General features: G+C 41.9%; 56 protein-coding genes (2 of these 56 cut by a window edge). 30 read left to right on the plus strand and 26 right to left on the minus strand.

Annotated features, from left to right (window positions below; translation table 11 throughout):
• Nucleotides 1-1,110: the 5' portion of a nucleoside recognition domain-containing protein gene (locus H5164_RS13645; protein WP_182697155.1), read on the minus strand. The gene continues 117 nt to the left of window position 1, outside the view; 1,110 of the gene's 1,227 nt are visible here — the first part of the coding sequence; the start codon lies at nt 1,108-1,110; the stop codon falls past the left edge of the window.
• A gap of 124 nt (nt 1,111-1,234) precedes the next feature.
• Here H5164_RS13645 and rsmF point away from each other — a divergent pair, with 124 nt between their 5' ends.
• Nucleotides 1,235-2,689, plus strand: a complete 1,455-nt coding sequence (gene rsmF / locus H5164_RS13650) for a 16S rRNA (cytosine(1407)-C(5))-methyltransferase RsmF (RefSeq protein WP_182756665.1) — start codon at nt 1,235-1,237, stop codon at nt 2,687-2,689.
• 363 nt (nt 2,690-3,052) lie between these two features.
• Here the strand turns inward: rsmF and H5164_RS13655 are convergent, their stop codons facing one another.
• Genes H5164_RS13655 through apbC form a run of 9 tightly spaced genes read right to left on the minus strand, consistent with a single transcriptional unit; the run spans nt 3,053 to nt 10,135 of the window.
• Nucleotides 3,053-3,841 carry a TatD family hydrolase gene (locus H5164_RS13655; protein WP_124015886.1) on the minus strand — a complete coding sequence of 263 codons (789 nt, stop codon included), beginning with the start codon at nt 3,839-3,841 and terminating at the stop codon, nt 3,053-3,055.
• 54 nt (nt 3,842-3,895) lie between these two features.
• The gene (locus H5164_RS13660) at nt 3,896-4,222 is read right to left on the minus strand and encodes a PilZ domain-containing protein (protein WP_124015885.1); all 327 of its coding nucleotides are present in this window, start codon (nt 4,220-4,222) and stop codon (nt 3,896-3,898) included.
• Nucleotides 4,223-4,276: 54 nt separating this feature from the next.
• Nucleotides 4,277-5,251: a DNA polymerase III subunit delta' gene (gene holB / locus H5164_RS13665; RefSeq protein ID WP_182756667.1), complete on the minus strand. Its 975-nt coding sequence runs from the start codon at nt 5,249-5,251 to the stop codon at nt 4,277-4,279.
• A 28-nt stretch (nt 5,252-5,279) separates the two neighbouring features.
• Complete coding sequence (gene tmk, locus H5164_RS13670) at nt 5,280-5,927, minus strand: dTMP kinase (protein ID WP_124015883.1); 648 nt, start codon at nt 5,925-5,927, stop codon at nt 5,280-5,282.
• Nucleotides 5,924-6,934 (minus strand): endolytic transglycosylase MltG, encoded by a 1,011-nt coding sequence (gene mltG / locus H5164_RS13675; RefSeq protein WP_404948429.1) that lies wholly within the window; start codon nt 6,932-6,934, stop codon nt 5,924-5,926. The genes tmk and mltG overlap by 4 nt, the downstream gene beginning before the upstream one ends.
• Nucleotides 6,935-6,938: 4 nt before the next feature.
• Complete coding sequence (gene pabC / locus H5164_RS13680) at nt 6,939-7,766, minus strand: aminodeoxychorismate lyase (RefSeq protein ID WP_182756672.1); 828 nt, start codon at nt 7,764-7,766, stop codon at nt 6,939-6,941.
• Nucleotides 7,766-8,350 carry a dCTP deaminase gene (gene dcd, locus H5164_RS13685; protein WP_124015880.1) on the minus strand — a complete coding sequence of 195 codons (585 nt, stop codon included), beginning with the start codon at nt 8,348-8,350 and terminating at the stop codon, nt 7,766-7,768. The genes pabC and dcd overlap by 1 nt, the downstream gene beginning before the upstream one ends.
• Nucleotides 8,351-8,371: 21 nt before the next feature.
• On the minus strand, nt 8,372-9,010 hold the full coding sequence (gene udk / locus H5164_RS13690; RefSeq protein WP_124015879.1) for a uridine kinase: 639 nt from the start codon (nt 9,008-9,010) through the stop codon (nt 8,372-8,374).
• 9 nt (nt 9,011-9,019) lie between these two features.
• Nucleotides 9,020-10,135 carry an iron-sulfur cluster carrier protein ApbC gene (apbC, locus tag H5164_RS13695; RefSeq protein WP_182756675.1) on the minus strand — a complete coding sequence of 372 codons (1,116 nt, stop codon included), beginning with the start codon at nt 10,133-10,135 and terminating at the stop codon, nt 9,020-9,022.
• A 156-nt stretch (nt 10,136-10,291) separates the two neighbouring features.
• On the opposite strand from apbC, the gene metG reads away from it, so the two are divergent.
• Nucleotides 10,292-12,343: a methionine--tRNA ligase gene (gene metG / locus H5164_RS13700; RefSeq protein WP_182697149.1), complete on the plus strand. Its 2,052-nt coding sequence runs from the start codon at nt 10,292-10,294 to the stop codon at nt 12,341-12,343.
• 136 nt (nt 12,344-12,479) lie between these two features.
• On the opposite strand, the gene H5164_RS13705 is transcribed toward metG, so the two are convergent.
• Both H5164_RS13705 and H5164_RS13710 read right to left on the minus strand, forming a co-directional pair.
• Nucleotides 12,480-14,405: a monovalent cation:proton antiporter-2 (CPA2) family protein gene (locus tag H5164_RS13705; RefSeq protein ID WP_124015876.1), complete on the minus strand. Its 1,926-nt coding sequence runs from the start codon at nt 14,403-14,405 to the stop codon at nt 12,480-12,482.
• Nucleotides 14,406-14,598: 193 nt separating this feature from the next.
• A complete protein-coding gene (locus H5164_RS13710) occupies nt 14,599-15,378 on the minus strand; it encodes a Nif3-like dinuclear metal center hexameric protein (RefSeq protein ID WP_124015875.1) in 780 nt (259 codons plus the stop codon).
• Between the two features lie 436 nt (nt 15,379-15,814).
• On the opposite strand from H5164_RS13710, the gene H5164_RS13715 reads away from it, so the two are divergent.
• On the plus strand, nt 15,815-16,183 hold the full coding sequence (locus H5164_RS13715; protein WP_124015874.1) for a hypothetical protein: 369 nt from the start codon (nt 15,815-15,817) through the stop codon (nt 16,181-16,183).
• A 100-nt stretch (nt 16,184-16,283) separates the two neighbouring features.
• Here the strand turns inward: H5164_RS13715 and H5164_RS13720 are convergent, their stop codons facing one another.
• Nucleotides 16,284-16,718 (minus strand): glycine zipper 2TM domain-containing protein, encoded by a 435-nt coding sequence (locus H5164_RS13720; protein ID WP_182756738.1) that lies wholly within the window; start codon nt 16,716-16,718, stop codon nt 16,284-16,286.
• 105 nt (nt 16,719-16,823) lie between these two features.
• Between H5164_RS13720 and aat the strand changes: the two genes are divergently transcribed.
• From aat to infA, 3 genes are all read left to right on the plus strand, one after another.
• Nucleotides 16,824-17,531: a leucyl/phenylalanyl-tRNA--protein transferase gene (gene aat / locus H5164_RS13725; protein ID WP_182756740.1), complete on the plus strand. Its 708-nt coding sequence runs from the start codon at nt 16,824-16,826 to the stop codon at nt 17,529-17,531.
• Nucleotides 17,521-18,240: an arginyltransferase gene (locus H5164_RS13730; protein WP_124015873.1), complete on the plus strand. Its 720-nt coding sequence runs from the start codon at nt 17,521-17,523 to the stop codon at nt 18,238-18,240. Before aat ends, H5164_RS13730 begins: the two co-directional genes overlap by 11 nt.
• Nucleotides 18,241-18,319: 79 nt before the next feature.
• Nucleotides 18,320-18,538: a translation initiation factor IF-1 gene (gene infA / locus H5164_RS13735; protein WP_011496276.1), complete on the plus strand. Its 219-nt coding sequence runs from the start codon at nt 18,320-18,322 to the stop codon at nt 18,536-18,538.
• A gap of 395 nt (nt 18,539-18,933) precedes the next feature.
• Here the strand turns inward: infA and clpA are convergent, their stop codons facing one another.
• Complete coding sequence (gene clpA, locus H5164_RS13740) at nt 18,934-21,192, minus strand: ATP-dependent Clp protease ATP-binding subunit ClpA (protein WP_124015872.1); 2,259 nt, start codon at nt 21,190-21,192, stop codon at nt 18,934-18,936.
• 42 nt (nt 21,193-21,234) lie between these two features.
• Complete coding sequence (gene clpS, locus H5164_RS13745) at nt 21,235-21,543, minus strand: ATP-dependent Clp protease adapter ClpS (RefSeq protein WP_124015871.1); 309 nt, start codon at nt 21,541-21,543, stop codon at nt 21,235-21,237.
• Between the two features lie 196 nt (nt 21,544-21,739).
• Between clpS and cspD the strand changes: the two genes are divergently transcribed.
• On the plus strand, nt 21,740-21,946 hold the full coding sequence (gene cspD, locus H5164_RS13750) for a cold shock domain-containing protein CspD (RefSeq protein ID WP_011637711.1): 207 nt from the start codon (nt 21,740-21,742) through the stop codon (nt 21,944-21,946).
• Nucleotides 21,947-22,090: 144 nt separating this feature from the next.
• On the opposite strand, the gene H5164_RS13755 is transcribed toward cspD, so the two are convergent.
• Nucleotides 22,091-24,316 carry an NADP-dependent isocitrate dehydrogenase gene (locus H5164_RS13755; protein WP_182756677.1) on the minus strand — a complete coding sequence of 742 codons (2,226 nt, stop codon included), beginning with the start codon at nt 24,314-24,316 and terminating at the stop codon, nt 22,091-22,093.
• Nucleotides 24,317-24,753: 437 nt separating this feature from the next.
• On the opposite strand from H5164_RS13755, the gene H5164_RS13760 reads away from it, so the two are divergent.
• The 6 genes from H5164_RS13760 to H5164_RS13785 all read left to right on the plus strand — a co-directional run bounded on the left by H5164_RS13760 (nt 24,754) and on the right by H5164_RS13785 (nt 30,610).
• Nucleotides 24,754-25,365: a pseudouridine synthase gene (locus H5164_RS13760; protein ID WP_259396807.1), complete on the plus strand. Its 612-nt coding sequence runs from the start codon at nt 24,754-24,756 to the stop codon at nt 25,363-25,365.
• A gap of 32 nt (nt 25,366-25,397) precedes the next feature.
• The gene (locus H5164_RS13765) at nt 25,398-25,871 is read left to right on the plus strand and encodes an NUDIX hydrolase (protein ID WP_182697142.1); all 474 of its coding nucleotides are present in this window, start codon (nt 25,398-25,400) and stop codon (nt 25,869-25,871) included.
• A 235-nt stretch (nt 25,872-26,106) separates the two neighbouring features.
• Nucleotides 26,107-27,225 carry a tRNA 2-thiouridine(34) synthase MnmA gene (mnmA, locus tag H5164_RS13770; protein WP_124015867.1) on the plus strand — a complete coding sequence of 373 codons (1,119 nt, stop codon included), beginning with the start codon at nt 26,107-26,109 and terminating at the stop codon, nt 27,223-27,225.
• A gap of 3 nt (nt 27,226-27,228) precedes the next feature.
• A complete protein-coding gene (gene hflD / locus H5164_RS13775) occupies nt 27,229-27,861 on the plus strand; it encodes a high frequency lysogenization protein HflD (RefSeq protein WP_273057104.1) in 633 nt (210 codons plus the stop codon).
• Nucleotides 27,862-27,900: 39 nt separating this feature from the next.
• Entirely contained in the window at nt 27,901-29,271 is a 1,371-nt protein-coding gene (purB, locus tag H5164_RS13780) for an adenylosuccinate lyase (RefSeq protein ID WP_124015866.1), read from the plus strand.
• Nucleotides 29,272-29,467: 196 nt separating this feature from the next.
• Complete coding sequence (locus H5164_RS13785; protein ID WP_182756681.1) at nt 29,468-30,610, plus strand: cupin domain-containing protein; 1,143 nt, start codon at nt 29,468-29,470, stop codon at nt 30,608-30,610.
• Between the two features lie 121 nt (nt 30,611-30,731).
• Here the strand turns inward: H5164_RS13785 and H5164_RS13790 are convergent, their stop codons facing one another.
• Nucleotides 30,732-31,172 (minus strand): DUF4826 family protein, encoded by a 441-nt coding sequence (locus H5164_RS13790; RefSeq protein WP_124015864.1) that lies wholly within the window; start codon nt 31,170-31,172, stop codon nt 30,732-30,734.
• Between the two features lie 282 nt (nt 31,173-31,454).
• Here H5164_RS13790 and H5164_RS13795 point away from each other — a divergent pair, with 282 nt between their 5' ends.
• From H5164_RS13795 to H5164_RS13815, 5 genes are all read left to right on the plus strand, one after another.
• Nucleotides 31,455-32,486, plus strand: coding sequence for a Glu/Leu/Phe/Val dehydrogenase dimerization domain-containing protein (locus H5164_RS13795; protein ID WP_124015863.1), 1,032 nt, complete (start codon nt 31,455-31,457; stop codon nt 32,484-32,486).
• A gap of 196 nt (nt 32,487-32,682) precedes the next feature.
• Nucleotides 32,683-33,585, plus strand: coding sequence for a UDP-2,3-diacylglucosamine diphosphatase (locus tag H5164_RS13800; RefSeq protein WP_182756683.1), 903 nt, complete (start codon nt 32,683-32,685; stop codon nt 33,583-33,585).
• A 13-nt stretch (nt 33,586-33,598) separates the two neighbouring features.
• A complete protein-coding gene (locus tag H5164_RS13805) occupies nt 33,599-35,338 on the plus strand; it encodes a lysophospholipid acyltransferase family protein (RefSeq protein ID WP_182722765.1) in 1,740 nt (579 codons plus the stop codon).
• Nucleotides 35,339-35,442: 104 nt separating this feature from the next.
• Nucleotides 35,443-35,901: a CBS domain-containing protein gene (locus H5164_RS13810; protein ID WP_182697138.1), complete on the plus strand. Its 459-nt coding sequence runs from the start codon at nt 35,443-35,445 to the stop codon at nt 35,899-35,901.
• A gap of 372 nt (nt 35,902-36,273) precedes the next feature.
• Nucleotides 36,274-36,618 carry a hypothetical protein gene (locus H5164_RS13815; RefSeq protein ID WP_124015859.1) on the plus strand — a complete coding sequence of 115 codons (345 nt, stop codon included), beginning with the start codon at nt 36,274-36,276 and terminating at the stop codon, nt 36,616-36,618.
• Between the two features lie 46 nt (nt 36,619-36,664).
• Here the strand turns inward: H5164_RS13815 and H5164_RS13820 are convergent, their stop codons facing one another.
• The gene (locus tag H5164_RS13820) at nt 36,665-37,771 is read right to left on the minus strand and encodes an energy transducer TonB (RefSeq protein ID WP_182756685.1); all 1,107 of its coding nucleotides are present in this window, start codon (nt 37,769-37,771) and stop codon (nt 36,665-36,667) included.
• Nucleotides 37,772-38,023: 252 nt separating this feature from the next.
• Here H5164_RS13820 and H5164_RS13825 point away from each other — a divergent pair, with 252 nt between their 5' ends.
• Genes H5164_RS13825 through H5164_RS13840 form a run of 4 tightly spaced genes read left to right on the plus strand, consistent with a single transcriptional unit; the run spans nt 38,024 to nt 40,311 of the window.
• On the plus strand, nt 38,024-38,761 hold the full coding sequence (locus H5164_RS13825) for a DUF1538 domain-containing protein (protein ID WP_124015857.1): 738 nt from the start codon (nt 38,024-38,026) through the stop codon (nt 38,759-38,761).
• 45 nt (nt 38,762-38,806) lie between these two features.
• Nucleotides 38,807-39,559, plus strand: a complete 753-nt coding sequence (locus H5164_RS13830; protein ID WP_124016003.1) for a DUF1538 domain-containing protein — start codon at nt 38,807-38,809, stop codon at nt 39,557-39,559.
• 3 nt (nt 39,560-39,562) lie between these two features.
• A complete protein-coding gene (locus tag H5164_RS13835) occupies nt 39,563-39,913 on the plus strand; it encodes a P-II family nitrogen regulator (RefSeq protein ID WP_124015856.1) in 351 nt (116 codons plus the stop codon).
• On the plus strand, nt 39,910-40,311 hold the full coding sequence (locus H5164_RS13840; RefSeq protein ID WP_124015855.1) for a CBS domain-containing protein: 402 nt from the start codon (nt 39,910-39,912) through the stop codon (nt 40,309-40,311). Before H5164_RS13835 ends, H5164_RS13840 begins: the two co-directional genes overlap by 4 nt.
• A gap of 66 nt (nt 40,312-40,377) precedes the next feature.
• Here the strand turns inward: H5164_RS13840 and H5164_RS13845 are convergent, their stop codons facing one another.
• From H5164_RS13845 to ppsA, 5 genes are all read right to left on the minus strand, one after another.
• A complete protein-coding gene (locus H5164_RS13845) occupies nt 40,378-40,782 on the minus strand; it encodes an NUDIX hydrolase (protein ID WP_124015854.1) in 405 nt (134 codons plus the stop codon).
• Between the two features lie 217 nt (nt 40,783-40,999).
• Nucleotides 41,000-41,419: a MarR family winged helix-turn-helix transcriptional regulator gene (locus H5164_RS13850; RefSeq protein ID WP_124015853.1), complete on the minus strand. Its 420-nt coding sequence runs from the start codon at nt 41,417-41,419 to the stop codon at nt 41,000-41,002.
• A gap of 120 nt (nt 41,420-41,539) precedes the next feature.
• Nucleotides 41,540-41,998 (minus strand): DUF1285 domain-containing protein, encoded by a 459-nt coding sequence (locus H5164_RS13855; protein WP_182756687.1) that lies wholly within the window; start codon nt 41,996-41,998, stop codon nt 41,540-41,542.
• A 13-nt stretch (nt 41,999-42,011) separates the two neighbouring features.
• Entirely contained in the window at nt 42,012-45,059 is a 3,048-nt protein-coding gene (locus tag H5164_RS13860; RefSeq protein ID WP_182756742.1) for an FAD-binding and (Fe-S)-binding domain-containing protein, read from the minus strand.
• Nucleotides 45,060-45,189: 130 nt separating this feature from the next.
• Complete coding sequence (ppsA, locus tag H5164_RS13865) at nt 45,190-47,559, minus strand: phosphoenolpyruvate synthase (RefSeq protein ID WP_124016001.1); 2,370 nt, start codon at nt 47,557-47,559, stop codon at nt 45,190-45,192.
• A 126-nt stretch (nt 47,560-47,685) separates the two neighbouring features.
• Here ppsA and H5164_RS13870 point away from each other — a divergent pair, with 126 nt between their 5' ends.
• Together H5164_RS13870 and H5164_RS13875 are read left to right on the plus strand one after the other, a co-directional pair.
• Nucleotides 47,686-48,498 (plus strand): pyruvate, water dikinase regulatory protein, encoded by an 813-nt coding sequence (locus tag H5164_RS13870; protein WP_124015851.1) that lies wholly within the window; start codon nt 47,686-47,688, stop codon nt 48,496-48,498.
• A gap of 194 nt (nt 48,499-48,692) precedes the next feature.
• Nucleotides 48,693-49,757: a 3-deoxy-7-phosphoheptulonate synthase gene (locus H5164_RS13875; protein WP_124015850.1), complete on the plus strand. Its 1,065-nt coding sequence runs from the start codon at nt 48,693-48,695 to the stop codon at nt 49,755-49,757.
• A 101-nt stretch (nt 49,758-49,858) separates the two neighbouring features.
• Here the strand turns inward: H5164_RS13875 and H5164_RS13880 are convergent, their stop codons facing one another.
• Nucleotides 49,859-51,082, minus strand: coding sequence for an HD-GYP domain-containing protein (locus H5164_RS13880; protein ID WP_182722758.1), 1,224 nt, complete (start codon nt 51,080-51,082; stop codon nt 49,859-49,861).
• 361 nt (nt 51,083-51,443) lie between these two features.
• Between H5164_RS13880 and H5164_RS13885 the strand changes: the two genes are divergently transcribed.
• The 6 genes from H5164_RS13885 to H5164_RS13910 all read left to right on the plus strand — a co-directional run bounded on the left by H5164_RS13885 (nt 51,444) and on the right by H5164_RS13910 (nt 55,767).
• Nucleotides 51,444-52,160 (plus strand): SIMPL domain-containing protein, encoded by a 717-nt coding sequence (locus H5164_RS13885; protein ID WP_182756689.1) that lies wholly within the window; start codon nt 51,444-51,446, stop codon nt 52,158-52,160.
• Between the two features lie 4 nt (nt 52,161-52,164).
• Complete coding sequence (locus H5164_RS13890; RefSeq protein ID WP_182756692.1) at nt 52,165-52,704, plus strand: histidine phosphatase family protein; 540 nt, start codon at nt 52,165-52,167, stop codon at nt 52,702-52,704.
• A gap of 235 nt (nt 52,705-52,939) precedes the next feature.
• Nucleotides 52,940-53,377: an acyl-CoA thioesterase gene (locus H5164_RS13895; RefSeq protein WP_124015846.1), complete on the plus strand. Its 438-nt coding sequence runs from the start codon at nt 52,940-52,942 to the stop codon at nt 53,375-53,377.
• 182 nt (nt 53,378-53,559) lie between these two features.
• Nucleotides 53,560-54,222, plus strand: coding sequence for a response regulator transcription factor (locus tag H5164_RS13900; RefSeq protein ID WP_182697130.1), 663 nt, complete (start codon nt 53,560-53,562; stop codon nt 54,220-54,222).
• On the plus strand, nt 54,222-54,836 hold the full coding sequence (locus H5164_RS13905; RefSeq protein WP_182756693.1) for a DUF938 domain-containing protein: 615 nt from the start codon (nt 54,222-54,224) through the stop codon (nt 54,834-54,836). The genes H5164_RS13900 and H5164_RS13905 overlap by 1 nt, the downstream gene beginning before the upstream one ends.
• An 85-nt stretch (nt 54,837-54,921) precedes the next feature.
• Nucleotides 54,922-55,767 carry a D-hexose-6-phosphate mutarotase gene (locus H5164_RS13910; RefSeq protein ID WP_182756695.1) on the plus strand — a complete coding sequence of 282 codons (846 nt, stop codon included), beginning with the start codon at nt 54,922-54,924 and terminating at the stop codon, nt 55,765-55,767.
• 213 nt (nt 55,768-55,980) lie between these two features.
• On the opposite strand, the gene H5164_RS13915 is transcribed toward H5164_RS13910, so the two are convergent.
• Entirely contained in the window at nt 55,981-56,154 is a 174-nt protein-coding gene (locus H5164_RS13915; protein WP_165870071.1) for a hypothetical protein, read from the minus strand.
• 196 nt (nt 56,155-56,350) lie between these two features.
• Nucleotides 56,351-57,671: the 3' portion of a bifunctional UDP-sugar hydrolase/5'-nucleotidase UshA gene (gene ushA / locus H5164_RS13920; protein ID WP_182756697.1), read on the minus strand. 398 nt of this gene lie beyond the right edge of the window; only the last 1,321 of its 1,719 coding nucleotides appear in the window; its start codon lies beyond the right edge, outside the window — the gene reads right to left on this strand; the stop codon is at nt 56,351-56,353.

Consider the following 57,671-nt stretch of genomic DNA (forward strand, 5'->3'; position numbering starts at 1 on the left):
AGCAAGGACATAAAACGTTGTTTCAGTGCTGCCTTGTAAAATAGCCGCTAGACGACCCGCAAACGAATCAACCCCATGATGACTCATGGTTTCTAACATCATGGCACGCGCGCCAGAGCCACTAAAGGGTTTCATCAATGCAGTAGGCATTGCATCAATAAAGCGCGTATCTGCGCCCAATGCACTAACGCCACTTGCCAACAAGTGTAACGCATAATCTAGTGCGCCAGAGGCTCTAAGAAAGCCAATGGCTAATAACATTGCCAACAAATACGGAATCAGCTGAATGGCTTGGCCAAAGCCTTGCTTAGCGCCGTCGACAAACTCATCATAAACAGCAATTTTGCGATAGCCTGCAACCAAAATAAAACTTAAAATCAGTAACAACAATATGCCATTGCCTAACACCATAGACACTTGCCCTATTGCATCTGCCGACAATGTTACTAAATAAGCTATTGCTGCCATGAATACACTCATAATGACAGCTGCATACGCTAAAATAACACTGTTAAATAACGAAATCCGTTGCACTAAGGCAACAACCAATAGCCCTACTACAGTAGAGACACTCGTGGCCAATAAGATTGGTAGAAAGATATCTGCAGGATTAGCCGCCCCTTGTTGGGCACGATATAGAAATACGGTGACGGGTACTAAGGTGACTGACGAGGTATTTAACACTAAAAATAAAATTTGGGCGTTGGTTGCAACTGATTTGACAGGGTTAAGGGTTTGTAGATCGTGCATAGCTTTTAAGCCAAGAGGCGTAGCGGCATTATCTAGCCCCAGCATATTGGCAGTCAAATTCATGCTAATACTGCCATAAGCGACATGACCACGAGGCACCTCTGGCATCAACTTAGACAGCAAAGGCTCGAATATCCGCGCAAACAAACCGACAACACCGGCCTTTTCGCCTACTTGCATCAAGCCCATCCACAAGGCTAATACGCCAATTAACCCGATTGAAATGTCAGCGGCTAATTTAGCACTGGCAAACAATGCCGTAACCGACTCACTTAATATATTGACGTTGCCATTCACTAATTGGATTACGATAGACAAGGCTGCAATGATAAAAAATAATAACCACACTCTATTTAACACGCATATCTCCATCATCTAGTCAGTTTTACTAACGTCAATATACAGTAATCATTGCCGATCAGGGCGCACAATTCCGTGATATGATCGCTGCAATGACTGCAAAAATAATTTATCGTTTATTATTATGGCCCAATTAAATACAAACTTTATCAATCATATTGAGAAAGAGTTACCCACTCACTTATCTTTAGAAGAGTTTATCGCCTATTGCGACAAACCGCTTCGTAAATCTATTCGGGTGAATACACTAAAAATTAGCACCGTACAGTTCGTCAATATCATGAGCCAAGCAGGTTGGCTGCTATCGCCGATCCCTTGGTGTGAAGATGGATTTTGGATTGAAGGTAAAGACGATGTTCAACTAGGTAATGCCATAGAACATATCCAAGGCTTGTTTTATATTCAAGAAGCCAGTTCTATGTTGCCACCGACGGCATTGTTTTCAAGTCAAGCCAACCCTGAAATTGTTTTAGATGTGGCTTCTGCCCCCGGCTCTAAAACCACTCAAATCGCAGCCTTAATGAATAACAGTGGCTTGTTAGTGGCCAATGAATATTCTGCCAGCCGAGTAAAGGTATTACACGCCAACGTGCTCCGTATGGGCGCTAGCCACACGGCTCTAACCCATTTTGATGGCAGAGTCTTTGGCGAGTATTTATTTGAAGCATTTGACGCCATTTTACTTGATGCACCTTGCGGCGGTGAAGGTACGGTTCGTAAAGATCCATTGGCCTTAAAACATTGGGATATTGAGGATGTTACCGCCATAGGCGAAACTCAAAAAGATTTGATCGAATCGGCATTTTTAGCGCTAAAACCCGGCGGGACCTTAGTGTATTCAACCTGTACTCTGAGCCAGTTAGAAAACCAGCATATTTGCCAACATTTACAGCAAACCTTTCCTGATGCAGTTGAGTTTATCTCATTGGCGCAGTTATTTGATGGCGCAGACAAAGCATGTACCGAAGAAGGTTTTCTACATGTTTGGCCGCAAATTTACGACAGTGAAGGATTCTTTGTCGCCAAAATCCGCAAAACAGCCTCGGTTGAACGACGAAAAAAACAGCCTAAGTCGCAAAAAAACTTCCCTTTTACGGTCGCAAACGATAAACAACAAACAGAGTTAAGGCATTATTTTAAAGAAAGCTTTTCTATCAATATCCCCGCCGACGACATCATTATGTTACGGGATGACGAGTACTGGTTATTCCCAGCTCAGTTTATGCCTTTTATTGGTAAAATGCGTTTTCAGCGTATTGGACTGAAACTCGCAGACGCAATGAAGAAGGGCTACAAAGCGAAACATGAAGCCATCATTGCCTTATCAGCATCAACATACGATGCCCCAAGAACCATTGAGTTGACAGCATCACAAGCTAAAGACTTTTTGATGGGACGCGATATTGCCAGTAACAGCTTTGATGATGCCATACAACAACGTTTGGCTATCACGACACAAGGCGAAATGTTAGTCAGTTATCATCACGCAGTATTAGGCGTAGTAAAGCATTTAGGCCATAGACTGAAAAACAATTTACCGCGAGAGTTAGTCCGCGATAACGTCAATCTAAGCCTATAACGACTTGTAACCAAGTCATTTTTAATCATGACGATAAACCCTATAATCAGTGGCTTGATGTAAAGATGAATTTAATATCAAATTAATAGTGATTTATTTGATTAAATTTCATGCAAAAACCAATCGACCTGACTATAGTTAATCAATGTTTGATTCACTATTTGGCTGCTTAAGCAATCTTAAGCAGCCACGACAGTAGCGCAAGGCTCTTAATCGAGCCCTTTCCCTAGACCCAGAACAATTGGATAGTTTTGGGTCTTTTTTTATCTTATTTTCCAATCAACAAGCAGCAATCCATTACCCCATTATATTGATTTAAAAGTCATTTAATGTGGGAAATGGATTATTATTGCCAGAATCTAGTTAGCGACCGATCAACTTAGCAGCATCTTTGAATAAATTAAAAAAGTTATCCGTGGTGTACTGCGCTAACGCTTCAAATTTTTCACCGCGTAATTCTGCAACAAACTCAGCTACATCTCGAACATAGGCTGGCTGATTCTCTTGGCCACGATGTGGCACCGGCGCTAAATAAGGAGAATCAGTTTCTACCAGTAATCTGTCTTTAGGCACTTGACGAATTACACTGCGAAGATCACCCGCGTTTTTGAAGGTCACAATACCTGAAACAGAAATATAAAAACCTAAATCGATGGCCGCTTTAGCCATTTCCCAGTTTTCAGTAAAGCAATGCAATACGCCGCCGACTTTGTCAGCGCCTCCAGCTTTAAGCATATTAATGGTATCTTCTCGGGCATCACGAGTATGAACAATTAATGGTTTATTCACCTCTACAGCTAATGCAATTTGTTGTTCAAAACACTGTTGTTGCAAGGTTTTAGTATCATTTGAATAGAAGTAATCCAAACCCGTTTCGCCAATAGCCACTACGCGAGGATCGTCAGCAAAACGTTTAATGTCTTCAATGTTCAAGCCTTCTTGCACATCGAGAGGATGTACACCAGAAGACAAGAAAACATTATCAAAGGCTGACACCTTGTCGCGCATGGCTTCAAAGCCTTGTTGGCGGACATTGACGCACAATAAATAGTCAACACCTTGAGTTTTGGCATTGTCCATAATGGATTGTAAACTGGCTGAGTCTGGGGCCGCTTTTAAACGGTCAAGGTGGCAATGTGAATCAATTAGCATGGGAATTCTTTCGCAACTACATTAAAAATAAAACAGATGCGCAAGAATACCTAGCTACATAGTGCAGGTCAAATCGCTAGAGGAAAGTTCGCTCGATAATAACTTTTCGATATGGTGTTTATGGCTTTCAACATCCGTTTTAATTTTAACCCCAATACCAGCAGGACGCCCACCGGATGCCCCTAATGGATTAATCCATACCACAGTGCCTTTAAATTCTGTGGCCTGGGTTGCATCAGGTAATCGATAAGCAATCGTAAGCTCTTGGCCTAAAAAATGACTTTCTGTAGTCGCAATAAATAAACCAGCAGGCTTAATAAACGGCATATAAGCACGATAGAGTTTATGTAATGTATCGTAGTGAACAACAAGATCGACCATAAGTAATTATTTTCATTCCATAAATAGGTTAGATGTTAGTATAACCAAATAGCGTTAATTGGTTAGCTTCCTAAATGCGAGAACATATTGTTGACACAATGCTTGAGTATTCACGCTGGGCATAGTTTCAAGCTTATGACACATCTTCATCACTTGCCCGCCAAGATCAATCACTTTAGCTTGAACTAACGGATTTAATGGCTGACGATCCGCTTTTACTTTACTACTTTTTAACACATATTGACGTAAGTACAAATACAAAACATTAAGTGCATCAACAATTTGTTGTTCAGACACCTTGAGTAAACTAGAACTTAAATGGCCCGTTTTTAAACTGTGAGCCCAATCTTGGCGAAATGTTAGCAATTGTTGATAATGCTGACTGGTTAAACTGTTTGCTAACGCCAAAGGACCACCCACAACACTAAGACACCAAGTCACATCGTGAGTTTTACCCTCGGCATTGGCTGCAGGCAACAGCTGCTGCGCAGCTAGCCAGTGTTGGATATCTAACTTAGTCGGTTCAATAAATTTAAGAGTTTGGCAACGGCTAGTAATAGTCGCGAGTAACTGAGCTGATGTATTAGTTTGCAAAATGAGCACAACATCATCACCAGGTTCTTCAAGTGTTTTGAGTAATGCGTTTGCTGCGGCTAAATTTAAGCGCTCAGCATCAACGATTATCGCCACGCGCGCCCCACCTTGCTGAGCCGTTTGCGTTAATTTTTGACATAGCTGACGAATTTGATCAACTTTAATTTGGTTGCCATCTGGCTCAATAATATACAGATCTGGATGATTACCAGCAGCCAATAGCAAACAGCTTTTACATTGACCACAAGCACCCACTGGGGTCAGTTGTTGGCAAAGTATTGTTTGTGCCGCAGCTTTAGCGAGCTTATCCCCCCCAAGCGCTTTATCAATATTGAACAAGTGGGCATGGCTAGTTTTACCGCGATAATGTTGATCAACAAAGCGCTGATGCGGCTCGGCTAACCAAGGTAATTGGTCAATCTGATAATCACTCATATCGCCACATTATCCTTTTTTATAACAATCACAGCTCTGCCATAAGAACGGGCAAATGATGTTGCAATTGCATCTGTATATCATGATGAACCTGCGCCATAGATTGACTTGCATCGATAACCACTATGCTGTCATCCTCATGGGCTAATTGTAAGTAGGTACGCCTGGCTCGTTCGAAAAAATCAATCGCTTGCTGCTCAATTCTATCAAGTTTGCCACGACTTGCCGCACGACTTAAGCCGAGTGTTGGATCGATATCTAAATACAAGGTGAGATCAGGTTTAAAGCCTCTCAAACAAGCATCACTGACCGCTTTGACTAAGGGCATTAATCCTCGGCCACCACCTTGGTAAGCCAGTGAAGATAAGTTATGCCTATCACCCAGCACCCACTTACCTGCAGCTAATGCCGGTTTAATAACATTAGCGATTAACTGTGATCGGGCAGCATAAATAAGCAAACACTCTGCTTCGTCACATAAGGGGTCAGTATCATCAGCAATTTTAACTAAATCGCGCATTTTTTCTGCTAATGGCGTACCGCCTGGCTCACGGGTACACACCGGAGCCTGACCAATATGGCGCTGAATAATATCATTAACCAGGGCTATCGCGCTTGATTTACCGGCACCTTCTAATCCTTCAATGACAATAAACTTGCCTTGCTGTTGACTCATTTTCTTTTTCTCTGAAATTCATTTACGGCATTGTTATGTGCTTTTAACGTGGATGAAAACACATGGCTACCATCATTACGTGACACAAAATATAAATAATTTACGTTAGCAGGATTGGCCGCTGCAAAGAGTGATGCTCGGCTAGGGGCAGCAATTGGCGTTGGTGGTAAACCATCAATAGTATAAGTATTAAATGCAGTCGCTTGGCGTAAATCTTTACGGGTAATATTGCCTTTATAACGCTCACCCATACCATAAATAACCGTCGGGTCGGTTTGCAAGCGCATGCCTTTTTTGAGTCGATTATTAAACACTGCTGAAACCCAATCACGTTCTTCAGGTTTGCCAGTTTCTTTTTCAATAATAGAAGCAATAATCAATAGCTCATAGGGTGACGATAAAGCTAAATCAGGATCACGTCCTTCCCATGCTTGAGCTAAGCTCTCCTGCATCATATTGTAACTACGATTTAATATGGTCTGTAAATTATCATCCGCATGATAATGGAACGTTTCCGGATAAAACTTACCTTCAGGCAAGCCAGATGTATCACCATGTTGTAATAACACTTGGTTAAAATCATCAGCGTTTTTTGCTAAATGTTCAGTCGTTGCCAGAGTTTGTTGCCACTCAGCAATGGTTTTGCCTTCGATTAGGGTCACACTGAAAACCACTTGTTGGCCTAAATACAAACGTTTTAATAATGCTTCTAATGTATCGCCGGGGATCAATTGGTATAAGCCCGTCTTAATATTGGCGAACTTAGGTTCAAGTTTAACCAGGTATTTAACTTTCCAACTATCAGTAATCAATGATTGTTGCTCAAGCTGTTGCGCAAGCTTAATCACCGATGTGCCTGGCTCTACTGTCAGCGTCTGGCTTTCAGTTAACTGCAATGGCTGTTTTTGATAACTAATTAGGCCAGATACTAGCCAATAGCCACCAATACAAGTCAAGGTGAATAAAGGAATTAAACTAGCTAATATAAATGTTTTTATTTTTTTAATCATATTATAAATTCACACTTAGAATTTGCCTGAATCGCGCTGTTTGCGTCCAACGGCTAAATTGAAAATCGTCAATGGCGGTAACATCAATCATGCCAAATAAACTATTGGTTATAAATATATGCTCAGCAGCTTGAACATCGCTTAACGTAAGTCGTGTTGCCATCACAGCAATACCATGACAAAGCAGCGTATCAATGATGATTTCGCGCATCACGCCGCTGACACCCGCATGCGTTATTGCAGGGGTAAGTACTTGATTATTTTTGACGATAAAAAGATTAGCCATTGATGACTCGATCACATAACCATCACAATCAAACACCAACCAATCTTGATAAGTGTCAACTAGAGGTTGAGACTTAATTAGCACCTGTTCCAACCGATTAAGATGTTTTATGCCCGCTAAAAGTGGTTGTCTGCCTAGACAAATCGATGATGATGCTAACGAAATGCCACTTTGCTGCCAATCAAGATAATGATCTGGAATGGCATTAACGGACACGACTTCAGTCACGTTTGAGCTTGACGGTGCTTGATAACCACGGCCGCCGACTCCGCGCGTGAGCAAAAGCTTAATACAATGTTGTGGGTATTGCCTCGCGAGTTGCTGCAGTTGCTCTATTAATAAATCACTGGCATGCCACTCAATACCCAAGCGTTCACAGCCCTGCTGCAAACGACAAATATGACCATCAAGGAATAAAATCCCTGCCGGCATATCAGCTGATGCGGTGCGCATAGTTGCAAACACACCATCACCATAAGCAACAGCACGATCAAATGGATTTATCGTGCCGTTCTTGTGATGATTAACCCAAACTGGCGCCATTATTTATCCTGGCTGATCCGGCTTGCGACAGCCTCTTGTTGATCTTTATATTTCGAACTTTTACGAGTGTTATAAGGGCGAGCGACCGCTGAACTTAAACGCTCAAAATTAAGCGCGCCGATGGTCATGCCTGGGCGTAATGCTAATGGCAACTTGCCACTGTTAAAGAACTCAAGCACGATTTTCCCTTGCCAACCAGGATCAATACGATGCGCAGTCACATGCACCATTAAACCTAAGCGCGCAAGCGATGAGCGACCATCTAACCAGCCGACAACGTCGGCAGGTAAAGTGACACTTTCATAGGTCACAGCCAAAGCTAACTCGCCAGGATGGAGGAAAAAAGCTTGGTCGTCAGCAATTTCAATTTTATCGCTCATAATTCGATCAAGGGCTATTTGCATTTCTGCACTGGGGCCACTTAAATCAATAAAAGGTGCCGTATGGTCTTTAAATACCCGAAATTGGCTGCCTAAACGGACATCGACACTGACACCAGAAATGGCTTCTATACCAGGGCGAGGATCGATGATAATGCTACCATTATCTAAACATTGCTCAATTTCTATATCGGTTAAACGCATGCGGCACTCTCTTAAATAAGGCTATCTAGCCAATAAATGCTGAATTCTAGTTTTTAAAATATCCGTTGCGATGCGGTTTTTACCACCACGAGGAACGATAATATCGGCATATTGCTTTGACGGTTCGATAAACTGTAAAAACATTGGACGTACTGTTCGTTTATATTGCGCAATAACGGTTTCCATTGTGCGGCCGCGCTCAGCAACATCACGGGTTAACCGACGTAAAAAACAAATGTCTAATGGCGTGTCCATAAACACACTGGCATCCATTAACTCACGAAGCTTAGGGTCGGTTAATAACAAAATACCTTCAAGGATAATGACTTTTTTAGGCTGCATGTTAAGCGTTTCACTGGTACGCGTATGCTCAGTATAGCTATAACAAGGAATACTAACGGCTTCACCTCGTTTTAGCTGAGTTAAATGAGTCGCTAATAATTGATGATCCAATGCTTTTGGATGATCGTAATTGGTTTTGACTCGATCTTCCATGGTCAAATGACTTTGATCCCGATAATAGGCATCCTCATTGATCACACCAATTTGATTGGTTCCTAAATCACGACACAATTCTTCAAAAATTGTTTTAGCAATTAAACTTTTACCTGAAGCCGACGCACCGGCAATCCCAATAATGACACACTGCTGAGAATTCATCTCTTAACCTTACTCGTCTTCTGATATGCTAATTTTTACGGTTGATTGTACTTGTTGAAGTGATAACTCAGCCCCAAGCTTGCGGGCAATTTCGCGATATATCCCTGACACTTCACTTTCTGGTTCGCTCATTACGCTCGGCGTACCATTGTCCATTGATTCACGAATATTGATATGCAGTGGCAGTGCGCCTAACAACGGCACGTTATAGCGTTTAGCTATTTCACTACCACCATGAGTACCAAATGGGTGTTCTTTATGACCACATTCAGGACAAAGATGGAAACTCATGTTCTCGATAATCCCAAGTACTGGGATATTGACCTTGTTAAACATGGTAATGCCTTTTTTAGCATCCGCTAAGGCAATGTCTTGTGGCGTGGTAACAATGACGGCACCGCTTACTGGCACTTTTTGCGACAAGGTTAATTGAATGTCACCGGTTCCAGGTGGCATATCGATAATCAAATAGTCTAATTCAGGCCATTGGGTTTCATTGAGTAACTGTGCTAATGCACCCGCTGCCATAGGACCACGCCATACCGCGGCTTCATCACCACTTAACATAAAACCAATTGATTGCGCAGAAATACCATGAACTAGCGCGGGCGTCATGTGCTTGCCATCTGGCGATTGTGGACGAAAATTAGGAATACCTAACATCAAAGGAATAGACGGGCCATAAATGTCGGCATCCAAAATACCCACTTCAGCGCCTTCAGCTTTTAAGGCTAATGCAAGATTCACTGCGGTAGTTGATTTACCCACACCACCTTTACCTGATGCCACGGCAATAACTTGCTTTACGTTAGGAATAGGTGCAATTGCAGGCAGTGCTGAATAAACTCGAGGCTGAAAATCAATTTCACATTCCACTTCATCAATCGCGTCAAGTACAGCCAATTTATTGGTCACAGCCATCACAGTATCGCGATATTGTGTCATACACGGATATGGATAAACTAAGCCTAATTGTAGGCGTTTTCCTTCTATCGACAGTGCGGTTACACATCCTGCACTCACTAAGCCTTTATGCAAATAAGGGTCTTCAAATGCTTCTAAAATATCTAACACTGGTGACAATAATTCATCACTTAATTGATAATTTGTATGTGTATTGACCAAAACGGCAACTCCGAAGTAGAAATTTGCTCAAGTGTATCAGAACTTGGTAAAAAAATAGCGACTATTAAGCTTTTTTAAGTCATGTTTTGGTGAAAAAAGTCTGCAAATCAGTTAGTATCAGGCTATATTTTTGGTGTAATTTGATATCGAGACAAAATGACAAAATCACAGCGTAAAATACTGGTCACAAGTGCCCTACCTTATGCCAATGGCCCGATCCACCTAGGCCACATGCTTGAGTACATCCAAACGGATATCTGGTCACGTTTTCAAAAATTACGTGGTCATGAATGCCACTACATTTGCGCCGACGATGCTCACGGCACACCGATCATGCTCAAAGCGCAACAAATGGGTATTACACCAGAAGAAATGATTGCTCAGGTTCAAAAGGAACATCAGCAAGATTTCGCCGACTTCAATATCCAGTTTGATAATTTCCACAGCACTCATAGCGAAGAAAATCGCGCCTTAGCCTGTGATATTTACCTAAAACTGCGTGATGGTGGTTACATCAAAACCAAAACCATTTCACAATTATATGACCCTGAAAAATTAATGTTCTTACCAGACCGTTTTGTTAAAGGCACCTGCCCAAAATGTAAGTCTGAAGATCAATACGGCGATAACTGTGATAATTGTGGCGCAACCTACAGCACTACCGATTTAATCAATCCTAAGTCAGCCGTATCTGGTGCAACACCGATAATGAAAGACACCGAACATTTCTTTTTTGACCTGCCTGCATTTGAAGGCATGTTAAAAGAGTGGATCCAATCAGGTTCCTTGCAACAAGAAATGGCCAACAAGCTTAATGAATGGTTTGATCAAGGCCTAAAGCAATGGGATATCTCCCGTGATGCACCTTACTTTGGATTTGAAATTCCTGACGCTCCAGGTAAGTTTTTCTATGTCTGGTTAGATGCACCTATTGGTTATATGGGGTCATTTAAAAACTTATGTAATAAGCGTGATGACTTAAACTTTGACGATTTCTGGGGCCTAGATTCAACCGCAGAGGTGTATCACTTCATCGGTAAAGACATTGTCTATTTCCACAGTTTATTCTGGCCTGCTATGCTTGAAGGCGCTGGTATTCGTAAACCGACTAGCGTGTATGCTCACGGCTATGTCACGGTTAATGGTTCAAAAATGTCGAAATCAAAAGGCACGTTTATCAAAGCGCGCACTTATCTAGACAATTTGGATCCTGAATACCTACGTTATTATTACGCCGCTAAATTAAACAGCCGTATTGATGATTTGGATTTAAACTTAGAAGATTTTGCCCAACGCGTTAACTCTGACTTGGTCGGAAAATTAGTTAACCTTGCCTCTCGTACCGCTGGTTTTATCAGTAAACGTTTTGACGGTAAATTAGCCAAGGTTACTGACAGCAGCCTAAGCGATATATTTTTAGCCAAAAGCGAGATTATTGCTGAATTATATGAAACCCGCGAATTTGGTAAAGCGATGCGTGAAATCATGGCGCTAGCGGATATTGCTAATGCTTATGTTGCTGACGCCGCACCTTGGCAATTAGTTAAGCATGAAGATAAACAACAAGAAGCACATCAGGTTTGCAGTAATGCATTAAATCTGTTCAGAATTTTGGTGACTTATCTTAAGCCTGTATTACCTAAGCTTGCCGAAAATGTTGAAGGATTTTTACAGTTAACCTTAACATGGGATAATTTGGCCCAAGATTTATCAGGCCATGAAATTGCACCATTTAAAGCCTTAATGCAACGTATCGAACCTAAGAGTATTGAAGCTATCATCGATGCCTCTAAAGAAAACTTGCAAGCCACTAATACGGACGCACCTAACACCGATGCGCCGACACAAGCCGTTAATCAATTAGAGCAAGATCCTATCAGCCCAGAAATAAGCTTTGAAGATTTTGCAAAAATTGACTTACGAATTGCTCGTATCAGCAAAGCGGAACATATCGAGAAAGCCAATAAACTACTGCGTCTAGAATTAGATTTAGGCGGCGAAACTAAGCAAGTATTTGCGGGTATAAAATCGGCTTATGCGCCTGAAGACTTAGTGGGTAAACTCACCGTAATGGTGGCAAACCTTGCCCCACGCACTATGAAGTTTGGTGATTCAGAAGGTATGGTATTAGCGGCTGGCCCAGGTGGTAAAGATTTATTTATACTTGAACCTCATGAAGGTGCGCAGCCAGGTATGCGAGTTAAATAACACTTAACTTCATAAAAAAGACCGCTGCGGCGGTCTTTTTTTTAGTTTGCACGTTCATCAAATCAATAAGCAATTATTAATTATCAAAGCGATTGCAGCTAGTTAGCAGGTTCATCGACAATAATAAAATCATCCATTAATCATTAGCGCTAACATCACCGTCAGATTTTTGGGTTAGCTTAATAGCATGCTGAAGATCAACATCAGCATGATGAGCGGCATTATCTTCATCCATTGCTTGTTTCAATCGCTCTTCATACAACATAAACAGTTTAATAAAATCATTACTATAGCGCTCACCTGCTGATTCTTTCAACCAAAAATCATACAAACGTTTTGAGGCTTCTTTTTCAACACGCTTATAGGTTGCCTTTCGTCTTAAAACATATTCTTCACTGTTACCAAGCAACTGTAACGAGGACACGCTCAGTTCAAGTGCTGAATGATGGGTTTCTGATTCGACGATGTCAGCCCCGGCATCTTTTAACAAATGACCATGGCCTCGATCGAAGGCTCTGGCGACAATTTTCAGTTTTGGGTAAGTTTGATGCAAATATTTGACTAATTCGACGCTGCTTTCGCGATTATCGATAGCCACCACAAAAAGCGATGCTTGTTCTATACCTGCTGTTTTTAATAAGTCAGGTCGAGTGGCGTCACCATAGTAGGCTTTAGTATTAATACGCCTAATAGTGTCCACTTGCGATACCTGATAATCGAGCACGACAGTTTTAATATTATTTGATATTAAAAAGCGATTGACCACTTGGCCAAAACGGCCAATACCCGCAATAATCACAGTGCCCTCATCATCGATATTATCTTGCTCACGTTGATTGGTTTTCACTTGAAAGCGCGGGTAAATGACTTTATCAAATAAAATGAATAGTCCAGGGGTTAAAAACATCGATAGTGCTACTACGATAGACAAGGTCTGAGCTAAGTCAGTTGGAATAACATGTTGTTGCACACTAAAATTTAGCAATACAAAGCCAAACTCACCCGCTTGAGCTAGACATAAGGTAAATAACCAACGATCGCTGCCTTTAATCCTGAAAATCAACGCTAGCACGTACAACACCATCGCTTTTATCAACATCACACTTAAGGTGATGGCAATGATTTCAGCAAAATCAGCAAACAACACCGAAAAATCTATCCCGGCACCCACGGTGATAAAAAACAAGCCTAACAACAAGCCTTTAAACGGACCTATATTTGCTTCAAGCTCATGCTTAAACTCACTGTTTGCCAGCACCACGCCCGCTAAAAAGGTACCTAATGCAGGCGAGATCCCCACCAAACTCATTAATGCGGCAATGCCTATGACTAACATAAGTGCTGCAGCGGTTGATATTTCACGCGCACCAGACTCAGCAACGATTTTAAATAAAGGTCGGCTTAAATAATGGCCGCCCAACACTACGACACTAATGGCTAACAACAATACAATCGCATACGCCCACCCAGGTAAAGATGCCACTAAGCTTAGCTGCTCGTGTTGTTCACTCATACTGCTTACAGCAGCTTGGGCTTGCTCAACTAATTCGGGTAAAGCCAATAACGGAATAAAGGCCAACATGGGAATAACGGCAATGTCTTGAAACAACAATACCGAAAAGGCATTTTTACCTGCATGAGTCTTATTGAGACGTTTTTCAGATAACGTTTGTAATACAATTGCGGTAGAAGACAGAGAAAAAATTAACCCGATAGTTAATGCGATACTCAATTGATAGCCAGCATAAATGGCACAGGCCATAACCGCCACAACCGAACCCACAACTTGCAGACCACCCAGTCCGAGTAAACGATTTCGCATCGCCCACAACATTTTCGGTTCAAGTTCTAAACCGACCAAAAATAGCATCATCACAACACCAAATTCAGCAAAATGTTGGATAGTGTTGGTTTCACTGCCCACTAAACCAATAATAGGCCCAATAACAACCCCAGCAATGAGGTAGCCGAGTACCGAACCCAATCCCAATTTATTTGCTAAAGGGACGGCGATAACGGCAGCGGTTAAATAAATAAAGGCTTGTAAAAAATACTCGGTCATTTACCCAATCTCAATGAAAGCAATATCATCCGCACACGCTCTATCATCAATGATACCGGCCACATTCAATATCAATGACCCAGTAACCTTGCCAGAGCGTCGCTACAACCATTTGTTATCTACACGATAGCAAAGTCTTTAAAAAACATGCAGAACACAGTCAACACCGCTAAGCGCCAAGTTATTAATCCAGCTATACCGGATTTACAATATCAATAAAATGATGCTCAATATTGTATTTTTCCGCTAAATGATCACCTAAAGCTTGAATGCCAAATAACTCAGTCGCATGGTGACCAGCAGCAAAATAATGTAAACCTTGCTCGATTGCGGTGTGAAATGTGCGCTCTGATACTTCGCCGCTAATAAACGCATCAACGCCCATTTGTGCAGCATAATCAATATAGTCTTGCGCGCCGCCAGTACACCAAGCCAAGGTCGAAATCATTTTCGTTTCATCCCCGATGTGCAAAGGTTTACGGTTTAATACTGTATTAAGTAACTCGCTAAACTCTGCAACCGTCATTGGGTGTTCCAAATGACCATGCCATAATAAATCTTGAGCCACCTGCTCATAAACTCTTGGACTAATAATGCCTAACTGTTGGGCTAACTGAGCATTGTTACCAACACCATGATGAGCATCTAACGGTAAGTGATAACCAAATAAACTGATATCATTTTCTATTAAGGCCTTGATCCGTCGATATTTCATGCCGGTGATCACTTCGGGCTCATTTTTCCAAAAAAAACCATGATGAACCAAAATAGCATCAGCGTTGACCTTTATCGCCGCATCAATTAATGCTTGGCATGCAGTGACACCGGTGACAATGGTGCGAATATCCGACTTGCCTTCGACCTGTAACCCATTTGGTGCATAGTCTTTAAAGGCAGAGACATTTAAAAAACTATCAAGATAAGACGCTAATGCTTGGCGAGAAACAACTGATGTCTGATGATGTGTGGACATAAAACCCCTAGAAATTAACTAATCTTAAGCAACAAAAATATAAACTTATTCGTATAAACCATGCGGACTTAACCGATATTCACTCAGACGATAGCGATCCATACTGTACGCCATGGCGATATCATCAGTTTAACCGAATACTGTCGCTCTCGCGAAGAATATCCAAGCTAAAAATTAATTTAAAAAAACAAAAATAACCACCAAAAAAATTAGGCTTGAGCCGCCAATAAGTACAGTCGATTGTCAAATTCAATCAATATTAAATCCAGATTAAATCGAAACCTAATGATGCAGAAAATATCACTCTACTCGCTGATAAAATCAACTTTCAGATGGAAAATCCGCCAATTTATAGCTCAATTGGACTTTTGATGCATTAACACTTTAAAATTAGTGACAACCTTAATTTAACATGACAACCAATAGGTTATTTACTATGACAACATTGACTAAAGAAGAGGTCATCAGCCAACTACAAACGGCACTAGAACGACAATCTGGTAACACAGTATCAATTGAGCAAGCTGGTAGTTGGTACAAAATTGACGGCCAGAAATCTGTGCGCTTTAGCGAACTTGAAACAATGCTTGCACAACTTACTGCCTCGACGACAAATAAACAGCCTGCGGCAGAGATGCACAAACCTATCGCTAAACCTGCAGCCAAGCCAATCAACAATGCGGCAGCAAAAAAATCACCCAATCGCCAAGCTCAAATAACTTCAGGCGGTTTAACGCCTAAGCAGTTATGGCGTCAAAAGCTCGAGCACACTTCAGGTAAGCAAACATTACCTCGTGGGTTTTAATCACCTTTAGCAAAGTAGCCAATGTACTGTTGCAAATGGATTTTGCCCTTGTAATACACAAAAGGAGCCTAGGCTCCTTTTTGTTTTATGGCGTATGTCATCACATCGCCAAATCAACCCTGACATAACCGCTTAAATAAACCACTCTCACTTCATCACCGGCAGCAAAACGCATCCCCGGATCTGCATCTTGGATAACCATAACTTGGCTTCCATCTTCTTGTTTTATCATGAGTTCAACTAATTTAGTTTCAAGATAATACTGTTGGTTTCCATGCTGACTGCCTATACCGCCACCAATTAATGCCCCTAAAACGGTAGCAACATCTTGGCCTGAACCGCCACCGAACTGATGTCCTATAACTCCACCGACTAAGGCGCCACCAAAAGTTTTCCACCCGCTATGGCTGTCTTCAACGAGCTGTTTTTCAGTGATGTTTTTTACCGATTCAATCTGACCATAGAGGACTTTTTCCACGGGTACGGCTTGATTTCGCTCATAAGCAGCTTGGCTTTGACCACAAAACAAGCACATAGTCAGTAAAACTGCAAAAATACTCTTCACATTGACAGTTATGATTTTAAACATGATCAATATCCGCTAAGTTAACGATAAGGTATGCCAAATAATATACTCATTTTGAACTCACTGTCTTATTTAAATCAATCCATCGACTTCCCGCCACCCGAGCTGGCGCTTATCGATCCCAATGGCTTATTAGCCATTGGGGGAGATTTACGTCCAGAGCGCTTAGCAGAAGCCTATTATCAAGGTATTTTCCCTTGGTTTAATGTCAATGACCCCATTTTATGGTGGTCACCAGATCCTCGAGCGGTATTTGAACCTCGTCATCCATTTGGCAGCAAAAGCTTGATTAAGTTTCTTAAAAAATCCACCTGGCGATACACTATCAATCATGCATTTTTAGATGTCTTAGCCGGTTGCGCTCAGCCACGAAGTTCACAGGATGGCACGTGGATTTCTGCCGAAATCCAAATGGCTTATTATGAACTTCATCTGCAAGGTCTTGCGCATTCTGTTGAAGTCTGGGATGGCGACGATTTAGTGGGTGGGCTTTACGGTATTCCAGTGGGCAATGTTTTTTGCGGTGAATCGATGTTTCATCGGCAAACTAATGCATCAAAAGCTGCATTTGCTATACTGAATCAACACTTGGTGAAACATGATTTTCAACTAATTGACGCGCAAGTAATGAATCCACATTTATTAAGTCTTGGGGCTAAGGCGATACCAAGAAGTGAGTTTTTATCCATACTTCACTGCGGCCGAGATCAAATAAAGTCAGCATCCATATGGATCAAACAAGAGGTGTTTATTGAATTCTAAATCGGTTAGTGTCGGCATAAGCCAACCTTTTGATTGCAACTATATTGAAGGCAATAAAGAGCAATTATTGGTGATCCAAGAACCACAAATAGACCCATCGCTGTTTGAACAACTTCTTGCGATGGGGTTTCGTCGCAACGGTAACGCAATTTATAAACCACGCTGCCCGAGTTGCCAATCTTGCCAATCTATTCGACTGAATGTGAATGATTTTGTGTTGTCCAAACGCCAAAAAAGAACCTTAAAAAACAACCGAGACTTGCATTGGAAGATCAGTCATACATCACGGCCAGAGCACTATGACTTATACCAACGCTATATCAATGAACGCCATAGTGATGGCCCTATGTACCCGGCATCACAAGCTCAATATGATGATTTTTTACTATCAGATTGGTTACCGCCAATGTTTATTGAACTGTTTGATAAAGACCAATTAATTGGCGTGGCGGTGACCGATGAGATGGCGCAAAGTTTCTCGGCCATATACAGCTATTTCGACCCAGACTACGCAGAACGATCACTGGGTTCGTTGATGATTTTAATTCAATGCCAATTGGCTAAGTCATTAGGTAAACGATTTTTGTATTTGGGCTATCAAATTGATCAAAATAGAAAAATGAGTTACAAACGCCAATATCGTCCATATCAAATTTTAACGGCTCTTGGTTGGCAAGTTGGCGAAAATCTTACGCCTCTTTCTTGTTAACGGCCTTTACAGTTCGGCGTTTTTGGGGCATGATACGCCCGATTTTTTCATATTTGAAGGCTAATGGGATAACTAATTAATGGCGAAAGAAGACAACATTGAAATGCAGGGCACTATCCTTGAGACCTTGCCAAATACAATGTTCCGCGTAGAGCTTGAAAATGGACATGTGGTGATAGCCCACATCTCTGGCAAAATGCGCAAAAACTACATCCGTATTTTAACGGGTGACAAAGTCACTGTACAGTTGACACCTTATGACTTATCTAAAGGTCGTATCGTCTTCCGCGCACGTTAATCGCTAGCCTCAACAATGTAAAAACCGACTGCCTGTCGGTTTTTTTGTTGTTATACCAAACTGCATAAATACAGTGTATTTAACGTAACGCAACACGCATCAAACAAGACGAATGTTCAACGTAATGGGTAACCCTTTTATCAGACATTCAACCAAGCATCGCGATGGTTGTAATCCGTTTTGCAGAAGCACCTCATACGATCCACTGCTATGTTTATTGATTTAAAAGGGGACACCCATTTTGTTATCAATACCCATTGAATTGAACAGTAAGAAATGCTTTACCTTGATGACTGATTTATTGAAGCTACGGTAATAGGCGCAATTAACACGCATAAAAAAAGATGACCCATGGGTCATCTTTTTTAATAGCATATTGTAAATCAAATTGATTATTACGAGACTTTTTCCAACGACTCGCAATCGATGTTGATCTCACCATCTTTGACGTCAATATGCGCAATACCACCTCGTTCAAGCACACCGAACAAGATTTCATCGGCTAACGGACGTTTAATCAATTCTGTCACCACACGTGACATTGGGCGCGCACCCATTGATTTATCATAGCCCTTCTCAGCCAGCAAGGTTCGCGCTTCATCACTGACATCCAGGGTGACACGTTTATCATCTAGCTGTGCCTGCAATTCCACTAAGAACTTATCTACCACTTTAGCAATAACTGTCATGTCTAAATGGTTAAACCAGACGATTGAATCTAAACGGTTACGGAACTCAGGTGAAAACATCTTATTGATTTCAGCTAACGCATCTTGGGTGTGATCTTGCTGTCTAAAACCAATCGATTTACGAATAGTTTCTTGTACACCAGCATTGGTGGTCATCACTAAGGTGACATTTCTAAAATCAGCTTTGCGACCGTTGTTGTCGGTCAATGTCCCGTGATCCATGACTTGCAATAGTAAATTGAATACATCCGGGTGTGCCTTTTCAATCTCATCAAGCAACACCACACAATGCGGATTTTTAATCACAGCGTCGGTGAGCATGCCACCTTGATCATAACCAACGTAGCCAGGAGGCGCACCGATTAAGCGTGACACGGTATGACGTTCCATGTACTCAGACATATCAAAGCGGATCAGTTTAAGGTTAAGACAATTGGCCAATTGATTGGTCACTTCTGTTTTACCTACCCCTGTTGGGCCTGCAAACATAAAGCTTCCTACTGGCTTTTTCTCAGAACCTAAACCACTGCGCGATAAGCGTATGGCAGCGCTGAGGCTCTCAATCGCTTTGTCTTGACCAAATACAACCATCTTAAGGTTACGTTCAAGGTTGCGCAGCATATCCTTGTCAGTCGATGATACCGACTTCTCAGGGATACGGGCTAACTTGGCAATGATGGCTTCAATTTCAGCTTGGCCAATGGTCTTTTTACGTTTGCTTTGCGGCATCATCACCATACGAGCACCGGCTTCATCAATCACATCAATCGCTTTGTCAGGTAAATGACGATCGTTGATGTGTTTCGCCGACAAAATAGCCGCACTGCTGATAGCAGCTTGGGTATAACGCACACCATGGTATTCTTCGTACTTGGATTTAAGCCCCATCAATATTTTGGTGGTTTCGGCCACAGAAGGCTCATTGATATCAATTTTTTGGAAGCGACGAGCTAAAGCGCGGTCTTTCTCAAAAATACTTTGATACTCTTGGAATGTAGTCGATCCCATGCAGCGTAACTTACCACTAGACAATAATGGCTTGAGTAAGTTAGAGGCATCCATGACACCACCAGACGCGGCGCCAGCACCAATAATGGTATGGATTTCATCAATAAATAAAATCGCATGTTCATCTGCAGCCAATTCTTTCAACAAGCTTTTAAAACGCTTTTCAAAATCACCACGATATTTAGTGCCCGCTAATAACGAGCCTAAATCTAGCGAGTACACGGTGGCATTAGCCATCACATCTGGCACTTGTTTATTGACAATCCGATAAGCCAAACCTTCTGCAATAGCCGTCTTACCGACGCCAGCTTCACCCACAAGTAAAGGATTATTCTTACGGCGACGACACAGGGTTTGAATTGCACGCTCAATTTCGGCATCACGCCCAATAAGTGGATCGATAATACCGTCTTGCGCAAGTTGGTTTAAATTGGCGGCAAATTGCGCCAACATGCTACGATCTTCGGCAGTTTCAGATTGGTCTTCAACACGTTCTTGATCTGGTGATTCACCAGAATCATCTTCTTTAGCCATGCCATGAGAAATAAAATTCACTACATCTAGGCGAGTAATATCACAGCGGCGCAGCAAATAAACCGCTTGTGATTCTTGCTCACTAAAAATAGCCACCAGCACATTGGCACCGGAGACTTCGTTGCGACCAGATGATTGCACATGGAACACCGCACGCTGCAGAACACGTTGAAATCCCAAGGTAGGTTGAGTTTCACGTTCTTCAGTCGATTCAGCAATAATCGGCGTGGTTTGTTGAATGAAATTAGCCACTTCTTCACGTAAACGATTCACATCCGCACCACAAGCAATTAATGCTTCGTAGGCAGAGGGATTGTCGATCAGCGCTAATAATAAATGTTCTACCGTCATGTATTCATGACGTGAATCTCTAGCTTGCTGAAACGCTAGGTTCAAGGTGACTTCCAGGTCTTTGTTCAGCATAAGCACCTCTTAAATTTAACCACAGACTATGAGAAATCGATATTATGCTTTCTCTAACGTACACAGTAACGGATGTTGGTTTTCTCTTGCAAACTGATTTACTTGAAAAACTTTTGTTTCTGCTATTCCAAATGGAAATACACCACACAATCCTTTACCTTGATTATGAATAGCTAACATTATATCAACAGCTTGCTGTTCATTTTTCTCAAAGAATCGTTGTAATACTTCTACCACAAAATCCATTGGGGTGTAATCATCATTATTTAACACCACTTTATACATATTGGGCGGTTGTAGTTCAGATTCAACCTTTTCCGCAATATGTTCTACGTTGCCTAATTTAGCCATTGTTTAATACTAGCCTCTCGTTTGGTTCCCGACCACTTGATATTGTTAAATTAATTAAATGTTGCCTTTTTGTTAATTAGCTCTTGACTTCTTTTCGTACAAATTTCATTCTGTTTGCTAGGCGGCGAATACTAGACCGCTGGATAATAAGTTTTACTATCTTACTGGTAAGTAGACAACAGAAGGAAGTGGAAGTATGGCAAACGGAACTGTTAAATGGTTCAACAACGCCAAAGGATTCGGGTTTATTTGCCCTGATCAGGGTGGTGAAGATGTATTTGCGCACTATTCAACTATCGAAATGGAAGGTTATCGTACCTTAAAAGCAGGTCAACCTGTATGCTTCGAAGTTGAAGAAGGCCCTAAAGGAATGCATGCTTCAGCCATCTCGCCAACAATTTAATTGGTGAGACTATAAAACAAAAAGACAGGGATTTTAATCCCTGTCTTTTTTATTATCTAAAAAACGTCAAATTTATCAATTTAACACCTTGATACCAAGATGGATTCATTAAACAAAAATCACGTTTAGTGAGCGGTTATGCCCTTAACCAATAACAAATTGGTTTAATGTTGCACTAGGACGCATGGCGTGTTCGGCTTTAGTTGCATCTAAACGGTAATAACCACCTAAATCAACTGCAGGACCTTGTGAACCATTCAACTCAGCAAGGATAACCGTTTCATTTATAGCCAATGATTGGGCGAGTGGAGCAAAATGCGCCGCCAGCTCAGCATCCTCAGTTTGCTCTGTTAATGCTTGTGCCCAATACATCGCTAGGTAGAAGTGACTACCACGGTTATCGAGTTCGCCTACGCGACGAGAAGGTGATTTATTGGTGTCAAGGAACACGCCAATAGCCACATCTAAGGTATCTGCTAGCACTTGCGCTTTAGCATTGTTTGTTGTTTGGCTTAAGTGCTCTAAAGAAGCCGCTAGTGCCAAAAACTCACCTAATGAATCCCAACGTAAGTGACCTTCTTTTTCAACTTGTTGCACGTGCTTAGGCGCTGAACCACCGGCACCTGTTTCAAATAAGCCACCACCACTCATCAATGGAACGATAGACAACATCTTTGCACTGGTACCCAGCTCAAGAATTGGGAATAAGTCTGTTAAGTAGTCACGTAATACGTTACCCGTTACAGAAATAGTATCTTCACCTTTAATAATGCGCTCTAAGGTAAAACGAGTCGCATCTTCTGGGGTCATGATTTGGATGTCTAAACCTGCGGTATCTTGCTCGGCAAGATATACAGTCACTTTCTTAATTAACTCAGCATCGTGAGCACGATTGCTGTCCAACCAGAATACTGCAGGTGTGTTGCTTAAACGCGAGCGCTTAACGGCTAGCTTAACCCAGTCGCGAATAGGCGCATCTTTCACTTGGCACATACGGTAAATATCGCCAGCTTCAACGTTATGACTCATTAATACATCGCCAGCTTGATTAATTACATTAACCGTACCTGCTGCTTTAATTTCAAACGTTTTATCATGACTACCGTACTCTTCTGCTTTTTGAGCCATTAAGCCCACGTTAGGCACGCTGCCCATAGTGGTCGGGTCAAATGCACCGTGCTTTTTACAGAACGAAATAGTTTCTTGATAAACACCGGCGTAACTACGATCTGGGATCATTGCTTTGGTGTCTTGCAACTGGCCATCTGGGCCCCACATTTTACCAGAAGAGCGAATCGCTGCTGGCATTGAAGCATCAATAATGATGTCGCTTGGTACGTGTAAGTTGGTGATACCTTTGTCTGAATCTACCATTGCAAGTGCTGGACGAGCAGCATAAACAGCAGCAATATCAGCTTCAATTTCGTTGCGCTTAGCTTCTGGTAAAGTACTAATTTTGGCATAGACATCACCAAAACCATTGTTTACATCTACGCCGAGCTCAGCAAATAATGCGCCATGCTTATCAAATACATCTTTAAAGAACACTTTCACTGCCAAACCGAATAATATTGGGTCAGACACTTTCATCATGGTGGCTTTAAGGTGTAAAGATAATAATATATCTTCAGATTTTGCCGCTTCGATTTCACGAGTATAAAATTCTACAAGGGCTTTTTTACTCATCACTGAAGAATCAATCACTTCATCAGCCAATAGTGCTAAACCACTTTTCAGAACAACGTCTTTACCGTCTTGCTGAGTCAATACGATATTAACTTTATCTGCAGTTGCTAAGGTTACAGACTGTTCGCTACCGTAGAAGTCACCTTCGCTCATATGAGCAACGTGAGACTTAGAATCACTGGCCCATTTACCCATTGAATGAGGGTTTTTCTTGGCGTAGTTTTTCACTGAGGTTGGTGCACGACGGTCAGAGTTACCTTCACGTAATACTGGGTTTACTGCACTGCCTTTAATTTTGTCGTAACGTGACTGCGCTTCAACTTCAGCGTCATTTTTAGGCTCATCAGTATACTTAGGAATGTCATAGCCTTTTGCTTGAAGTTCAGCAATACATGCTTTTAACTGAGGCACTGACGCACTGATGTTAGGTAACTTAATGATGTTGGCTTCTGGCTTGTTAGCCAATTCACCTAATTCTGTTAACGCATCGGCAATTTTTTGCTCTGCAGTTAATTTTTCAGGGAAGTTAGCAATAACACGACCCGACAAAGAAATATCACGCGTTTCAACTTTCACACCTGCTGCGTCAGTGAAAGTACGGATAATAGGCAATAAAGATAGCGTAGCAAGTGCCGGCGCTTCATCAGTTTCTGTGTATATGATCGTTGGAGTGTTATCTTTCATTTTATTTCCTACATTATTGTAAATTAATAATTTATTAGAATAAATTGCGTAAGCATTTGACGGGCTTTGATGGATAACACTCGCATAAGTAAGCCAAGATCTGCGATCTAGGTCCACTTGTTATCAGCCAAGTATGTGAAATCCCCTATCCCATTTTTTATTATATTTTGTTCTCAAACCTCTGAGATTTGACGGTTAAATTCGCCAGCTCAGAATGATAAATTAGGCACAGATCACAATTTTTAGGCGGACATCATAGATCATTCTTAATAATTTTCAAATTCCACTAAGGGCGAATACGCAGTAAACTAACATAAATTGATTTATATTCGCTTACTTATCACTCACTCGTATTAGCAAAGGATGTTAACCATACCTTTATGGCAAAAATCGGTAAATTGAGTCCATTCAAAAAAACATCTCCCTACAAAGCTGACATGTCGACAAAAGCTGGCAATCGCAGCAGGGTGAAATCGCGTCCGCCGCAAAAACCTCGGCCTGAAAATCCACTCATTGTGTTATTTAATAAACCTTTTGATGTGTTGTGCCAATTTACCGATGAAGCAGGCCGGCAAACATTAAAAGACTTTATTCCAGTTGCAGATGTTTATGCTGCCGGGCGTTTAGACCGCGACAGTGAAGGTTTACTGTTACTCACCAACGACGGGCAATTGCAGGCAAAGTTGACTCATCCAGCTAAAAAAACCTTCAAAACCTATTGGGTCCAAGTTGAAGGTGAGCCGTCAATTGACACCATTAACGCACTTTGTAATGGCGTAGAATTAAAAGATGGTATGACCTTACCTGCAAAAGTCAGTCTAATGGACTCACCCGTGGTTTGGCCCAGAAACCCACCAGTGCGTGAGCGCAAAGCCATTCCAACAAGCTGGCTAGAAGTACAGATTTGTGAAGGTCGAAATCGCCAAGTAAGGCGCATGACGGCACATGTCGGCCATCCAACCTTAAGACTAATCCGTTATAAAATAGGCCAATGGTGTCTAGATGATTTACCAAATGGTGAATATAAACTGATCAAAACACCAAAGTAATCGCTGGCAGACACTGTATACAAGAGGACAAGATGACTGAACGTTATAAACCTAATACCACTGTCGCTTGCGTGATCCACTGCCAAGGTAAATTTTTATTGGTTGAAGAACGCATTAACGGTGCCATTAAATTTAATCAACCGGCTGGGCATTTAGAAGCAAATGAATCGATAATTGAAGCATGTGCTCGTGAAATAGTCGAGGAAACCGGACTCGCGTTATCACCTCAAGCCATTGTCGGCATCTACCAATTTAGCGCCTCGGACGAGTTAGCCTTTGTGCGCTATACATTTTGTATCGAACTGTCTGAGCAACGCCAAGCGCTTCCTCTGGACAGTGCCATTATAACCACGCACTGGCTAAGCCTAGCTGAAATCATTGCCCTTGGTAGCCAGCTTCGTAGCCCGCTAGTGGTAAAAAGTATTGCAGACTTTGTGCAGCAAGCCGATAAAAACCACCCATCACAGCACACCCCTCTGTCACTGCTGAATGTCGATTACTTTTAATGACTGGTGTCAGGCAATTTGCCTGCACCTCAAGATAGCCCATTAAGCGAATGCGTGATAGAATATGCGCCGCACAAATGTCATGTTTACTCAGCATTATCGGAATCAATCGGTTCAATACGTGCAAGCAACAATATCCAACATCTCGACCAACAAAAATCGAGTGCAATTGCCTTGAAACATTGGCATTGCGGCACCATATACACACTATCTATCTTCAAGGTTTTTAGGATTTATGACATCAATCAACCCAGCATCAAACGGTAAAAAAGTCATTGTCGGTATGTCCGGCGGTGTAGACTCTTCAGTATCAGCTTACTTGTTAATGCAGCAAGGCTACGAGGTTGAAGGTCTGTTTATGAAAAACTGGGAAGAAGACGACACTGATGAATATTGCGCAGCAGCCGATGATTTAAAAGATGCACAATCGGTATGTGACAAGCTCGGGATTAAAATGCATACCGTTAATTTTGCTGCTGAATACTGGGACAATGTATTTGAATACTTTTTAGCAGAATACAAAGCGGGCCGCACACCGAACCCTGACATTATGTGCAATAAAGAAATCAAATTTAAAGCCTTTCTTGAATTTGCCGACGACATTTTAGACGCCGATTACATCGCCATGGGCCATTATGTCCGCCGTCGAGACAACAGTGATGGCAGCGTTGAAATGCTCCGCGGTGTTGATGGTAATAAAGATCAGAGCTATTTTTTATACACCTTAAGTCATGAACAAGTCAGTCGCAGCTTATTCCCGGTTGGTGAACTTGAAAAACATCAAGTTCGCGAAATAGCCCAAAAACTGGGACTCATTACTCACGACAAAAAAGACAGCACTGGCATATGCTTTATCGGCGAACGCAAATTTACCGACTTTTTAGCCACCTATTTACCCGCACAGCCTGGTGATATTGAAACCTCTGAAGGCGAAGTCATTGGAACTCACCAAGGTTTGATGTACCACACGCTTGGACAACGCAAAGGCCTTGGCATTGGTGGACTTAAAAACAGTAATGAAGACCCATGGTATGTGGTTGAAAAAGATTTAGTCCGTAATGTGTTGATTGTAGCGCAAGGGGGCAACCACCCTCGCCTTATGTCCAACGGCATGACAGTTAATCAACTGCATTGGGTCGATCGAAAAGGTCCCGCCAATCATTGCCATATCACGGTTAAAACTCGTTATCGTCAACGTGATGTCGGCTGCACACTCTCTTATGATGACGCCGAAAACATTACCGTGATGTTTGATGAACCCGTTGCCGCTGTGACCCCAGGGCAATCAGCAGTATTTTATGATGGTGACATCTGTTTAGGTGGCGGCATAATCGATACCTTAATCCGAGGATAATCCGTGAGCCAAACTCCAGACAACATCTTGTTTGAACGCACTATGGCTTTTGCCGGTATTTTACAAGCTATCGGTCAAGTGCAGTATTTAGCCCGCCACGGTGAAAGTGACAAAGACGCCTTAGCGGCAACTCTCAACACTATTTTAGTCACCGAACCAGAATCCACGGCAGATGTGTATCAGGATAAAACCATTTTAGATAATGGTTACCAATTGATCCAAAATCAGCTTGGGGATGGCAGCAACAAAGATGTCGAAACCACTCGTTACCTTGTTGGCGTGTTAACCCTGGAACGAAAGCTTGCACGCTCACCAAATGGTTTGGGCATGCTTGCTGAGCGCATCAATCAAGTGCATCGCCAATTAGCACACTTTGCCATTACCGATGAACAAGTCCTGGCCAATTTTGCCAGTATTTATAGTGATGTCATCAGCGAATTAGGGCCTAAATTACAAATATCGGGTAATCCCGATTGCCTAAAGCAACCTCAGGTGCAACATAAAATTCGTGCTTTGCTGCTTGCAGCAATGCGCAGTGCAGTATTATGGCGTCAATTAGGTGGCAAACGCCGCCATCTGGTGTTTGCTCGCAAGGCAATATTTGACACAGCAAAACAAAGCCAAAATAACAATTAATCGAATCACCCTACAACTAAGTTCATCAAGGAGCTTCAAATGGATCTTTCCGCACTAACTGCTATCTCTCCGATAGACGGTCGTTATGGTAGCAAAACCGCCTCATTACGAGGGATTTTCAGCGAGTTCGGTCTTACTAAGTACCGTGTTCAAGTTGAAATCAATTGGTTAAAGCTATTATCTAGCTGCCCAGAGATTGAAGAAGTTCCCCCTTTTAGCGAAACCGCCCTCGCCTTGTTAGACAGCATCAAAGACAATTTTAGCGAACAAGACGCCCTGCGTATTAAGGCGATTGAAAGCACCACTAATCACGATGTAAAAGCGGTTGAGTATTTCATTAAAGAGCAAATTGCCGACAACGCCGAGCTAGTTGCTATCGATGAATTTGTGCACTTTGCCTGTACTTCTGAAGACATCAACAACTTATCTCATGGCTTAATGTTAAAAGAAGCGCGCGAGCAAGTGTTAGTACCACAATGTCAGCAGATTATTGATGCTATCAAGAAATTAGCACATGACAATAAAAGCGTACCGCTAATGTCGCGAACCCACGGCCAGCCAGCATCGCCATCAACACTTGGTAAAGAAATGGCTAACGTTGCTGTGCGTTTAGACCGCCAATTAAACCAAATCAACGCAGTTGAAATCATGGGTAAAATTAACGGTGCTGTGGGTAACTATAATGCCCACATTTCAGCCTACCCTGAAGTTAACTGGCATGAGCTGTCGCAACGTTTTGTCACCAGTCTTGGTATTAATTGGAACGCGTATACCACCCAAATTGAGCCGCATGATTACATTGCTGAATTGTTCGATGCCATTGCTCGTTTCAACACCATCCTAATCGATTTTGATCGTGATATTTGGGGTTATGTTGCACTAGGCCACTTTAAGCAGCGCACTATCGCTGGCGAAATTGGTTCATCAACCATGCCGCACAAAGTCAATCCAATTGATTTTGAAAACTCCGAAGGTAACTTAGGTATCGCTAACGCGCTAATGCAACACTTAGCTGCTAAATTACCGGTATCAAGATGGCAACGTGACCTAACTGACTCAACCGTATTACGTAACTTAGGCGTAGGTATGGCTCACTCGTTAATAGCTTATCAAGCGACCTTAAAAGGCATTAGCAAGTTAGAAGTCAATGAAGCACAACTTTTAGCGGAATTAGACAAAAACTGGGAAGTTCTGGCAGAACCAGTACAAACCGTTATGCGTCGTTACGGCATTGAAAAACCGTATGAGAAACTAAAAGAACTGACACGTGGTAAGCGCATTGATGCGGCACAACTTGCAGTATTTATTGATGGTCTTGAATTACCAGAACACGTGAAAGTTGAATTGAAAAAAATGACCCCAGCAAACTATATTGGCCGCGCAGAAGCCTTTGTTGATGAGCTAAAATAGTCTTACACGCTTTATGCATAACATGAGCGGTCGCATATGTGGCCGCTTTTTTATTGTATGAAATACCTGTTATTATTCTGCTGAAAATACGTTATTGTTCATTAAGACTCACTAATCTCAACTCGGATTAAGAGATGGGCTAAGTAAGCTAAATCAGAATATTGCACCTATTTATTATCCCGATCTGAGATTAACCATGTACACATTAAATATTGATACCCAAGCCTTTATTAAACAGCATTGGCAACAAAAACCACTTGTGATCAAACAGGCTTTTGTCGACTTTGAAGACCCTATCGCAGCAGATGAACTTGCTGGACTTGCCTGTGAAGAAGAAATATCGTCACGTGTTGTGGTGACCAAAGGTGACGACTGGGACGTTGTTCAAGGTCCATTTGAAGACTACGACCAATTTGGTGAAGACAACTGGCAATTATTAGTCCAAGCCGTCAATCATTGGTACCCAGATTCGCAAGCTTTAGTCGAAGCATTCCGATTTTTACCAGACTGGCGCTTTGACGACTTAATGGCATCATTTGCTACACCTGGTGGTGGTGTTGGCCCGCATATCGATAATTACGATGTGTTTATCATTCAAGGTGATGGGGAACGTCGTTGGAAAGTGGGCGATAAAGGGCAACATAAACGCCGCGGCGATAATCCAAACTCGCCTTTGGTTAACGATTTTGAGCCGATTATTGATGTGATTTTACAAAAAGGTGATGTACTTTATATTCCACCAGGATACCCACATTGCGGCGAAACATTATCACTGGCTATGTCGTATTCCATTGGATTTAGAGCCCCAAGTCAGCAAGAGCTATTAACTGAATTAGCTGACGCGTTAATTGACAGCAACCAGGGGCAGAAGCGTTTCACGTCATCTGACGAGCCAGCAGAACCCGGCCTTATCAGCCAAACTCATCAACAAGGCATCATGGATTTATTGACGCAGTTGGCACAAGATCCTGCCAGCTACCAGACTATGTTAGGTAAATTACTCAGTCAAAATCGTTTTGAACTGGATATTTGTGAAGGCGAAGAGCCATTAACGGCTGATGATTTATTAGAAGCCATTGAACAAGGTGCGGTTATTCAACGTATTGGTGGTCTAAAAGTCTTGCGCTTAGAAAATGATAACCTACCACGTTTGTTTATTAACGGTGAAGTGTACACCTTTGCTGATGCGCCGAATGACATGCTACAACTTTTGGCCAATCAAGTGAGCATTCCCCCTAATGAGGCTCATTTATTCACTGACAATGTGGCAGCGCTAGATGTCATCACGGGATTACTCAATCAAGGATTATTCTACTTAGCAGAAGACGATTGCGAATAAGCGTCTGAGCAATAGCTACTGAGCTGAGTAATGGTCATTAATCTCGCTTAGCTAAAATAATAAAAAAGGCACTAACAGTGCCTTTTTTGTGTCTGTTACGTTAGTTTGGTGACTCAGGCTGTTACGCCCACAATTTTTCATCTTGATGCATTTTATATAGACTTTCTGCACGCGACACCAATAACTGCGCAAATTTCAGTTGGGTAGCATCTTTGGTGACACCTGACTTATGCAAGTTTTCCGCTTTAAGTTGCCACATCATCGAAAAATGTCTAATCGCGTCACGAGCCGTTGCGGCCACTTTCACATCAACATAGTCCGACGGTAAATCGCCTGACATCACCCAAAAGGTTTGTTTTTTAGGTTGTTTCGATTCCATCTTCCAAATAGCTAAATAAGGTGCAAGATAACGACTTTCGTCAGCAAGGACTTTGCTTGGGATCACCCCTTTTTCAGCCAAAAAACGATTCGCCTTTTGGAATTGAGTTCGCACCCATTCTTGTCTTAATGCTTCTGGCTCTGGTGTTGGCTGTGCAACCTGTTCTGCAACTTCTTCAGTCATAATACTTCCTATCTTATTGTTATAATGCAGATTAGAACAAAAAACTTACCTGCGATTTAATCAAAAAACAATTACGTAACACAAAATACTTTACGTTTACGTAAAGTGGCAAGCTAAATTGCCACACTAATCACAAAAATAACTAAATCATGCTTTGTTGAGAGTATCTCTAAATGCTATCTTGCTGCAATAAATATAACAAGCAGTCGTTAGCACCTTATGTACTCAATTGCGTCAGGTGCCAAAACTTTACTTTAACAAGCTAGTAAACGGAGATGTCACGTGGCAGTTTTTAATCATGTTTCGTTCGATGAACACGAACAGGTGGTCTTTTGTCATGATAAGCAAAGTGGTTTAAAAGCCATCATTGCCGTACACAACACTAACCTCGGCCCAGCGGTAGGTGGTTGTCGTATGTGGAATTATCAATCGGATGATGAAGCTTTAACAGACGTATTACGCCTTTCTCGCGGTATGACTTATAAGAATGCATTGGCCGGTCTTACTATGGGTGGTGGTAAAGCGGTTATTATTGCCGATCCGAAAACCACCGACCGCGAAGCGTTATTTCTTGCATTCGGACGCTTTGTGAACAGTTTAGGCGGAAAATACTACTCAGCTGAAGATGTTGGTGTTTCAACGTCAGACATGATGATAGCCAATCGTGAAACTGAATTCGTAGCAGGTCTGGAAGGTAAATCAGGTGATCCATCACCTCTGACCGCCTTAGGCACTTACCTTGGTATTAAAGCTGCGATAAAACATCAACGAGGTATCGACAGCCTACAAGGCATTAAAGTGTCAGTGCAAGGAGTCGGTCACGTGGGTTACTACTTGTGTAAGCATTTACACGAAGCAGGCGCTGAGCTGATTGTAACCGACATTCATCAAGCTTCACTTGACCGTGTTGCTAGCGAATTTGGTGCAACTCTTGTCGCACCGCAAGATATCTATACCCAAGATGTTGATGTATATGCGCCATGCGCATTAGGTGCAACACTTAACGATACGACCTTACCATTACTCAAAGCCACCATAGTTGCCGGTTGTGCCAACAACCAGTTAGCTGAAGTTCGCCATGGTGAAAAACTCAAGCAAATGGGTATTTTGTATGCGCCAGATTATGTGATAAACGCTGGCGGTATTATCAATGTGTCGTTCGAGAAAAACTATGATGCTATAGCGTCAACCGCCAAAGTAGAACAGATTTACAATACGCTACTGACCATTTTTGAGCGTGCTGATGCTGAAGATCGCACCACAGGCTCAGTTGCAGATGAAATGGCTAAAGCGATTATCGACGCGGCTCGTTAATATCAATCATTAATATGCTTGATTAAGAGTGATTTTTACTCTGATGTACAAGGAAATGCTCAGGCATTTCCTTTTTTTATGACCCAACTTAAGCAGCAAGCTTAATCAAGTTGCAACAAATCGTTCACCTTAGCGTCAAATAACTGCCCTACTCTAAGTTAACACTGACGCAATCTGTGTATTAGGGTGAAGGCAGATGAACTCCCACAGCAATAAGAGTAACCAGCAACGCCAACCGTTATCTCATTTAACTACGTCTGGGAAAATCCAGCATTTTCATGCACTGTGGGTTTCTGATGTGCATTTAGGCAGCATAGATTGCAAAGCAGAATTTTTATTACATTTTCTAAATCATAGCCAGTGCCAATATTTGTATCTGGTGGGCGATATTATTGATATTTGGGCATTAAAAAAACGGGTCTTTTGGCCAGAAAGTCATAACAACGTCATCCAGAAAATCCTCGAACTGGCCAGTAATGGCACTCAAGTTATCTATATCCCCGGTAATCACGATGAAGCGTTTAAAAGCTACGCAGACAGTCACTTTAGAGGCATTACACTCGCCAAACAGTATGTCCATCAGTCCATTAACGGCAAACGCTTTTTAATTCTTCATGGTGATCAATTTGACGCCCAAGTTTGTGTCAGCCGGATCTACGCTAAATTAGGTGACCATTTATATGATGTTTTACTTTGGTCAAACCGCCAATTACACAGTGTTAGAAGCCGCTTAGGATATCCGTATTGGTCATTAGCCAGCTATATAAAGCTGCGGGTCAATAAAGCCCAACAAGCCATTAATCAGTATCGAGATGCAGTACTTCGCTATTGTGCTAAACAACAGGTCGACATGGTTATCTGTGGTCATATACATCAACCAGAGTTATCACAGCACACTATCAATAATCGCACTATCACCTATGCCAATGATGGCGACTGGGTCGAAAATTGCACCTTAATTGCTGAAACCCTGACGGGTAACGTGGAGTTGCTCAAGTGGGATGAACAAACGTTACAAGCAAAAGTTGTCAACACGATTTATTTCGGCGCTTCACAAACCGAGTTAATCATTACGCCTCAGCCCCAACACGTTGCATAAATAAGGCTAAAATATGATATTTTCTGTCGATAATGTAGTAGAAAAAAACCTGCCCAATGTGCATAACAAGCCTTGGTTAGCCGTGCCAACAAGAGCAATGTTGCGCTATTTACTGCATGAAAAGCAGTGTAACGACATGGCCAATGAACACGCGCATTTATCCGGCGTCGATTTTGTTGAACAAATTCTTGCATGTTTAAATTTCAGTTACAGTGTCCCTAATAACGAAATTGAAAATATTCCTATCGAAGGTCGTGTGGTGATCTATGCTAATCACCCTATTGGTTCGTTAGACGCATTAGCGTTAATCAAATTAATTAGCCAAGTTAGACCAGACATAAAAGTCGTTGCCAATGAATTACTCATGGCCATTAAGCCACTGCATTCAATTTTATTGCCAGTACGTAATATGACTGGCGGTACGCCGAAACAACACTTAAATGAAATCCATCATCACCTTAACAACGAAGGTGCGGTGTTAATTTTCCCCTCAGGTGAAGTATCACGCTTGCGCCCTACAGGCGTAACAGACTTACATTGGCACAGTGGTTTTTTGAAAATGGCCCGCGCGTGTAATGCACCGCTTTTACCTATATTTGTTGATGCAAAAAACTCAGCCACATTTTATGGTGCATCAATGATCTACAAACCATTAGCCACCTTGCTGCTGGTTAAAGAAATGTTTAAGCAGATGGACCATGTGATGCCGGTGAGAATTGGGCAATTAATTGCCAAGGAAGTGGTCGGCAGCCAAGACTTCCCCCTTAAAACCAAAGTAAAACTGCTTAAAAATCATTTATACCGCATTGGTAAAAATCGCAGCCCATTATTTATAACTCAGAATGCCATTGCCCATCCAGAAAAACGCAGTGAGCTTCAACAAGCGCTACAACAATGTGAATTACTGGGGCAGACCCAAGACAACAAACAAATCTATTTATACAAGCATAGTCAAAGCAGTGCGATTATGCGTGAGATTGGCAGGCTTCGTGAAATTGCATTTAGAGCGGTGGGCGAAGGTACAGGTAAGCGACGTGATACCGACAAATATGATAATCATTATTATCATTTAGTGTTATGGGACAAGGATGAGTTAGAGATTGTTGGCTCTTACCGTTTTGCCAGTGCCAAAATGCTACATGAAACCATTGGTAAAAACAGCCTCTATAGTCAGTCATTATTTGAATACCACGATGCGTTTACTCCCTATTTTGACCAAGGACTCGAGCTAGGACGCAGTTTTGTGCAACCTAAATATTGGGGGCGTCGTAGCTTAGAATATTTATGGCAAGGTATTGGGGCATTTTTAATTAACAATCCCCAGTATCGCTACCTCTTTGGTCCGGTATCATTAAGCGACAATTTACCCGTACAAGCCAAAGAAATGTTGGTGTTTTTTTATAAACATCAATTTGCTACCCAAGATGTTTTAGCCAGCTCATTTAATTCATATCAATTCACTGACGAACGTCAGCATCAATTACACCAGCTATTTAATGGCAGTGACTATGCTGAAAACTTTAAAATACTCAAACGGACACTTGCAAATATGGCTGTATCAGTACCGACACTATTTAAGCAATATGGTGAACTGTGTGATAACCAAGGCGTTCAGTTTTTAGACTTTGGTATTGATGCAGAGTTTGGTGACTGTATCGATGGTTTAGTGTTAGTCGATATCCATCAATTAAAACCGATTAAATATCAAAAATATTTAGCGGGGCATTTACCCGAAAACAAAATTGCGTCGTGAGCCAATAGCGCACTAACCTGAGTAAGCAACTGTCATTGGCCGTTAAATGATTGTTACACTGATATTTATCTGATATAAAAGAATAAATATGTGGAGAATCGCTTATGACAACTTCTACCGAAATGCTGACAGAGACATTATCAGATAGCACGACTAACCGTATCAGTGTCTCGGACATCATGACAACTCGAGTGGTTACCATAGAAATGGATGATCGCCTGGTACTTGCCAAAGAAATTTTTGACAATGTCAGCTTTCACCATTTGCTCGTGGTGGATAACGAGAAATTGAGTGGCATCTTGTCTCATCGGGACTTTTTACGGGCGCTTAGTCCTAATATTGGTACTGCAGCTGAACTCATTCGAGACACAGAAACCCTGCAAAAAAGGGTTCATCAAGTCATGACTCACAACCCGATCACTATTGCCCCTCATTGCGATATTAACCAAGCAACTAAAATGATTCTAGACAATGATATAGGCTGCTTACCAGTATTAGAAAACAACATCATTGTCGGTATTATTACTTGGAAAGATCTATTAAATGCCTATTGCGTTCGATAAATTCTGATGACCATCTCGCTGAAGCGATGGCCAATATTAGCAATCAACGTCATAGCAAAATCTAATTAACCCTCCAGATATACTACTCGTAATGCTGCTGTTTGAATTATGCTTGTCGTCGCTTTTTTACCCGCTAACTTAATTGCTTATTGTGCCACTCCCGGCACGCTTAATTCATCATAGATAGCTAATATTAGAGTGTACATAAAACCCATTTTTGCAACCGAATCTGTAAAAAATAAATATTATTAAGCTGGCCAACTAGATAGCTACATTTCGTAAATTGTTCATATTTATATGCTGGAAAATGTCACATTACTCTGCTTTTATTGTACACAGGGCTCGCGAGTATCATGTGATAAGGACGGCATTATGATTAAGTTTACTTACCATCTCAATCAAGACAATATTGAGCTACAAGCAAGTAATTGGTGTGGACTAGAGCGGGTATTTATTAACGGCAAAGTCGTGTCACGAAAATTCAACTTTGGCCTACAAAGTATGCATGACGTGCTGCTTAATAATGGTAAAAAATGCCGATTCCAATTAATTGTTGATCCACAGACAGAATTAGTCTCGTGCCGTATTTATAAACAAAACCAACTCGTTACTATTTTAAAGCAAGGCAAAAAACAGCTACAAAAAAGCCAGTTTCTGATTGAAACTAGCTTTGTTGTCTTGTGCATTGCCATGTTGAGCGTGTATTGGCTGAGTTAACTAAACATATCTAATGGGATTAGTATAAAACCAGCTGATTGAGCTATTAACCTATAGTGAACTCAAGCTGGACAGTAGACTTTGCTTCTGTTGGCTTGCCATCAACAAATTTAGGTGCATAACGCCACTGGCTAAGTGCTTCTATCGATTCTTTTTCAAACTGGACACCACCTTTAGAGTCAATAATCTCCGGCGATTTAACAAAGCCATTTGCATCAACCGTAAACTCAACTTGCACCCAACCAGATTTTCTTCTTTGGGCATATGATTGAGGGTAATTAGGTGGTTTTCTAAATAACGGGGTTTGTTCTTGTTGGTCATTCCATGGAGTCATTTTACCAATTGCAACGCAATGCTCAGTAGCTTTATCGCCAAGGCCTTTTTGTTCATACAGTTTCACTAACAAGGCATGCGCACGAAGCTCATAGGGATGACTATAAGGCAATGCCTGATATTGTTTGATAACTTCAACTAAATTGTCGATAGCTTGAGTTGGCTTACCCATAGCTTCATATAACGCACCAGCTAGGTAAGTAGCATCAACTCGTTTTATGGCATCTTCTGGTAATTTACGGCTATAAATATCATAAGCATCAAACGCAAAATCTCTCACTTTACGAGTATAATACTCGGTGCGTGATAAGCGATGAAACGCGATGAGTTTCACTTCGGCAACCGTCAACTGATTGTCAGCTTTATCAGCAATCTCAATTGCTTCAAATAATAACGTTTTCGCGTATTTATCATCTGTTGTCGATTCAGCTAACCCAACCAAAGGATCAATTAACTCGATGCCATTATCCGTCACGTTTTCTCGGTATACGGCTAATGCAGATGTAAATAATTGATGCGCCTTAAGTGTCGCTTCATCTTCAATAACACGACCCTGATTGTTGTTCTTTGGTTCAACCATTAACGCATTTGCATAATTGATGGCTAACTTAGCGCTATCAAAGCTATCTTGACCAAACTTGATTTGGCCTAACTCATAGGCTTGTTGCGCATATTTCAGCGTATCTTGGTCATTGTGGCTTTCAAGAGAAACATTGTATTGCTGGTAAGCTTGAGAAAAGCTGTCTATGTCGGCAGGTTCTGCATAAGCAAACTGACTCACAAACGCCGCGGCTATTGATATACGTAAAAGTGTTTTCATTACTGTCTAAATCCTTTTTATTTTTTATCCTTGGCCCTTCGTCATTCTTTGCACAATGTGAGCCATTATCGATATCTTAAACAGTTTGGATCATTTTTATGACTCACGTCAACTTAATGAAAAGTTTTGTAAACAATATGTTGTTTAATCTCTCTTAATTGGCAAACTGAATGACGCCGCCTACGATGGTATAGGCCCATATAATAACACCGGCACCAATGATAATAATGACCAAAAACTACAGGAGCCAAGATGTCAGCCATCATGAAATTGCTCCACGCCATGCTAAGCAGTTTTAAAGATCTTATTCCGATTATCTTAGTGGTCAGTTTTTTTGAACTATTTGTACTTCATCAAGCACCAGCAGAACTTGGCTCTATTCTTGTGGGGATAGTGTTCGTTGTATTAGGCTTGACCTTTTTTGTCTTTGGTTTAGAAATGGGCTTATTTCCTATAGGCGAATCACTTGCAGAAGCCCTGGCCCGAAAAGGCAGTGTATTTTGGTTAATTATTTTCTCTTTCTCATTAGGTTTTGGGACCACATTAGCAGAGCCAGCACTGACTGCCGTGGCAAACGAAGCCGCACAGGTTGCCGCTGATGCTGGCGCCATAGAATCCAATGAACAAGCAATGAGCTCATATTCCATGGGATTAAGGTTAACTGTTGCCGTTTCGGTTGGGCTCGCGATTTTACTGGGAGTGATCCGTATCCTTAAAGGTTGGCCAATTCATTACCTTATTATTGGCGGTTACGTATTGGTGATGATCCTTACCAGCTTTGCTCCAGCCAATATCATAGGTATTGCTTATGACTCTGGCGGCGTCACTACATCGACCATTACGGTTCCGTTAGTCACCGCACTTGGCGTTGGCTTAGCCAGCGTCATTAAAGGCCGTAATCCGATGATTGATGGCTTTGGTTTGATTGCTTTTGCCAGCCTTAGTCCGATGATTTTTGTATTGCTGTACGGCATGGTATTTTTAAATTAAGTCGTATCATCAAAAGAAGAAGGCGTACATTTGTTTAATGAACTGATGTCCACTCTGTTACTGACCGCTCGCGATGTGATCCCCATTGCGGTGATTTTGTTTGGCTTTCAATTAGGCGTACTAAAACGTCCCGTTAGCCAATGGCGCAAAGTACTACTCGGCTTTGTGTATGTCATTATTGGGCTAACATTTTTCTTAGTAGGCTTACAACTTGCGCTGTTCCCTATTGGTGAAAGCATGGCCAATCAACTCACCACCAGCGCATTTTTACATCCTGACGGTAATAATGCGCCGTTCATTTGGCAAGACTATTTTTGGGTCTATGTATTTGCTGCTGCAATTGGTTTTAGTACCACAATTGCTGAACCCTCGCTCATTGCTGTGGCCATTAAAGCTAACCAAGTGTCCGGTGGCACCATAGGCATTCAAGGTTTGCGAATGTCAGTGGCACTTGGAGTCGCTATCGGCATCACTTTAGGCTGTTTTCGCATTGTGGTTGGCGACCCCATTCATTACTACATTATGGCCGGCTACGTGGTAGTGGTGATCCAAACATTTTACGCCCCTAAAATGATTGTGCCATTAGCCTATGACTCCGGAGGCGTAACAACCTCTACTGTGACTGTCCCGCTTGTCGCCGCATTAGGCCTTGGGCTTGCTACTAATGTTGAAGGGCGTAATCCATTGATTGATGGGTTTGGTTTAATCGCCTTTGCCAGCTTATTTCCGATGATCACTGTGATGGGCTATGCCCAAGTGGTTGATTACTTATCAAAACGAAAAGCCATTAAGGAGTAACCTATGCGCTTTAAATTAATTGTCGCCTTTGTCGACGATGACTGTACCGACAAGGTACTCGATGCAGCGCGTATCGCTGGCGCAACAGGCGCTACGGTAATTAATCATGCCCGAGGTGAAGGATTAGAAAAAAAGAAAACCTTTATGGGACTGACCTTAGATGTGCAGCGGGATGTGATCTTATGGCTGGTAGAAGAACACATGAGTCGGCATATTCTAGAAACTATTGCTAAAGTAGGCGAATTTGACACCAATTCTGGAAAAGGTATTGCGATTCAAATTGATGTTGAAGATGCCGTTGGTGTGGCGCATCAAGTTGAAAAGCTAAGTAAAGACATTGAGGATCAAATATGAGTAGCACAATCCCGACTCGCAATCGCGATGTAATGAATAACCATTACGCTATGATCGATGGAATGCATACGGTAGCAGAAGCCATTGAAGTTGCCGTCAGTAAAAAAGTGAATATTTTAGTGGTCAATAAGCGCAATGAACATGACGAATATGGCATGGTATTAATGAGTGATATTGCCCGAAAAGTTTTAGCCAGGGACAAATCACCTGAGCGCACCAACATTTATGAAATTATGATTAAACCGGTATTTGCTGTTTCTGCAGACATGGATGTGCGCTATACCGCACGCTTATTTGAACGTTTCAATATAAACAAAGCTCCAGTGATTGAATCTGGTAATATTTTAGGCTTTGTCGCTTACGATGACATAGTATTAAAAGGAATGTTCAACCCATAATCTTATGCCAATGTACTGTTAATTGATTGACGATAAAGATAACCACTGTTGTGAGCCCTAGCGGTATTAGAAGGCAGCACTAGTCACCACACCACTAAAAGCTAAACACTCATTGATTCGCTGTTGTTGCACTGCAGGTAGATCGGCAACAGCGAAATAAGCATATTCACTATGTTCATCACTTAAGATAATTTGAGCCGACTCAGGTAGCTGGCAACGAAATATAAACGCTTGAGATTGATAAGCACTGTGAAAGTACACCCCAGAGAGATAATTTATCGTCACAGCATAACCCAGCTCTTCCATACATTCACGCTGCAGCGCCTGATGTATGGTTTCATTAGGATCAAGCCCACCACCAGGCAGCCCCCAATGTTTATTACCATAATTGGCTTTTAACAACAGCACTTGTCCATCGTCATTGGTGATCACCGCATGGGAACTGAGTCTAAATAAATCGTTAAAAGCCATGATGGTTTTCTCATTAGAAATAGATATGGTTACTGGCTAACTTCCATTCAATAAATGAATAAATGATCATCGCGATAAATGATGTACAAAAATGGGGGGCTACAAAATACCTTGGTTGATCCTTGTTGCTCGCCATTTAACTACTACAGGATAGAAACTGGCAAGCTTCATTTTGCCTCGGTGAAGCCCTATGGTCTTAGTAACCAAAAACAATATGTTATTGGTTAAATTTATTCACTTTATTCAACAAACGCATAAACTCGTGCTGCTCAGAATCTGTCAGCGCTTCTAAAAATCGTTCATTAACCCACGCAGCCTCGTGAAGTAAATCTTGTTGCAACGCTTTACCGTTGTCGGTTAAAAATATTTGAAATGCACGGCGGTTATCCGCTTCTTGATGACGGGTAATAAACCCCTGAACTTGCAGATGGTCGAGCAGACGGGTCATGGTGTAATTTGCCACATCACAACGTTTAGAAAGCTCAGTTTGACTTAAGCCCTCTTCTTGCCACAAGGTAAACAATACCGGCCAAAGTTTACTGTCTAAATCGTAGCGCTTTAAGCGCGTATCGATTTCTTGCTGCAAAGCAATATTCAGATGAGAAATCAGGTAACTTAAACTTTCAAAGCGTTTCAAATGAAACCTCCTACATCGTCAGTGGGATGTATTGGCCCTATTACCATATTGGCCTATACAGCAGCTAACCACACTTGAACATGTTTACATTACCATCTCTATACGTTAAAAAAAGCGCTTTTAGTCAAAAGATAAATATTCATTAATATAACGATAGTAGCAGGCTCGATTCAATTGCCCGACCAAGCCGCGAACTAATGGTACATATATACCATCATCAGTGACTATGATATCAGCACGATCAACAATGGAATGCTGTTTACCTATGCTATTGGTAAATATCAGCTTTATACTGTCATTAACATTATTAGCAGCAACAGAATTAACTTGATAGTCCACCAGTAGTAAAGGATATGCCTCAACAGAGACTCTCACCTTCTCCACCGGAGTCATTAAGAAATACTCGCCATCGATACAGTGTAAAATACTGCTGAATAAAGCCGCAAATTTTGCGGGCAACGGACTGTCTAAATATAACCAATCGCCATTAGCTTGGATGTGAAACAGTGCATCATCATTGCACAGCGCCACTCCATCTGGCTGAGTAAACGAAGCTAATGCTGCTGTTTCATCTGTCATTATGCTGATACCTTTATGCCATTAACTTAAGCAAGGCTTCAATTGGGTGCTGAGGTTTAAAGCCTGCAAAGCGCTTAACTTGACTACGACAAGAATAGCCCGAAACCAAAACTTGACTTTGTTCAGCTATTTTTTCAATACTAGGTTGCCAAGACATTTCAAACAGTTTTTCAGAGCGTTCAAGGTTTTCAAGTTCATGGCCATAGGTGCCAGCCATCCCACAACAGCCTAAATTAACACTGCTCAAGTTTGCGCCAAAATGACTAAAAATGGCTTTCCATTCATTGGCGGTATTAGGCTTTGCGGTAGATTCTGTACAATGACTAAACCAGGTATATTGTGGCGCATCATTGGCTAACGTTGTCGCTTCTCTTCGATTTGCAACAACATCCATTAACCATTCATTGGCTAAAAGCACCTCAAAGGGACCACGGCGCATGCCGAGGGCTTCTTTATACTCATCGCGATAACATAATACCAAAGCAGGGTCTAAGCCGACCATCGGCATACCAAGGGCATGAACACGGTTTAAGAAATCAGCACTGTTTTGCGCTGTTTTGGCAAACTTGTCTAAAAAGCCTTTTATATGGGTCGGTTTACCATTGGGTTTAAATGGCAGTAAAACCGGCTTAAAGCCGAGCTTTTCGATTAATTGAATAAAGCGATAAACTAAGTCAGCATCATAAAAGCTGTTAAACGGGTCTTGTACAACTAGCACATACTGATTGCGCTGGTCTTCTGGGATGGTGTACAAAGAATCCAAATCATAACCGCGACTAGAATGCCCGTCTAAACGCTGTTTAAGTGTCGGCACAGATAGTTTGGGGGCATCGACATACCCAATCGCTTTTTTAATCACCCATTTACTCAACGGATTTTGCGAAGCTAAATTAGTCAATTTAGGCATAGCAGCCATTAACGGCAATGAATCTTCGATTCCTGCAACTAGATAATCTTTAGCCGGACGCAAATAACGTTTGTAGTAAATATTGAAAAACTGCGCCCTAAACTTTGGTACATCGACCTTAACCGGACACTGACCTGAACAAGCTTTACAGGCTAAACAGCCTTTAAGAGATTCCATGACTTCGTGCGAATAGTCATAATCACGTTGGTTATTTAAGGTATTTTGAGTACGTTGCATCCAGCCAAGTGGCTTCGACTTTGCCAGCGCGTCAACATCAACACCTTCAGCTTCAAGCAAACGTAACCATTCACGCATTAACCCGGCACGCCCTTTTGGTGATTGTACTCGATCACCAGTGACCTTAAACGACGGACACATAGGCGAATAGCTGCTGTAGTTAAAACACAATCCATTACCATTACAGTTCATCACGTCAGGAAAAGCATTACGCACTTGCACTGGGATTTGTCTATCGAAACTGCCACGTTTGGCACTGTCAACATTAAACAGTAGTGGGCCAGATTGAGGTGGCGCGACTAATTTACCAGGGTTTAAGCGATTGTCAGGGTCAAATAATCCTTTAATCTGTTCAAGTACTCCGTAGAGTTCTTCGCCAAACACCGCGGGGCCATATTCACCGCGAACCCCTTTGCCGTGTTCGCCCCACATTAAACCGCCATATTTTAGCGTTAATGCAGCCACTTGATCAGATATCACTTTGAGTAATTGTTCATCGGCGACATCGCACATATCAAGCGCCGGACGCACATGAAGTACGCCTGCATCGACATGACCAAACATGCCGTACTGCAAATGATGGCTATCAAGCAGTGCCCGAAACTCCATAATATAGTCGGCTAAGTGTTCTGGTGGCACAGCGGTATCTTCAGCAAAGGCTAGCGGCTTACGGGTGCCTTTGGTGGCACCTAATAAGCCAACGGCCTTTTTACGCATGGCGTAAATACTGTCAATATCACTTCTGTGGGTAATGATTTGAAAACCGACTAAACCAAACTGAGGTTGACTGAGTTGTCCGCTGAGCATTTCTTCTAATAGGGCAACTTTATGTTTAACTTCATCATCTTCACCAGCGAATTCAACCATGTTAAGACCTTCGATGATCTTATTCGGTACGGCTTTAATGTGATCGGCCACCGAGTGCCAAATAATGTCTTCGCGAGCAAGATTAAGTACCTTGGAATCAACAGTCTCAACAACTGTGGCACTGGCCTTAACTAATGATGGGGCATGACGTAACGCTGACTCAAAGGAGTCATACTTAATATTCACCATCATGCGCGTTTTCGGTAATGGCGTTAGATTAAGCTTGGTTTCGGTGATCACCGCCAGCGTCCCTTCGGAGCCAGCTAAAATGCGCGATAAATCAAACTGGCTTAGGTCGTCATTCCACACGTGCTTTAAATCATAACCAGTTAAAAATCGGTTCAATTTAGGGAAACGTTCAATAATGGTGTCACGTTTTTGTAAGCATAAAGCTGCTACTTGGCTAGCAATGGCATTGCCAAGTTGATTAGCAGCAAAAGGGTGTTGATCAACTTTGTCATGATCTATCGGCGTAGTAGTGAGTACACTGCCATCAATGAGAACACTGGTCAGTCCTAACACATGATCCGATGTTTTACCGTAAACCAGTGACCCCGCACCAGAGGCATCGGTGTTAACCATGCCGCCAACTGTCGCGCGGTTTGACGTAGATAAATCTGGACTAAAAAAGAAGCCGTGCGGGCGCAAAGCATCATTTAACGCATCTTTAACCACACCTGCTTGTACCCTAGCCCAACCCTCTTTGGCATTAATCTCGAGTACTTGGTTCATGTGCCGCGACACATCTAAAATCAAGCCGTGGGTTAATGACTGACCATTAGTTCCCGTTCCACCGCCGCGCGCACTGAAAGTCACAGCTTTGTATTGAGGTTGCGCCGCTAACGATAATACCAACTCGACATCTTGTTGATGTAAAGGATAAATCACCGCTTGTGGCAAAAATTGATACACAGAATTATCGGTTGCCTGAATAAGCCGCGCACTGTAGCGCTTGTCTATTTCACCTTCAAACTCGCTTTGCTCCAGCGCGTCAAGATACTCAAGATAGATAGGTTCTAATGTTTGTTTATGTGATAGTAAAGGTAACATAGAGGACTTATTATTTATTGGCATATTGCAGCCATTATAAACAAAAAAAAGCCGCTAAAAAGCGGCTTTTCTAACAACTTGATAAAATTGCATGTTAGGCAGACAATCCACCAGCAATTTTTAGCATAATTTAGCCATGAGCTTCAGCTAAATATAACCAAGTATCGATAACGGTATCAGGATTAAGCGATACAGAATCAATACCTTGCTCAACTAACCATGCAGCAAAATCAGAATGGTCTGAAGGACCTTGACCACAAATACCGACGTAAGCACCTTTCGCTTTAGCCGCTTTAATCGCCATGGCTAATAATGCTTTAACCGCATCATTACGCTCATCAAACAAGTGACTGATGATTCCTGAGTCACGATCAAGCCCTAATGTTAACTGAGTTAAATCATTTGAACCGATAGAAAAACCATCAAAATGCTCAAGGAACTGGTCAGCTAGCAAGGCGTTTGAAGGTAGTTCACACATCATGATAACGCGTAAGCCATCTTTACCGCGCTCTAAGCCTTGTTCTTTTAGTAACTCAATAACTTGAGATGCTTCGTTTACGGTACGCACAAACGGGATCATCACTTCAACATTGGTTAAGCCCATTTGATTACGAACACGTTTAATCGCTTCACATTCGAGCGCGAAACAATCGCGGAATGATTCAGAAATATAACGGCTCGCACCACGGAAGCCCAACATTGGATTTTCTTCATCTGGCTCGTAACGATCACCACCGACTAAGTTTGCATACTCGTTAGACTTAAAGTCTGACATACGTACGATAACTTTCTTCGGATAAAAAGCCGATGCGATAGTCGCGATACCTTCAACTAGACGCGCAACATAAAACTCAACTGGCGAGTCATACCCAGCGATCATTTCATTAATTTCTGTCTGTAGCTCAGCAGTTTGGCCATTGAAGTCAAGCAACGCTTTAGGATGAATACCAATCATGCGGTTAATGATAAACTCTAAACGCGCTAAACCCACACCTTCGTTAGGTAAACGAGCAAAGTCAAATGCACGATCAGGGTTACCCACATTCATCATAATTTTCATTGGTAAAGGCGGTAAGGTATCAACACGGTTAGTGACGATTTCAAACTCTTGTTTACCCGAGAAAATTAAGCCAGTATCACCTTCAGCACAAGATACGGTAACTATGTCGCCAGTCTTAATGCGGTCAGTCACATCACCACAACCTACAACAGCAGGAACACCTAGTTCACGTGCAATAATCGCAGCATGGCAAGTACGGCCACCACGGTTGGTTACAATGGCACTAGCACGTTTCATGATAGGTTCCCAATCTGGGTCTGTCATGTCAGTCACTAACACATCACCTGGCTCAATTTGATCCATCTGGTCGATAGAGGTTAATACCTTGGCGACACCAGTACCAATCTTATGGCCAATAGCACGACCTTCACAGATCACCTCGCCTTTGGTTTTTAAGTGATAACGTTCAATTAACTGCACATCTTCACGGCTACGAACGGTTTCTGGACGAGCTTGGACAATATATAACTTTCCGTCGTTACCGTCTTTGGCCCATTCGATATCCATTGCACGACCATAATGCTTTTCAATCACCATGGCTTGCTTAGCAAGCTCCATGACTTCTTCATCATTAATCGAGAATACACGACGTTGCTCTGCAGCAACGTCTTCAATTTTAACTTGCTTACCATGGCCGGCATCATCAGAGTAAACCATCTGAATCAACTTACTGCCGATGTTACGACGCACAACAGCCTGATGGCCTTGCGCTAAAATAGGTTTGTGCACATAGAATTCATCAGGGTTAACAGCACCTTGTACAACCATTTCACCTAAACCAAAAGATGAAGTGATAAATACAACGTCATTATTACCTGACTCAGTGTCCATAGTGAACATCACCCCAGATGCGGCTTTGTCTGAACGGACCATACGTTGTACGCCAGCAGATAAAGCGACACCTTGATGTTCATAACCTTGGTGGACACGGTAAGAAATTGCACGGTCGTTAAACAGTGATGCGTATACATGCTTAATTGCCAGCATGACAGCATCGAACCCTTTAACGTTGAGGAAGGTTTCTTGTTGTCCAGCAAAAGATGCATCAGGCATATCTTCAGCAGTGGCTGAAGAACGCACAGCAAATGATGCTTCTTTCGTTTCGCTCGACAATTGCTCGTAAGCTTCGCGAATCGCGTCTTCTAATGCGGGTTGAAATGGGGTTTCAATAACCCATTGTCTGATCTGGGCACCTACTTTTGCCAGTTCATTGACATCATCAACATCCAATGTCGCCAGAATGTCAAAAATTTTCTGGTTAACTCCACTTTGTTCAAGGAACTCATTGAACGCATGAGAGGTCGTTGCAAAACCGCCAGGAACTTGAACCCCTGCATTAGCCAGATTGCTGATCATCTCACCAAGGGATGCGTTTTTACCGCCAACCTTGTTTACATCACCCATGCCTAATTCTTGATACCAGAGTACGTATTGCTGCACAGTTTTATCTCCGCAAGTTTTTATTTCAGTGGCCACTTCACACGAGGGCAATAGCATCTTACACTCCCATACAACACGCGTAAATCTATAATTTTATTTGTAATTTTATTACTACAAGAGGTCAGAATGACACCAAAAGTATTCTACATTTCAGATGGGACCGCGATCACAGCTGAGGTTTTTGGGCATGCGGTGCTTTCGCAATTTCCCATAGAATTTGAAGCACTTACGATTCCGTTTGTGGAAACTATTCAGAAAGCACAAAAAGTGAAGCAACAAATAAATGATTGTTTTATTACAACAGGTGTAAGACCACTTGTGTTCCACTCAATCATTAATCCGGAAATCCGCAATGTGATTTTTTCAAGCGAATGTGTCGATTATGACTTTTTAAATACCTTTGTTGCGCCATTAGAACAACACTTGGGCGTGCAAGCGAAGCCTTTATTGCATCGAACTCATGGTAAAAGTAACCACGGTTACGAAACTCGTATAGATGCGATTAACTACACAATGGAAAACGACGATGGCCAAACCATGAAACACATGGATAAAGCCGATATCATTTTATTGGGCGTATCTCGCTGTGGTAAAACCCCCTCCAGTTTATATCTGTCGATGCAGTTTGGTATAAAGGCTGCAAACTACCCGTTTACTGAAGATGATATGGATAACCTTCAGTTACCTGAGGCATTAAAACGCAATAAATCAAAATTATTTGGCTTAACAATCGATCCACATCGTTTGCATGAAATTCGTCAAAGCCGAATGGAAAACAGCCGTTATTCATCATTAAGACAATGCAAGCTTGAAGTGAAAGAAGTGGAAATGATGTATAAAAAAGAACGTATCCCTTTTGTGAATACCACCAATCATTCGGTTGAAGAAATTGCCACAAAAATTATTGATATAACCGGTTTAGAACGTCATATGTTCTAATTTATAAACAATAAAAAACGCTGTAAATAGGCTTTCAAACCCAGACTGACTCGCTTAATTCGAGTAAGCCGTTTACAGCAATCTGTTTATTCAGCCAGAGAATCCGAGGCTAAGCCTCGCATCTTGAACTTCTTTGGGTATATAATCCCGAGTAATATGATGCTGATGCATCTCACGATTTCTCGGTAATATGCATGACAATTAAAACAGATGAACTACGAACTACCCTTTTAAGCAAAGTCATTTCACCCGCTCAACTGGCATCAGAATACCCTTTGACTCAAGATGCTGCAGACTATCTTGTTGCACAGCGCCGAGAAGTTGAAGCCATTATTGCCGGTGAAGACCAACGCTTATTAGTCATTATTGGCCCTTGTTCAATTCACGATACCAAAGCGGCACTTGAATATGCCGAGCGCTTATCGGCACTTCACCACGAACTAAAAGATGACTTATGCATTCTGATGCGGGTCTATTTTGAAAAGCCTCGCACTATTGTTGGCTGGAAGGGATTAATTTCGGATCCTGATTTAGACGGCAGCTTTAGCCCCAACAAAGGCTTGCGCTTGGCGCGTGAGCTATTGCAGCAGATCACCGAATTAAAACTGCCTATCGCCACTGAATTTTTAGACATGGTAAACGGTCAATATATTGCTGACTTAATCACTTGGGGCGCTATTGGCGCACGTACCACCGAAAGCCAAATTCACCGTGAAATGGCGTCTGCGTTGTCCTGTCCTGTGGGCTTTAAAAATGGTACCGACGGTAACATTAATATCGCTGTTGACGCCGTTCGCGCAGCCCAAGCTCCACATATTTTTTATTCTCCGGATAAAGATGGCGCCATGGCGGTATATCGTACTCACGGCAATCCATTTGGGCATATTATTTTACGTGGTGGCAAAACACCAAACTATTGTGCAGAGGACATTGAAGTGGCTCGCGCCCAACTTGAACAAGTGGGTGTAACTCAGCGTATGGTGGTTGACTTTAGCCACGGCAACAGTGAAAAACAGCATAAAAATCAGTTAAATGTTGCCGATAGCATCATAGCGCAACTGCGCAGTGGTAGCACAGCTATCGCCGGTATTATGGCAGAAAGCTTTATGATTGAAGGTAATCAAAAAGTCGTTAAAGGCGAACCTTTAGTTTATGGTCAAAGTATTACCGATGCCTGTTTACATTGGGCTGATTCAGAAAAACTGTTACGTGATTTAGCTCAAGCATCAAGAGAGCGTAAAGCCTTACTCGCACAATAAGTCCTTACTGACTTATTCGCTAGTTGAGCAGCTTGATGAACGTTTACCAATGCCAGTCATTTATGACTGGCATTGTCATTTATAGTCTTAAATCCATCCTATTACTCTTGTTCTAGTAAAGAGGCTTTAGACAATACGGCAAACTGTTCACTGATCATCACCAGGCTGTCGACTAACTCAGGGTCAAAATGCTTACCTTTACCTTCTAAAATAAGCGTCATCGCTTCTTCATGGCTAAACGGCCTCTTGTAACAGCGTGGTGATGTTAATGCGTCATATACATCAACCAGAGCCACTATTCTCGCAGACAAGGGAATGGCATCACCGATTAACCCCTTAGGATAGCCGCTGCCATCCCACTTTTCATGGTGAGCTCCGGCAATGTCGCGCCCCATCCGAATAAATGAACATTCTGGGGCATAGGCTAATAGACTATTAAGTACTTTTTCACCTATCACTGGATGCGCCTTAATTTGCTCGAACTCTTCTGCCGTTAAGCGTCCAGGTTTTAATAAGATATGATCGGCAATACCCACTTTACCTATATCATGCAAAATGGCTGAAAGGCTTATTTCTTGAATAAAAGCTTCGGTTAATTCTTGTGGAACATGCTCATCAGTTAATCGTTGTTTTGCCAGCATATTGGCATACTGCTGCATTCTGATTAAATGCGCCCCCGTTTCATTATCACGGTACTCAGCTAACTTAGCTAATCCCATCACAGTGGCTTTACGTGAGGCCAAAGTAGATGCTAACGAATGCGTTAATTTACCCAACAAATAAGATATAGACTGAGTCACAATGGCATTAGTCACTAAAAAGTTAATCGCTACCACATACCAGATCAAGGTTGAAAATCCACTCACATCAGGCCAATGAACTAGTTGGTATTGATAGGCGATACCGATTAGTAATAGCGATATCGCGTTGACAACTTGAGCCCATAGCGCCATTTTTTCGCCGAGCAAAATGCTGCACAGTGGAGGGAAAGCAAATAGCCAAAAAAAGCCCGCACCAGAGGGGCCTATAGCAATGACAAAACCAATACCGATACCAAACGCAAGGTAACATCCTACGATAAATTTTTGCCTATCAGTAATGCGAGGATAAAACAAAATGAATAACAATATTCCATAAGCGAGAGTATCAAATATTGCCATGCCCCATAAGTTTTTAACGACGCACAAATAGACACTGGTGATGTAAACCGGAATACACAATAAAGCTAATATGCTAAATAATCGTTGAAAAATCACTCGGCGCCATGCTGGTAATGAATCATCAAACCCATGAAGAATAAGCTGTGCGGTTAACCGAGAAGACATATTAATTCCTTTAAGGCGAGGTTGTGCTCACAGCATTGAGTTTTTTTAATATAGTAAATTGAATAGCTTAAAACGTTATCCAAGTGATAAAGGCAATATAGCAATTGTGTTATTTGCGCTTGTAAGTATTGTTGCAACACTGACAATACGCAAAAAATAGGATTAAAAATAATCCATAAAACCAATATTGAGTCCATATTCGATTATGATCGCCCTTCATTGGACTGACGATGATTGTTGATAGTGCCTTATTTGACCATAATGATGCCCTTATATGATAATGAGGTACTTCTATTCATTCTCTGCAACAAAGAGTCACCTTCGTCGAGCCACACTGTTACCTATTAATAAGGATGTTGTTATGCAAAGTTCGTCTCGTAGTGCTGCTGTTTTTGGAATATTCATTGCGCTGGGCTTTGGTGCTTTGGGTCTGTTACTCAAACAAGCCATTGTTGAATACAAATTACTTGAGCGCAGTGTCACAGTTAAAGGCTTAGCAGAAAATGAATATCCTGCAGACATTGTCATCTGGCCTATCCAATTTACTGCAGCCAATAATAATCTCGATGAACTGTATAAACAGCTGGAAGCACAAAACAACCAAGTGGTCAGTTTTTTAACTGAGCAACATATCGATCCAAAAGAAATTACCCTCACAGCGCCGACAATTACCGATAAACTGGTGCAACAATATGGTGGTAATCAACCAATAGAATTGCGTTATACCGCGACACAAACCATTACGGTTTATTCTAATGACATCGATAAAGTGCGTGGTGTCATGCCGCAATTAACTGAGCTGGGGAAAACGGGCATTGTATTCTCGCAGAATAACTATGATGCCCAAGTCGAGTATATTTTTAGCCGATTAAATGACGTTAAGCCAAAAATGATTGAAGAATCGACCACCAATGCCCGCTCAGTGGCCGAAAAATTTGCTAAAGATTCTCAAAGCCGATTAGGAAAAATTAAAAAAGCCACTCAAGGGCAATTCAGTATCAGTAACAGAGATAAGAATACGCCCTACATTAAGCAAGTGCGTGTGGTATCAACCATCGAATATTACTTAGCGGATTAACCATATGAAACAGATAATCACCAGCATACTGATTGGTTTGATGAGCTTGATGAGCATATCGATAATGGCACAGGCGCCAGAATCGACATCAGTTGATCTTAACCATAAAGGGGCCACAAGTAATCACGTTATCTTTATCGTTAGGCATGCAGAAAAACGTACTGGTCAAAATCCCAGTTTATCTGCACAAGGACAATTACGAGCCTTACGTTTAGCAACAGTGTTATCGGCGACCTCTTTACAAAAAGTCTACACCACTGATTATAATCGTACCCGTGAAACAGCCAAGCAAGTCGCTCAAGATCAACACCTGGAGCTAAGTGTTTATGATCCTCAACATATGGCAAACTTTGCCCAGCAGTTATTAACCGAACAGGGTAATATTTTAGTGGTAGGCCACAGTAATACTTCGACAGATTTAGTTGAAAAGCTCGGGGCAAAGCAACAAATACCGATTGATGACGCCAGTGAATTTGATCGTTTATATATTGTGACCCTAAATCCCAACAAACAAATAGTATCAACTGTATTGCTTCGTTATTAATTTAGCCTATGCAGAATAGACATCAACTCAATCGACAACTGCATTTAAGCACATTAGGTTAATCAAATAATTCAGTTGTTACTATTAAACAACATATTGTCCATAAGGTTGCACAACCGTGAGGCCTTATCGACAAATAAGCACCACAACATCGACACGAATACGCTCAATACAGTACAATGCGCGGCTTTTTTCGCTTAATTCTTTATTGAACCGCATAACATTAGGTCGTTGTATGTCCCTTGCTCAAAACCCAGCACAAACTCAAAACCATTTCCCTGATGACATTGCAGCACGTATTGCTCAATCAGAAGCCCGCGTTATTAAGGCAATTTTCCCATCTAATACTAATCACCATAACACCTTATTTGGTGGTGATGCATTAGCCTGGATGGATGAAACAGCATTTATAGCCGCTACACGTTTTTGTCGTAAATCATTAGTAACCGTGAGTTCTGATCGGATTGATTTCAAAAAAGCGATACCCGCTGGCAGCTTGGCTGAGCTGATTGCAAATGTGATCCATGTTGGTAACACATCGCTAAAAGTTGAAGTGAATATTTATGTTGAAGATATGTACCGCGATCATAGGGAACATGCAATACGTGGCGTGTTTACTTTTGTTGCGGTAGATGAAAATCGCAACCCGACCCAAGTGTGGCCACATAATTAATAACACCCAGTAAATGCAGTCAGATAGATGGCTGCATCATCATTTCGCTCACTAGACTAAAGTCTATAGTTTGATTGTTTTTATTCAAATCAATGATAATCTTGCACAAAGCAATAGAATACTCGATTACTTTTCTGTTACATTGAGTTTATCTTCACGTGCAACATAGAATAAAAAACGCCATGAAGCTCGAAAATTTAAATATCATTATTGCAGATGACCATCCATTATTCCGTAATGCCTTAAGGCTAGCGCTGAGTAATGCCTTTGAACACACGCAATGGTTTGAGGCTGATAGTGCCGAGGCATTACAACATGTCCTTGATGAGAAAGACCAACCGTTTGACTTAATCTTACTTGACCTACAGATGCCGGGCTCTCACGGTTATTCAACGTTAATCCACCTTAGAACCCATCATCCAGACATTCCTGTGGTGGTGATTTCTGCCCACGAAGACATCAATACCATAAGCCGAGCAATACATTATGGTAGTAGCGGATTCATTCCAAAGTCAGCGTCTATGGAAGTGTTGGAAGAAGCATTAAACGCGGTGTTATATGGTGATATTTGGTTACCCAAAGGTACCCAAATTGTACCGGTTTCTGATGATCCAACCGACAAAATGGCCTCACGTCTATCTGATTTAACCCCACAGCAATATCGCGTACTGCAGATGTTTGCCGAAGGGTTACTCAACAAACAAATTGCTTATGATTTTGGGGTATCAGAAGCCACCATCAAGGCTCATGCAACGGCAATATTTCGCAAATTGGGTGTTCGCAATCGCACTCAAGCGGTGATAGCATTACAACAATTAGAAATGGATAGAATTGATATCTCGTAATGCCTCAATCATTAACGTTACAACAGCTACCTTTTTCGCAAGCTTGTGAAAATAACCAGCAGCCTATATTAACGCTATTAACAAAGTGGCTTCATAGTTGCGTTCATTTGCTTGAAATAGGCAGTGGTACTGGCCAGCATAGCGTGTATTTTGCTAACCATCTTCCGCATATCCGCTGGCAACCAAGCGATCAACGGCATTATCTGCCTAATTTGCAAGCTCGTCTCAATTTGCAAGCATCACCAAACTTACAGCCCGCTATTGAATTAGATGTCACCCAGCCTTGGCCGCAACTGACATCAAATGTCGATGCGATATTCAGTGCTAATACTCTGCATATTATGAGTAAGACGATGGTTGAAGCATTTTTTATTGGCGTGGGTAATCTATTGGTAAACGCTGGCTCATTAGTTATTTATGGTCCGTTCAATTACCAAGGCCAATTTACCAGTGACAGTAATCGACAGTTCAATATGTCTTTACAACACAATAATCCCCAAAGCGGCATCCGCGATATCGAATGGATCTGTCAATTAGCACAGCAGCAAGGGCTAACGCTTCGAGAAGACATTGCTATGCCAGCCAATAATCGTTTACTGCATTTTATTAAGTAAGCCCAAATCATTTAACCAATAAGCCAATTGCTTCTGTTCATTTATAAGCTATCGGCTTGGATTAACACATATAAGGACACAGATTATGGGTTCAGTTACCACCAAGAGACATCCCAATGGTCTCGATTATGTTGCTGTCGATACCGCGTTTTGCCAAGCGCGTATTTTTTTGCAAGGGGCGCAAATAGATCAATTTACACCCAGTGGAAAATCACCACTTTTATGGGTATCAAGTGCCGACGATTACCAACCAAGCAATGGCATAAGAGGTGGAATTCCAGTTTGTTGGCCTTGGTTTGGGATGAGCGATATCCAAGGCTTTCCACAGCATGGTTTTGCGCGCAATAAGATTTGGTCATTAGAATCCATCAACATGGGCGATCAATCTGTTGCGTTGCTGTTTGCCCTGCCCGCCAGCGAAATAGATAAGCAGTATTGGCCGCATAATACCCAAGTGAAGGTGCTATTTAACTTAGGTGAAACATTATCGGTAAGCATCATCAATATTAACAATGCAGATTACGACATCGAGCTCACACAAGCATTGCATAGCTATTTCCCCATAGAAGATATTCACCAACTTAAGGCCAGTGGATTTAGCGGTTCACAATACATTGAATTTGATCAAGGACCTTTTGAACAAGTCGACGATGTGGTTAAATTTGATCGAGAAACCGATAGAGTTTATACCAAACTAGCGCCCATTCAGGAATTACATACTCCAAATGGAACGATTGTGGTGAGCCGGGAAAACAGCCACTCCGCAGTGTTATGGAACCCTTGGATAGACAAGTCAACCCGCCTATCTCGGTTTAATCATGATGATTACTTAACCATGGTCTGTTTAGAAGCAGCCAACGTGAGAGACGACAGCATAGTGTTAGCGCCAGGACAAACCCACACGTTAACCACTCATATCGGTTGGAAATAAATAGGCTGGAAATAATATCACTTAATTGTGGCTAATCATGTCAGCCATAGACTGATGAAACACGCAGTTATCAAGCTAATTTGACTTCAGCATAATCAACAGGCAGCCTCGGCTGCCTGTTGATTATCACATGTTGCTTAATAGCATTAAGGATATCGCTCACATAGAGCTAATCGCTTATCGTAAAATGACTAATCAGCTTAGCTGTGAGAATTAACTAATGGTTCGATTGGTAGATTTTCGAAACAAACCAAACCAAAAAGCAGTTTCAAGTAATCCTCCAGCCACAAAAAAAGTCACCGCCCCGGTTTGGCTGCCGGCTAAATAACATGTCAACGCCAGCGCAATTAATGCGATTAAGACCACGACTCTGTAGATACCTGTCATATTAATTTTCTCTCAACCCAATCAATGAACTGTTCATCAGTCACTATATTCTCCAATCACATTAGCCCTTTAATCCACTGTAAGTCAACTAAATAGCAGCCAATAAAAAAGGCAGCTTCAGCTGCCTTTTTTGCAATCGTACCTTTGGTCGAGATAAGAAATGGTTATACCATCTGTTTACCCAAACTGAGGCTAATTAGTTTGCTGTTACTTCACAACCTAGTGGGCTGTTTGAGTTTTCATAAACAATGTCACCCATTGGAGCATAATCTGCAGCCGCAATAGTGCCTTTATCTTTGAAGAAAGTGTATAACACTTCTGCATCAACATAACCTGTTTGAATTGGTGCAAGCTCAGGATAGCCATCACCACCAGCAGCATTGAAGCTTGGTACAGTAAAGCTGTATGAGTCAGTGGCACTGTAATCTTTACCATTGATTTCACTGATAGCAACTGTTTGAGCAGTACAATCTACTGTCATTTTCACACCGGTGATTTGTGCATATGCGCCAGAACCACGTTGGAAAGATGCTACAGTGTTTAAGTACTCAGTGACTTCTGCACCTGTCATAGTGCTTAACGTTACCATGTTGCCAAAAGGCTGCACGGTTAACACGTCACGGTAAGAGATATCACCTTCAGCAATTGAAGCACGCACACCACCAGAGTTCATTACACCGATATCGGCACCGACTTTAGTGCGTTGCGCTTCTGCAACCAAACGGCCTAAATTAGTTTGCATATTACGTACATTTGCACGTTCGCCGTCTAATAAACCATCGGTGGTAGCAATCACTTCACTAAGTTGGCCTTGACCACGTTCTTGATAATAAGAAAGTAGTTGTTTTAAGTCTGCATCTGCGGCGATTTCATCAGCAACCAATACTTTCGTTTTATTGCCATCTGCATCAGTCACTGATGTTTTCAAATTAACCGGGATTAACTTGTAACTAGCAAGGTGAAGCTCGCCATTGAAATATTCAAAATCAGCACGACCGACATACTTACCCCACTCGTGAGCTTGCATAATGTAAGTGCCATTTTGCATATCAGGCGTACAGTCATCGCCAGGAGCAAAGTCAGCGTAATCGTTTTTACCTGGTTCCATACATACTGGGTTTTGTGAATGACCACCAATAATGGCATTCAAATCACCTTCTGCTAGAGCACGAGCCATGGCGACGTCGCCAGGGGCGTTACTACCATTCATTGCATCAGCATAGTGACCCATATGAGTGGTTGCAAAAATAAGATCCGCAGTATCTGCAGCTTTAATTTCTGCAATCACTTTTGCTGCTTCAGTGGTTGGATCGGTAAAGGTTAAATCTTTGATAAATTCTGGGTTACCAATCTTCGCAGTGTCTTCAGTGGTTAAACCGATCACAGCAATGCGCAAACCATTTATATTAAATACTTTGTAAGCATCAAAGTAGCGAGTGCCATCAGCTTTATAAATGTTAGCCGCTAACATTGGGAAGTTAGCAATTGAGCGTTGTGAATCTAATACCGCAAGTGGA

Source organism: Shewanella sp. SG41-3, from assembly GCF_014164545.1.
In the GTDB taxonomy this organism is placed as follows: Bacteria; Pseudomonadota; Gammaproteobacteria; order Enterobacterales; family Shewanellaceae; genus Shewanella; species Shewanella vesiculosa.

Bases quoted from the DNA above. Each gene is read 5' to 3' on its own strand.
- pabC (WP_182756672.1), bottom strand. From the start codon at position 7,766: ATGGCGCCAGTTTGGGTTAATCATCACAAGAACGGCACGATAAATCCA.
- clpA (WP_124015872.1), bottom strand. From the start codon at position 21,192: ATGCTGAACAAAGACCTGGAAGTCACCTTGAACCTAGCGTTTCAGCAA.
- metG (WP_182697149.1), top strand. From the start codon at position 10,292: ATGACAAAATCACAGCGTAAAATACTGGTCACAAGTGCCCTACCTTAT.
- H5164_RS13760 (WP_259396807.1), top strand. From the start codon at position 24,754: ATGTCGACAAAAGCTGGCAATCGCAGCAGGGTGAAATCGCGTCCGCCG.
- H5164_RS13830 (WP_124016003.1), top strand. From the start codon at position 38,807: ATGTCCACTCTGTTACTGACCGCTCGCGATGTGATCCCCATTGCGGTG.
- H5164_RS13715 (WP_124015874.1), top strand. From the start codon at position 15,815: ATGACAACATTGACTAAAGAAGAGGTCATCAGCCAACTACAAACGGCA.
- H5164_RS13815 (WP_124015859.1), top strand. From the start codon at position 36,274: ATGATTAAGTTTACTTACCATCTCAATCAAGACAATATTGAGCTACAA.
- H5164_RS13845 (WP_124015854.1), bottom strand. From the start codon at position 40,782: ATGGCTTTTAACGATTTATTTAGACTCAGTTCCCATGCGGTGATCACC.
- mnmA (WP_124015867.1), top strand. From the start codon at position 26,107: ATGACATCAATCAACCCAGCATCAAACGGTAAAAAAGTCATTGTCGGT.
- infA (WP_011496276.1), top strand. From the start codon at position 18,320: ATGGCGAAAGAAGACAACATTGAAATGCAGGGCACTATCCTTGAGACC.
- cspD (WP_011637711.1), top strand. From the start codon at position 21,740: ATGGCAAACGGAACTGTTAAATGGTTCAACAACGCCAAAGGATTCGGG.
- H5164_RS13910 (WP_182756695.1), top strand. From the start codon at position 54,922: ATGGGTTCAGTTACCACCAAGAGACATCCCAATGGTCTCGATTATGTT.
- H5164_RS13915 (WP_165870071.1), bottom strand. From the start codon at position 56,154: ATGACAGGTATCTACAGAGTCGTGGTCTTAATCGCATTAATTGCGCTG.
- H5164_RS13870 (WP_124015851.1), top strand. From the start codon at position 47,686: ATGACACCAAAAGTATTCTACATTTCAGATGGGACCGCGATCACAGCT.
- H5164_RS13885 (WP_182756689.1), top strand. From the start codon at position 51,444: ATGCAAAGTTCGTCTCGTAGTGCTGCTGTTTTTGGAATATTCATTGCG.
- H5164_RS13755 (WP_182756677.1), bottom strand. From the start codon at position 24,316: ATGAAAGATAACACTCCAACGATCATATACACAGAAACTGATGAAGCG.
- purB (WP_124015866.1), top strand. From the start codon at position 27,901: ATGGATCTTTCCGCACTAACTGCTATCTCTCCGATAGACGGTCGTTAT.
- H5164_RS13880 (WP_182722758.1), bottom strand. From the start codon at position 51,082: ATGTCTTCTCGGTTAACCGCACAGCTTATTCTTCATGGGTTTGATGAT.
- H5164_RS13655 (WP_124015886.1), bottom strand. From the start codon at position 3,841: ATGCTAATTGATTCACATTGCCACCTTGACCGTTTAAAAGCGGCCCCA.
- H5164_RS13905 (WP_182756693.1), top strand. From the start codon at position 54,222: ATGCCTCAATCATTAACGTTACAACAGCTACCTTTTTCGCAAGCTTGT.
- H5164_RS13765 (WP_182697142.1), top strand. From the start codon at position 25,398: ATGACTGAACGTTATAAACCTAATACCACTGTCGCTTGCGTGATCCAC.
- H5164_RS13710 (WP_124015875.1), bottom strand. From the start codon at position 15,378: ATGTCCACACATCATCAGACATCAGTTGTTTCTCGCCAAGCATTAGCG.
- udk (WP_124015879.1), bottom strand. From the start codon at position 9,010: ATGAATTCTCAGCAGTGTGTCATTATTGGGATTGCCGGTGCGTCGGCT.
- H5164_RS13810 (WP_182697138.1), top strand. From the start codon at position 35,443: ATGACAACTTCTACCGAAATGCTGACAGAGACATTATCAGATAGCACG.
- H5164_RS13835 (WP_124015856.1), top strand. From the start codon at position 39,563: ATGCGCTTTAAATTAATTGTCGCCTTTGTCGACGATGACTGTACCGAC.
- H5164_RS13720 (WP_182756738.1), bottom strand. From the start codon at position 16,718: ATGTGCTTGTTTTGTGGTCAAAGCCAAGCTGCTTATGAGCGAAATCAA.
- H5164_RS13900 (WP_182697130.1), top strand. From the start codon at position 53,560: ATGAAGCTCGAAAATTTAAATATCATTATTGCAGATGACCATCCATTA.
- H5164_RS13705 (WP_124015876.1), bottom strand. From the start codon at position 14,405: ATGACCGAGTATTTTTTACAAGCCTTTATTTATTTAACCGCTGCCGTT.
- clpS (WP_124015871.1), bottom strand. From the start codon at position 21,543: ATGGCTAAATTAGGCAACGTAGAACATATTGCGGAAAAGGTTGAATCT.
- holB (WP_182756667.1), bottom strand. From the start codon at position 5,251: ATGAGTGATTATCAGATTGACCAATTACCTTGGTTAGCCGAGCCGCAT.
- H5164_RS13875 (WP_124015850.1), top strand. From the start codon at position 48,693: ATGACAATTAAAACAGATGAACTACGAACTACCCTTTTAAGCAAAGTC.
- H5164_RS13800 (WP_182756683.1), top strand. From the start codon at position 32,683: ATGAACTCCCACAGCAATAAGAGTAACCAGCAACGCCAACCGTTATCT.
- H5164_RS13790 (WP_124015864.1), bottom strand. From the start codon at position 31,172: ATGACTGAAGAAGTTGCAGAACAGGTTGCACAGCCAACACCAGAGCCA.
- H5164_RS13855 (WP_182756687.1), bottom strand. From the start codon at position 41,998: ATGACAGATGAAACAGCAGCATTAGCTTCGTTTACTCAGCCAGATGGA.
- H5164_RS13895 (WP_124015846.1), top strand. From the start codon at position 52,940: ATGTCCCTTGCTCAAAACCCAGCACAAACTCAAAACCATTTCCCTGAT.
- rsmF (WP_182756665.1), top strand. From the start codon at position 1,235: ATGGCCCAATTAAATACAAACTTTATCAATCATATTGAGAAAGAGTTA.
- H5164_RS13785 (WP_182756681.1), top strand. From the start codon at position 29,468: ATGTACACATTAAATATTGATACCCAAGCCTTTATTAAACAGCATTGG.
- H5164_RS13890 (WP_182756692.1), top strand. From the start codon at position 52,165: ATGAAACAGATAATCACCAGCATACTGATTGGTTTGATGAGCTTGATG.
- H5164_RS13840 (WP_124015855.1), top strand. From the start codon at position 39,910: ATGAGTAGCACAATCCCGACTCGCAATCGCGATGTAATGAATAACCAT.
- H5164_RS13860 (WP_182756742.1), bottom strand. From the start codon at position 45,059: ATGTTACCTTTACTATCACATAAACAAACATTAGAACCTATCTATCTT.
- H5164_RS13660 (WP_124015885.1), bottom strand. From the start codon at position 4,222: ATGGTCGATCTTGTTGTTCACTACGATACATTACATAAACTCTATCGT.
- H5164_RS13805 (WP_182722765.1), top strand. From the start codon at position 33,599: ATGATATTTTCTGTCGATAATGTAGTAGAAAAAAACCTGCCCAATGTG.
- H5164_RS13820 (WP_182756685.1), bottom strand. From the start codon at position 37,771: ATGAAAACACTTTTACGTATATCAATAGCCGCGGCGTTTGTGAGTCAG.
- dcd (WP_124015880.1), bottom strand. From the start codon at position 8,350: ATGCGTTTAACCGATATAGAAATTGAGCAATGTTTAGATAATGGTAGC.
- tmk (WP_124015883.1), bottom strand. From the start codon at position 5,927: ATGAGTCAACAGCAAGGCAAGTTTATTGTCATTGAAGGATTAGAAGGT.
- H5164_RS13825 (WP_124015857.1), top strand. From the start codon at position 38,024: ATGTCAGCCATCATGAAATTGCTCCACGCCATGCTAAGCAGTTTTAAA.